The following is a 55623-nucleotide window of genomic DNA, read 5'->3' as shown; positions in this document are numbered from 1 at the left end:
CACGAAGCGGCCCGGCTCACGGTCGGACAGGGGGCCTTGCAGCTCGTCTTCCAGCTGCTCGAAGCTCGTGCAGATGCGGTCGCGCAGTTCCTCGAACCAGCGTTGCGCCGCCTGCTTCTTTTCCTCGATATCGTGGGGGATGATAGCGGGAATTTCGTCGCGTTGCATTGGTTGTTTCCTCTCGGCGCAATCTGCCGGATAAAAGCGTGCAGCCAAGGTTAAATGGCAAGGTGAAATAGGCTTTGCTATATCTGCTGGCTTAGCAAGTTCCGCCCCGCGCGCATAGGGCGAAGACCGGCTTCGGCAGTTTGGCGAAATCGCTCTCCCCAAGAAAAGACTCGTCTTTGCAAAACCGCTACCCTATCTTTTGTGATCAAGGGGCTGGATGCGTGTGTTTCCAGCCAACCGGGAGGCAATCGCATGACAGCAGCACCGCCCCGTCCTCCGCTCGAAGGCCTGCGTAAGCAGCTGGCGAAGAGTCGCGCTCAAAACAGCGCCAAGAAAAGCCGGTTGCCGCGCGACGGTTTCATTCGCGAAACCTTCACTCTGCCACGTCAGGCAGCGCGCGAAAAAGCACGGGAATGGTTCGACACATTTCCCAAATCCGCCTACTGGACCGAGATTGAAAGCTGGTGCGAGCGCCCCGACGATGTGATCGAATTCACTATGCGTCGCCTGCCAACGGCAGATTGAAGATTTGATTCAACATCTGCCGCCAAGTGCTTGAAACAGGATTCAAATCGGCTCGCAATAAAAGGCACCCAATATCAGTCGTATTGGGTGCCTTTCATCTCGAGTCGTTATAGCGTTACGGGCTTATTCGGCAGCGGTTTGCGGTGCTTTTTCCCATGCGTCCCACTTGCCGATGATGCTGTCCGCATAGGCCTTGCCGACGCGGTAAGCATTGGTGGTGGCCAGCGGGAAACCGCCCGACTTTGCGCCGAGGGAATCAATGGCAGTCTGGTCCTTGCCTTGCCGGTCGAAATTGGAAGAGGTGCGCAGGACAGCGATACGGCTGAAATCCAGCTTGCCCGCATCCGCAGCGCGCTTGAGCGCCGTCAGCGTGGCATTGTCTTCCATCTGTGAGTTGCAATAATCGGCCTTGCCGTCGGTCAGAAGCTTGGCCCAATCGCTCATCGCTTCACCCAGCTTTGCGCCATGCCAGTAGGTGTCACCCGACGCCGTATCGCAAATGGTGACTTTCGGCGCGCCGGTGGCGGCTTCCTGCGTGTAGCGCTTGCGATATTCCTTCGCGTCGTCGCCATCGAGAAGGGCAACATCTTTCGTCGTGGCCAAGGCATAATCGGCCAGCTTGCCGTTCAGTTCGAAGACTTCGGTGCCAGCAGCCCATTTCGGCTTTTCGCCGGGCTTGGCCGCACCAAGACCGAAGAAATCCGTGCTCCAGCCTTCCGGTGCTTCGCGGATATCGATGCGGTGGTTGAGATTGGCGTCGATGACATATTTTGCCCAATGGGCAGAGCCGAGCGTGCCGTGCTGCGGATCAACGCCAGCAATACCCGCAATTAGAAAATAGGTGTGGCTGAGGTCCAGCTTGTCGCTGAGCGCCATGGCCGCCGTGGAGCTTGCAGCATTGGCAAAACCCATCGCCGTCGTCATGTGGCAAAGGCCCTCGACTGTGCAGTCGATCTCCGGATATTCAGGGCTCAAGCCGGGCAGCTTGATCTTCTGCGTGAAGTTTTCCCCTTCCATCCATGGCTTGGCTTCCTCACCAAACATGGTGATGACCAAGACCTTGGGCGCAACGCGCTCGACGTTTTTGGCCGCTTCCTGGGCGAAGGCCGGAGCCACAGCAAGCAGTGAGAGTGAGGAGGCCGTGAGAACGGCAGTGCGAGCAGACAGTTTCATGGAATGAAGCGCGCCTTTCGAACCGGAAATGGGGGACGATGCGTGACGGTCCGGTCAATCCGCGACGCATGCTGTGGGTAATTCGAGTACTGATTCCGCCAAGACGCCTATGGTCTTGTTAGTTCACGCATTATCCGACGCAAAACCGCTTCGCACTTTTGCTGGAAATGCTTTTGAATAAGAATCACTTTAGCTTCTCATCTGGCGCAAAGCTTCCCCCGCCGTCATGGCGACCGAAACTGCAAGATTGAGGGAGCGGGTGCCGGGAACCATCGGGATCAGCAGCCGTGCATCGGCGCTGTCGTGGACCGCATCTGGCACGCCGGAGGATTCACGCCCGAACAGGAGAATGTCATTCCCCTGAAACCGGTAGTCGGTATAGGGGATTGCAGCCTTGGTGGAGAGCAGTACGATGCGGCGTCCAGCTTGTTTGCGCCAGTCTTCGAAATGGTTCCAGTCGGCGTGTCGCGTGAGTGCGGCCTGCGCGAGATAATCCATGCCCGCACGCTTCAGGGAGCGGTCGGAAATGTCAAAGCCCGCAGGCTCGATCAGGTCTACGGTAAAGCCGAGACATGCAGCCATGCGCAGAATTGTTCCCGTGTTGCCGGGAATGTCGGGCTGGTAAAGGGCGACGCGCAGATCCATATGAAGCGGGTAACCCGAAATGCCCGTCGCCGCAAGGCTGCATATCGGGCGCGGTCCATGCGTCAACATCCCGATACGGATAGTCTTTACAGATCCCGTCGGATCGCAAAAAGTTTCCTGTTTTGTTCCGGCCATGTCTTGGCAATTGCTTAAGGCCCGCCTAAAAGGAGCGCCATGTTTAAGTGGTTCGAACACCGACTCAATGCCTATCCCGACGAGGCCCCGCAGGAACCTCCGCGCGGTCTGGTCGCGTTTTGCCTTTATTATACCCGCGGCGCCTGGCCGTGGATCATCGGCATGGCAATTTTCACCACCCTGATTGCAATCATCGAAGTGTCGCTGTTTGCCTTCATGGGCAATATCGTGGACTGGCTTTCCCACCAGACGCGCGAGACCTTTCTGAGCAATGAAGGCTGGCGACTGGCATTGATTGCCGGTGTCGTGCTGGTTGGCCTGCCGGGCGTCGTGCTGATGCACTCGCTGGTGATCCACCAGACGCTGCTCGGCAATTATCCGATGCGCGTGCGCTGGCTGATGCATCGTTACCTGATCCGCCAGTCGATGGCGTTTTTCCAGGACGAGTTTGCCGGGCGCATTTCAACCAAGCTGATGCAGACCGCTCTTGCCGTACGCGAAACGGTGATGAAGCTGCTCGACGTTCTGAACTATGTCATCGTCTATTTTGCGGGCACGCTGTTTATCGCGGCCGCCGCCGATCTGCGGCTGATGATCCCGTTCCTCGTCTGGCTCGTGGTCTATATGTTCCTGCTGCGCTTCTTCATTCCGCGCTTGCGGGTGATCTCGGAACAGCAAGCCGATGCGCGCTCGACCATGACGGGCCGCATCGTCGACAGCTATACCAATATCGCGACCGTCAAGCTGTTCTCGCATTCGAGCCGCGAGGAATCTTACGTGCGCGAAAGCCTCGATGGTTTTCTCGGCACGGTGCATCGCCAGATGCGTCTCGTGACCCTGTTCCACTTCACGCTCTATGTGTCCAACTGTCTGCTGCTGTTTGCAGTCGGTGTGATCGGTATCGGGCTCTGGATGCAGGAAGCTGTGACGGTGGGCGCGGTTGCCGTCGGCATCGGTCTGGTGCTGCGCCTCAACGGCATGTCGCAATGGATCATGTGGGAAATGTCGGCGCTGTTTGAAAATATCGGCACGGTTGAAGACGGCATAACCACAATTGCGCGTGCGCATGAAGTGGTGGACGTGCCCAATGCACCGGCCTTGCAGGTGACCAGAGGCGAACTGGATTTCGACAAGGTCGGTTTCCATTACGGCAAAGGCAAGGGCGTTCTGGAGAACCTGACGCTGAAGATCCCGCCAGGCCAGAAGGTCGGTCTTGTCGGTCGTTCCGGCGCGGGCAAGTCCACGCTGGTCAATCTGCTGCTGCGCTTCTACGATCTGGAGAAGGGCCGCATCCTGATTGACGGGCAGGACATTTCGAAAGTGTCGCAGGATTCGCTGCGCGCCAATATCGGCATGGTCACGCAGGACACGTCGCTTCTGCACCGCACCGTGCGCGAAAACATCATGTATGGCAGGCCGGACGCGACCGAGGAAATGGTGCAACAGGCGATCCGTCTCGCACAGGCAGACCAGTTCGTTCCGCTCCTCACCGATCCGAAAGGACGGCGCGGACTGGAAGCGCATGTTGGCGAGCGGGGTGTCAAACTCTCCGGCGGCCAGCGCCAGCGTATCGCGATTGCGCGTGTGATGCTGAAGGACGCACCGATCCTCATTCTCGACGAGGCAACGTCTGCGCTCGATTCGGAAGTGGAAGCGGCCATTCAGGACAGCCTCAATACGCTGATGGAGGGTAAGACGGTTATTGCGATTGCACATCGCCTTTCCACCATTGCCGCGCTTGATCGCCTGATCGTCATGGACAAGGGGCGGATTGTCGAAGACGGCACGCATGAGGAACTTGTGGCGCTCGGCGGCATTTATGCAAGTCTATGGGCGCGTCAATCCGGCGGGTTCCTCGGCTTCGAAGACAATTCCGAGGATGCGCTGGTCAAGTAAGGAAAACGCCATTGATGAAAGCGGTCTACAGCCTGTTCGAACGTTGGGTCGATCCCTTCCGTGAACCGGACAATCTGAGACCGCCTTCAACCACAATGGCTTTCCTCTGGCATTATGCGCGGCAGGCCAAATGGCCGCTTGCCGCCGCGCTTGCAGCAGGCGGACTTCTGCCGCTGGTGGAAGCCGCGCTGTTCTATTTCACCGGGCGTCTGGTCGATATTCTGGATCAGGCTGGCAGAGGCACCATAGAGCGCAGCTGGTCGGCGCTCATCGAGGCGGCCGGGCCTGAGCTTCTGTTTATGGGGTTCACAGTTCTGGTGATCCGGCTGGTCGTCACCGCGGCAACGACCTTGCTGGAAGACCAGACCATGTCGCCCGGCTTCTACAACATGATCCGCTGGCAGGCGAATTCCTATGTGCTGCGCCAGTCCTATGCCTTCTTCCAGAATGATTTCGCGGGACGTATCGCCACAAAGGTCTGGCAGGCGGGACAGGCGGCGGGCGACCTGATCGAAAGTCTCATTCAGTCCGTCTGGTTCATGGCGATTTACAGTGTCACCACGCTGTTTCTGGTCGGTCGGCTCGACTGGCGACTGGCCGCTGCAGTCATCATCTGGATTGTTGCATTCGGCTTCATCGCTTGGCGTTTTCTGCCGCGTATCCGCAAGAATGCAGAAGCTTCTGCCGAAGCGGGTTCCATGATCAACGGGCGGATCGTCGACAGCTATTCCAACATTCAAACCATCAAGCTCAACACTGCGGATGATGACGAGCGCTATCTGCGCGATGGTTTCGAACGCTATCTTGCTGCGATTCTGCCTTTCATGCGGTCGTTGACCGGTGTGCGTGTGTCGCTGACGGCCCTGTCCGGCCTGATGATCGTGAGCGTTGCGGCAATTGCCATCGATTTGTGGACAAAGGATGCCATCACGGTCGGTCAGGTGTCTTTCACGCTCGGTCTCGTGCTGCGTCTCAATATGCTGCTTGGACGCCTCATGATGCAGCTCAACGGCATGTTGCGCCAACTGGGGCTGATCGAGAATTCGATGCGCCTCGTCTCTGCACCGCTCGGCCTCGAAGACCGGCCGGGCGCAAAGCCGCTGGTGGTTAGCGATGCGCGCATCGATGTGCGCGACGTGACGTTCCATTACGGCAAGGGCGCAGGCGTTCTCCAGAACATCAACCTGACGGTACGAGGTGGTGAGCGCGTGGGGCTGGTCGGCCATTCCGGCGCGGGCAAGACCACGCTGGTCAATCTGATCCTGCGCCTCTACGACGTCGAAAAGGGCACCATCGCGGTGGATGGGCAGGATATACGCGACGTCACCCAGACCTCACTGCGTCGCGCCTTTGCGGTGGTCAGTCAGGAAACTGCGCTTTTGCACCGTTCGCTGCGCGATAACATCATGCTGGCCCGTGACGATGCCACCGACGAGGAATTGCAGAAGGCCACCCGGCAGGCGGAGGCTGACGGTTTCATCGCCAATCTTGAAGATTTTCAGGGCCGCAAGTCGTTCGATGCTTTCGTGGGCGAACGCGGCGTGAAACTGTCGGGCGGGCAGCGCCAGCGCATCGCCATTGCACGCGCCGTGCTGAAGGATGCGCCCATTCTGATTCTCGACGAGGCGACCTCGGCGCTCGATTCGGAAGTCGAAGCGTCGATACAGGAAAATCTGAAGCGACTCATGGAAGGCAAGACGGTGATTGCCATTGCGCATCGTCTGTCGACCATTGCCGCACTCGACCGTCTGGTGGTCATGGACCAGGGCCGGATCGTCGAGGAAGGCACACATGAGGAACTGATAGCCAAAGGCGGTATCTATGCCGGCCTCTGGGCGCGCCAGTCCGGCGGGTTTCTCGCAGAGAACGGCGAAAACTGAAAACTTCCGGTCATCCGGGCCGGTCTTTAGCCTTGGCCGCAGCTTTGCTGTGTATCCATCAAATTAATCAAGCAAATCCGCCTGCGACATCGTGCCGTCCTAAGGGCTTGGTGTCTGGACAAGCGTTTTTTACACGCATAAACCGGATAGTGAGATGGAGGGAATTTCGTCCTGCGAGCACTTGCGGGATAACTTTTGCGCAGGTGCAAAAGCGGACGAGGGGAGAGTTCAATTGAACATGCAGATTAAAAGGGAGTTGGCACGTGAGCGCACACGACACGGCTGAGCCGACACGGCGTGATTTTCTCTATATTGCGACGGGAATGGCCGGTGTGGTCGGTGTTGGCGGACTGGCATGGCCGTTTATCGACCAGATGCGTCCAGACGCTTCGACACTCGCAGCCGCTTCCATCGAAGTTGACGTTTCTTCTCTCGCAGAAGGCGCGTCCCTGACCGTCAAATGGCGCGGCAAGCCGGTATTCATCCGCAACCGTTCCGCCAAGGAAGTGGAAGAAGGCAAGAGCGCGGCTCTCGGTGATCTCAAGGATCCGGTCGCCCGCAATGCCAACCTTCCATCCGACGCACAGGCGACCGACGTTGCCCGCTCGGCAGGTGAAGGCAAGGAAAACTGGCTCATCATGATCGGCGTTTGCACCCATCTGGGTTGCGTGCCGCTTGGTGAATCCGGCGCATTCGGCGGCTGGTTCTGCCCATGCCATGGCTCGACCTATGACACTGCGGGTCGTATCCGCAGCGGCCCGGCACCGGAAAACATGCACATTCCGCAATATGCGTTCACTTCCGATACGGTCATCAGGATCGGCTAAAACAGGTCTTGGGGAGAGAAGACATGAGTGGTGGACACTCCACATATACGCCGAAGACCGGCATCGAAAAATGGGTGGACGAACGGCTTCCCTTGCCGCGTCTGGTCTATGATTCCTTCGTGGCCTATCCAACGCCGCGTAACCTGAACTACATGTACACCTTCGGTGGCATTCTGAGCTTCATGCTCATCGCGCAGATTCTGACCGGCATCGTTCTGGCGATGCACTATGCTGCGGATACGGGCATTGCGTTCAATTCCGTCGAAAAGATCATGCGCGACGTCAACTCCGGCTGGCTTCTGCGCTACATGCACTCCAACGGTGCATCCTTCTTCTTCATCGCCGTTTACCTGCATATTGCACGCGGTCTCTACTACGGCTCCTACAAGGCGCCGCGCGAGCTTCTGTGGATCCTCGGCGTGGTGATCTTCCTTCTCATGATGGCAACCGCCTTCATGGGCTACGTGCTGCCATGGGGCCAGATGTCCTTCTGGGGTGCAACGGTTATCACCGGCTTCTTCACGGCCTTCCCGGTCATAGGCGAGCCGATACAGCAGCTTCTTCTTGGCGGCTTTGCGGTCGACAACCCGACGCTGAACCGCTTCTTCTCGCTGCACTATTTGCTGCCGTTCATGATTGCTGGCGTCGTCATCCTGCACGTCTGGGCGCTGCATGTGACCGGCCAGACCAACCCGACCGGCATTGAAGTGAAGTCGAAGACCGACACGGTTTCGTTCACGCCTTATGCGACCATCAAGGACGCTTTCGGCGCGCTCGTCTTCTTCGTGTTCTTCGCCTATTTCGTCTTCTACATGCCGAACTTCCTCGGCCATCCGGATAACTATATCCCGGCCGACTCGCTCAAGACACCTGCTCACATCGTTCCTGAATGGTACTTCCTGCCGTTCTACGCGATGCTGCGCGCCATCACCTTCAACATCGGCCCGATCGACTCGAAGCTCGGCGGCGTTCTGACCATGTTCGGTTCGATCGCTATCCTCTTCGTGGTTCCCTGGCTCGATACGTCGAAGGTTCGTTCGGCTGTCTATCGCCCGTGGTTCAAGCTGTTCTTCTGGCTCTTCGTGATCAACGCCATCTTCCTTGGATGGCTGGGTTCGCGTCCTGCCGAAGGCTCCTACGTCTTCATGGCGCAGCTCGGTACGCTTTACTATTTCGCTTTCTTCATCGTCATCATGCCGGTTCTCGGCCTGATCGAGACGCCGAAGCGTTTGCCCAACTCGATCACCGAGGCTGTGCTGGCGAAGAGCGAAGGCAAGGCCGAGATTGCCCCCGTGGAAATCAAAGGCTGAACCAGCGAGAGATATGAAGGACGTAACGATGAAAAACATCCTCAAGAGCTTCGCTGCCTTTGGTATCGCTCCGCTGGTCGCACTTGGTCTTTCCATGAGCGGTGCCTTCGCTGAGGAGGGCGGCAATGCGGCGGAACCGACGCATTTCCCGATCCACCATCCAAAGCAGGAAAAGTGGAGCTTTGCCGGCCCGTTCGGCACCTATGACAAGGGCCAGCTGCAGCGCGGTCTGAAGGTCTACAAGGAAGTGTGCTCGGCATGCCATTCCATGAACCTGGTGGCCTTCCGCACGCTGGAAGACCTCGGCTATTCGCCGGAACAGGTGAAGGCGCTGGCCGCGGAATATGAAGTGCAGGACGGCCCGAATGGCGAAGGTGAAATGTTCACCCGCAAGGCGTTGCCGACCGACCATTTCCCGGCGCCATTCCCGAATGCTGCCGCTGCTGCGGCTGCAAACAATGGTGCGGCTCCGCCTGACTTTTCGCTGATCGCGAAGGCGCGCGCAGTTGAACGCGGCTTCCCGCAGTTCATCTTCGACATCTTCACGCAATATGCCGAAGGTGGCCCGGACTACATCCATTCGCTGTTGACCGGCTTCGATGAGCAGCCGCCAGCGGGCATGCAGATTGCCGAAGGTACGCATTACAATCCGTACTTCATCTCGGCGAAGGCGCTCGCCATGGCCAAGCCGTTGAACGACGGTCAGGTGACCTATGATGACGGCTCACCGCAGACGGTGGACCAGTATGCGCGTGACGTGTCGGCTTTCCTGATGTGGGCCGCAGAACCGCATCTGGAACAGCGCAAGCGCACCGGCTTCCGGGTGATTGTGTTCCTGATTCTGTTTGCGGGTCTGGCCTATATCGCCAAGCGGTCGATCTGGTCTGACGTTAAGCACTGAGCAATCAGCTGATCATTGAAAAGAGGGCGCCCGAAAAGGCGCCCTTTTTGTTTGTTGGGGGCTGATTTACAATCGGCATCAGCCAAACCCAACGCCAGAACAGGCGTTTTTCTCACTCCAGCGCGAATAAGCTTGGCGTGGCTGCGATATCGTGATTGAAAAGAGCGTAACAGCCAGAGGCGTCTTGATCGCCTTGTCGGGCGCGTTGACGAGGAAGGGATGCAGGTCACGGGACCGCTCTCCAGTCGAGGCGTTCCGGTGTCGCTGAAAAGTTCAAATTGAAAGGACCGACAATGGAATCCGGGCTCAAAGCCACTTTGAAGGATGCCATCAGAACCATTCCGGATTATCCCAAACCCGGCGTGCAGTTCCGCGACGTAACGACCCTGATGGGCGACGCGCAGGCATTCCGCCGCTCGGTCGACGAACTGGTCTATCCTTTTGCCGGCAACAAGGTGGATAAGGTAGCAGGCATCGAAGCGCGCGGCTTCATTCTTGGCGGCGCCATTGCGCACCAGATTTCCGCCGGTTTCGTGCCGATCCGCAAGAAGGGCAAGCTGCCGCGCGATACGGTGCGCATCGCCTATAGCCTTGAATATGGCATCGACGAAATGGAGATGCACCGCGACGCCATCGAGAAGGGCGAACGCATCATCCTCGTTGACGATCTGATCGCCACCGGCGGCACGGCGGAAGCCGCTGCCAAGCTGTTGTTGCAGATGGGGGCGAATATCGTTGCCGCCTGCTTTATCATCGATCTGCCAGATCTCGGCGGACGCAAGAAGCTGGAAGCGCTCGGCGTGCCCGTGCGTACGCTGGTTTCATTCGAAGGCGACTGAGAGATTAGCTGCAAAGGATACTGCATTTGGCATTGACGATAGGATTATTGGTATTCCCATCCATTCAACAGCTTGATCTAACAGGTCCTTATGAAGTTTTCTCGTCGGCAGGCGGGACGGACGTTCACCTGATCTGGAAAGACCGGAACCCGGTTTTATCCTCATCAGGTCTCACGTTTGTACCGACGACGACATTCGACGATTGTCCTCCACTGGATGTTATCTGCATCCCAGGTGGAGGCGTACAGCCACTACTGACTGACGCGGTCGTGCTGGATTTCGTTCGCGAACAGGCGCGCAATGCACGCTATGTCACCTCTGTCTGCACCGGAGCATTGGTTCTCGGTGCCGCTGGACTCCTGACCGGGAAAAGAGCGACCACTCACTGGAATGCGATGGATTTTCTGGAGCATTTTGGTGCGATACCGACCAAAGGACGTGTCGTGCAGGACGGCAATATCATCACGGCAGGTGGCGTCACGTCGGGGATCGACTTTGGACTGTCTATTCTCGAAGAGCTATTCGGGCGGGCGGAAGCGGAAACCGTTCAGCTGACACTCGAATACGCGCCTGCGCCTCCATTCCATTCAGGAACGCCAGATCAGGCGCGACCTGAAATTCTGGCGCTTGGTCGCGAACGCCTCGCCGCATCCAGAGCGGCGAGGGAGGCGATTTTCGCCAAATGGCCAAAGCACTGACTGGCCTTGTTGGCTTACGGCAGCTTGACCATCGCCGCATTTTCGAAGGACAGCACGTCCTCACCATTTTGATTATGCGCTCTCAAGGACATGGTCAGCATCGACCAGCCCGGGCGCGAGGCAAGCGGGCGCATCGCGTGAACGGTGCGCTTGAAAGTGATCGTATCACCCGCATAGACCGGCTTTGACCATTTCAGGTTTTCGAAGCCGGGCGAGGGACCGAAAGTCGGCGGCGTCTCGCCGCGCTTGAGCGCGTCCTTGGTTGCCTGCACGATGGAGGCGACGTTCAGCTTCATGAATACCGCTGTCGTGTGCCAGCCAGAGGCGCACAGGCCGCCGAACAGGCTGTTCTTTGCGGCTTCAGGGTCGAGATGAAACGGTTGCGGATCATATTTCGTGGCAAAGTCGATGATCTCTTCGGCGGTGAAAGTGTAGCTGCCGATGTCCAGTTCCCGACCGAGATTGTCTTCAAGATAGCTCATCACGCACCCGCCTTGGCTTCCTGTGCCGCGTTGTAGTCGCGACAGCCCATCATGCAGGGATGCTGCATTTCGCACACGGTTTCACCGCGCTGATTGACCAGCGCATGATGCAGCGTGACGAGACCGATTCCGGGGCGGCTTTTGGAAAGGCGGCGGTCGATGACCGTGGAAACACCGCTCAGCGTATCGCCGGCCAGAACCGGGCGCTTCCAGCGGGTAAATTCGACGCCGGGGCCGCCTTGTGACGTGGAGTTGGTGAGAAAGGCGTCGCAGACGAGACGCATGATCAGCGATACAGTCTGCCAGCCGGAAGCGGCAAGACCGCCAAGCACGCTGGCCTTGCCTGCTTCTTCATCAAGGTGGAAGGGCTGCGGATCGAACGCGCTCGCGAATTCGATGATCTCTTCCTTGTTGATCGTGCGCGGACCGAATGGGATTTTCAGTCCCGGCACCATATCCTCATAGGCGTATTTCTGCTGGGGCTTGCTCACCCTCTATCTCCTCCAAACCGGTTTCCGGAAATGCTCTAAATATGCAAAGGCCGCCGGGAAACGGCGGCCTGATCGTATCAGGTGTTGAAGCGGAACAGCATCACATCGCCGTCATGGACGATGTATTCCTTGCCTTCGTCTCTGGCCTTGCCCGCTTCCTTGGCGCCGACTTCGCCATTGTATTTGACGTAGTCTTCATGGGCGATGGTCTGGGCGCGAATGAAGCCACGCTCGAAGTCGGTGTGGATCACACCGGCAGCGCCGGGAGCCTTGGTACCGCGACGGATGGTCCAGGCGCGGGTTTCCTTCGGTCCAGCGGTGAAATAGGTGATGAGGTCGAGAAGCTTGTAACCGGCGCGGATCAGGCGGTCGAGGCCCGGTTCCTCAAGGTCCATGCTCTCCAGATATTCCCTGGCTTCCTCGTCAGGCAGCTGGGCAACTTCCGCTTCAATGGCGGCGGAGATGATGACTGTCTGTGCGCCCTGTTCCTCGGCCATCTTTTCGACGGCAGCGCTGTAGGCGTTGCCCTTGGCGGCGTCACCTTCGGCGACGTTGCAGACATAGAGCACAGGCTTGGAGGTCAGAAGGTTCAGACCCTTCAGCGTCAGCAAATCTTCTGCTGCGATATCCTTCAGCATCAGGCGAACCGGCTGGCCGTTCTGGAGCAGTTCAAGCGCTGTCTCCATCACCGGCAGAATGGTGAGAGCTTCCTTGTCTTTGCCGGTGGCGCGTTTGCGGATCTGCACGATACGACGCTCGATGCTTTCGAGGTCGGACAGCATCAGTTCGGTTTCAACCGTCTGCGCGTCCGATACCGGATCGATACGACCTTCGACATGGGTGATGTCGTCATCTTCGAAGCAGCGCAGCACATGCACGATGGCGTCGACTTCTCGGATATTGGCGAGGAACTGGTTGCCGAGACCTTCGCCCTTCGATGCACCGCGGACGAGGCCTGCAATGTCAACGAAGTTGATGCGGGTCGGGATGATTTCCTTCGATCCGGCGATCTTGGCAATCTCGTTCTGGCGCGGATCCGGAACCGCCACTTCGCCCGTGTTTGGCTCGATGGTGCAGAACGGATAGTTTGCGGCCTGTGCGGCGGCCGTTTTAGTCAGCGCGTTGAAAAGCGTCGACTTGCCAACATTTGGCAGACCGACGATGCCGCATTTGAAACCCATGATCGTACCTGTCAGACTAGAGCATTTCCAGCAAAAGTGCGAAGCGGTTTTGCGTTGGAAATGCGGTGATAACAAACAACTAGAGCGGTTCGAACGATTCTATCTTAACCAGAACCGCTCTAGAATAGAATTACCGTCGCTATGCGACATTGAGGTGTGAAGCGTCAAGAGGCGGAGCTGTCGCGGCCTTTGGAACGGCTTATTTTTACGCATTCTCCTACGCAAAACCGCTTCGCACTTTTGCTGGAAATGCTTTAGTCCTTTTTACCCAGCAGCCTTTTCAGCATTTCAGCCATCGGGCCGCTTTCTGGAATGGCCGGTTTCTTCTGGTTCTGCCGCGCCTGACGAATATGGCTCTGCGCCTTTGGCGGAGCCTTCTCCAGTTGCGCGGGATCGGCCTTGAAACCGCTTGGCCGCTGATTGCCGTCGCCCATGGCGAGCGCAATGCGGTTCATGAAACTGTTATCGTCGCCCGGTTTGGCGAGCAGGCCCACATTGTCGGCGATCGCGCCCAGAAGCGTGTCCAGCCATTCATTGTCGGCCTTGGCGAAGTCGCCGAGGACATAATTATGCACGAGTTCCTTCGCGCCGGGATGGCCGATGCCAAGCCGCATGCGGCGATAGTTCTGGCCGCCGGGGAAGGACTGCACATGTGCGTCGATGGATTTGATGCCGTTATGGCCGCCGGAGCCGCCGCCGGTCTTGATGCGCAGCTTGCCCGGAGTAAGGTCAAGTTCGTCATAGATGACGACGAGGTCAGCAGAGGTGAGCTTATAGAAGCGCATGGCCTCGCCGATGGACTGGCCCGAGAGGTTCATGAAAGTCTGCGGCTTGATCAGCAGCACTTTCTCGCCGTCAATCACGCCATCGGCGATCTCGGCCTGAAACTTCTTCTGCCAGTTGGAAAAGCGATGGCGGCGGAATATTTCATCCGCCGCCATGAAACCGATATTATGCCGGTTATGCGCATATTTGGGGCCCGGATTGCCAAGACCTGCGATGAGCAGCATGGTTCAGAGCCCCTTTTGAGCATTTCCAGCAAAAGTGCGAAGCGGTTTTGCGCAGGATAATGCGTGAAAACAAATATCTAGCACGCTTCCCAGGAAGCGATTATTCGCCGTCCTTGGCTTCTTCTTCAGCGCCTTCAGCAGCAGCTTCGTCCGACTTCAGGCCGGCAGGAGCAGCAATGGTGGCGATGGTGAAGTCGCGGTCCTGAATGGCAGCCGACACGCCCTTCGGCAGCTTGATTGCCGAAATGTGGACGGAGTCACCGATTTCAAGACCGGTCAGGTCGAATTCGAGCGCTTCCGGAATTGCATTGGCCGGAACGATCAGTTCAACGTCGTGACGAACGATGTTGAGAACGCCGCCGCGCTTGATGCCCGGTGCAGCTTCTTCGTTCTTGAAGTGAACAGGAACGTTCACGTGAACAACCGACTTTGCGGAAACGCGCAGGAAGTCGACATGCTGCGGGAAGTCGCGGACCGGGTCCATCTGGTAGTCCTTCGGGAGGACCTGAATCTTCTTGCCGTCTACTTCGACCGTGGCAACCGTGGTCTTGAAACCACCACCATGGATCTTGTAGTAAATCTCCTTGTAGGAGACGGCGATTGCAAGGGGCTCCTGCTTGTCGCCATAGATGACTGCAGGAATCTGGCCGTTGCGACGCAGTTCGCGGGAGGACCCCTTACCAACCCGGGTACGCAGATCGGCCTTGAGCACGTAAGTCTCGCTCATGGCATTTCCTTTCAAAGTTATTGGAGTGTCGCCTGTTGTAATATCTGCGCATGATCTTGACCGAAAACCGGTTTCCACTTTTCGGGATCATGCTTCAACAAACGACATGAAACAGCCCGTATCGTCTGTCACAAGGTGAAAGACCGGACCGCTCCATTCCGCGTTGCCTCCAAGGGTGTCTACGCGGATGGCGGTGGCTATAGACCATAGCGTGCGGCAGCGCAAGTTTTTTGGGCTGGTAGCGGTTGCCGCGCCCGGCATCTGTGGGCATTTCTCATAACCGGTGGCATTGCCGACGTCAAAGATGTTAAGCGAATGCCTGATCGACCGCTGGCCTGGCCGTGCGAGTCGTCTGTTCCTGTCATTTTCAATCAAGGAGGCGAGATGCAGGTCGGTATCGACATGGGTGCTGTTGCTGGAAGCGGTTCTGCCTCGGCAGCGGCGCTTGGCGGTGGCAAGCAGGCCATGCTTGATCTTGAGGAGCTTCTCGCCACGCGCCTGCTCGTTCAGGGCAATTCCGGCTCCGGCAAGTCGCATCTTTTGCGCCGCCTGCTGGAGCAGAGCGCGCAATGGGTGCAGCAATGCATCGTCGACCCGGAAGGGGACTTTGTCACGCTGGCCGATCTTTACGGCCACGTCGTCGTTGATGCTGCCCGCACCGAAGCCGAACTGACCCGCATTGCCGGACGTATCCGCCAGCACCGTGTTTCGGTGGTGCTCAATCTGGAAGGTCTCGATGTCGAGCAGCAAATGCGCTCGGCAGCGGCTTTTCTGGGCGGTCTTTTCGATGCCGAACGCGATTACTGGTATCCGATGCTCGTGGTCGTGGACGAAGCACAGCTTTTTGCGCCTGCCGCCGCTGGTGAAGTGTCCGACGAAGCGCGCAAGCTATCGCTCGGTGCGATGACGAACCTCATGTGTCGCGGGCGCAAGCGCGGACTGGCCGGTGTCATTGCCACACAGCGTCTGGCCAAGCTTGCCAAGAACGTGGCTGCTGAAGCCTCGAATTTTCTCATGGGCCGCACCTTCCTCGATATCGACATGGCGCGCGCCGCCGATCTGCTCGGCATGGAGCGGAAGCAGGCGGAAATGTTCCGCGATCTGGAGCGCGGACATTTTGTGGCGCTTGGACCGGCACTCTCGCGACGCCCGCTGCCGATCCGCATCGGCAAGGTGGAAACCTCCGCGCGTTCGTCATCGCCGAAGCTCATGCCGCTGCCCGATGCGCCGGAAGATGCGCTCGATCTGATCTTTACGCCTGCGCCGCAGGAAATCCGCACCGTCGTGCGCCGCACGCCTCCACCACCGCCGCCGCCATCCACGGCGGAAATTCTGGCGCAGGTGGCCAAGCCGAAGCCGGAAGCAGAGCCAGTCGAAGCACCGCTGTTTCCCGGTATTGTTGAAGCGGAACGCGATGAGCTTCTCGATAAGGTCATGCGCGAGATTGTGGATGATCCGGAGGCCTCGTTCCGGTCTGTGGCCGTTCTCTATCAGGATTTTCTGGTGCGCTGCCGCATTCACCGTGTTCCGGGCGAACCGTTGGCGCTGCCCGCCTTCCGCCGCAGACTGGCGGTGGCGCAGGCCAGCATTGAAAGCGATGTGGCCAGTGGCGAAACATGGCAGCAGGCGCTGTCACTGTCGGAAAGCCTCACCGATGATGTACAGGGCGTGTTCCTGATCGTCGCGCAGGCGGCGGTGACCGGCGCGCCTTGCCCGTCCGACGCGGCGCTGGCGCGCGCCTATGGCACGCATTCGTTCAGCCGTGCCCGGCGTTTGCTGACCTACTTCGAGGAGCGTGGGCTGCTCGTTGTTCGCAATGATTTCAAGGGAATGCGCATCGTCAATTTCCCCGATCTCGCCTGCGAAACGGCACCGGGCGATCCCAATGCCCCGGACGATCTGGCGGAAGAGGGCGCTGCCGCCGAGTAGACTGTGAAAACTGTCATGAACCTGTAATGATCCTCGTCGACTTCTTGCGAAGAGGATCATTCAGGGCAGTAGCGTGACAGAGCCAGTAAAGCAGCCAGGTTTCAAAGAACTATTCACGACTTTCGGCAAAGTGGGCCTGCTGTCTTTCGGCGGCCCAGCCGCTCAGATCGCCATGCTGCAACGCATCATCGTGGATGAGAAAAAATGGATGGATCAGGAACGGCTGATCCATGCGCTGAACTTCTGCATGTTGTTGCCGGGGCCGGAGGCCATGCAGCTTGCGACCTATTCGGGCTGGGCTGTCAAAGGCTGGCGCGGCGGTCTGCTGGCGGGGCTTCTGTTCGTGCTGCCCGGTGCTGTCGTGATGCTCGCGCTATCCGCTCTCTATGTCGCTTTCGGGCATGTGGAGATGGTGGCGGGCTTGCTGTTCGGCCTCAAGGCAGCTGTGCTGGCAGTGGTGTTCGAAGCGCTCTACCGTATGGCGAAGCGCACATTGGCTTCGGGCTTTTCTTATGCCGTGGCGCTTGCGGCGTTTATTGCCATAGCCCTTTTGAAATTGCCGTTTCCGCTTGTCGTCCTGCTTGCAGCTTTGGCAGGGGGCTTGCGCCATATCGTTCAGGGCAGCGGGGCGGGCACTGGTTTGGGCGAGGCGACGCCCGGCGCATTGCGCGAATTCACGCAGCAAACGCTGGTCTGGGGCGGGCTTTGGCTCGCGCCGCTCGTTCTTCTCTATCTGGCTTTCGGCAGCACGCATGTCTTCGTGCAGGAAGCCGCGTTCTTCTCCAAGCTGGCGGCTGTGACCTTCGGTGGCGCCTATGCAGCACTATCCTATACGGCGCAACAGGCGGTCGAACATTTTGGCTGGATGAAGCCGGGCGAAATGCTGACCGGGCTGGGGCTGGCTGAAACCACGCCGGGACCGTTGATTCTCGTGCTGGTTTTCGTCGGCTTCGTAGGGGCTGCAAACCTGTCAGGTCTGCCGCCAATTCTGGGCGGCCTTGTCGGCGGCATCATTGCGCTGTGGTTTACCTTCGTGCCGTGTTTTCTATGGATTTTGGCGGGCGCACCCTTCGTGGAGCGGCTGCGTCAGGTGCGCTGGCTCTCGGCCATGCTGAGCGGCATCACGGCTGCGGTCGTGGGCGTGATCGCCAATCTGGCGCTGTGGTTCTCGCTGCATGTGCTGTTTGCGCAGGTGCTGGATAAGGCAGTCGGGCCGTTCAGCGTGCCCTTGCCGGTCTGGAGCACAATAGACAATGCCGCCGTCCTGATCGCAGGCGCGGCGGCATTGTTGCTTGTCGTTCTGAAGCTCAACATGCCGCTTGTGCTGTTTTTGGCGGCATGTCTCGGAATTGTGATCCGCTTGCTGTTTTGATTAGTCGAACAGGCTCGAAACGGATTCTTCCGCTGCCGTACGCGCAATGGCTTCGCCGATCAGATCGGAGATAGAGAGCACGCGGATGTTCGGAGCATCGTTGATCGCGGTGGTCGGCTGGATGGAATCGGTGATCACCAGTTCCTTCAGCTTCGATGCAGCGATACGGGCAACGGCGCCGCCGGACAGAACACCATGCGTAATGTAAGCGGTGACGCTGTTCGCGCCCTTGGCCAGCAGGGCCTCGGCTGCGTTGCAAAGCGTGCCGCCGGAATCGACGATATCATCGAACAGCAGGCAATCTTTGCCAGCCACTTCACCGATGACGTTCATGACTTCCGATTCACCCGGACGTTCGCGACGCTTGTCCACAATGGCGAGCTGCGCGTCGATGCGCTTGGCAAGCGAGCGGGCGCGAACCACGCCGCCGACGTCCGGCGATACGACCATGCAGTTGCCGGTTGCGTAATTGGCCTTCACGTCACGTGCGATAACCGGAACGGCATAGAGATTGTCTGTCGGGATATCAAAGAAGCCCTGAATCTGACCGGCATGAAGATCAAGGGTCAGAACGCGGTTTGCACCGGCTTCGGTGATGAGATTGGAAACCAGCTTTGCCGAGATCGGTGTGCGTGGGCCGGGCTTGCGGTCCTGACGGGCATAGCCGAAATAGGGCAGGACGGCAGTGATGCGGCGCGCCGACGAACGGCGGAAGGCGTCGATCATGATGAGCAGTTCCATCAGGTGATCGTTTGCCGGATAGGAAGTCGATTGCAGAACGAACACGTCTTCGCCGCGCACGTTTTCCTGGATCTCTACGAAAATCTCCTGATCGGCGAAGCGGCGAACGCTAGCCTTGCCGAGCGGGATGTTGAGATATTTAGCAACGGATTCGGCAAGTGCCCGGTTGGAGTTGCCTGCGAAAAGTTTCATTCTTTTTGCCTCTGAGCCGATGCGATAGGTTTGCGGTTTCGTTCTGTCGCAAAAAGTCCGTGGAACGGACGTAATCTTGTTTCGCGCATGGACCGCAACGATGCGGGGCCCAGCAACGTCATCCTTTAAAAACTTTAAAGCCGCGTACTTTTGGCCGGTCAGGTTAAGTACAGCAGCTTACAAGGTTTTCTCGAATGTGGGGCCTATTGCAAAGAGTCACCGTCATTGCAAGGCCCGACTGTTCACAATTGTTGAAAAAGGCCGGTTTTCCGGCCTTTCCGTACGTCAAAAAGCGGGGATTCAGTAAGGGATTTCAGTTCCTTGCTGAAAATGCTCATAGTTTATGCGCGATTTGCCGCAAGCCAGGTCGAATATTCCTGCATTGTGCGGTCGGCGATGGCCTGCATCGTGGCGGGCTGCACCACGCTCCATGAGTCTGCCGCCGCACCTTGCACTTTCTCCTGCCCCTGAATGCGGTGCAGCCGGTTGCCGGAAGCATCAAGCACATCCCAGACATAGAGCACGGTCGTCTGGTTGTCTTCAGAGAGAACCGAGAAGTACCCCTTCATGACATAGGCCGCGCTGGCGTCATTGGCGCCTGCCAGCTCGACGCCCTTGGCCTTGGCATCATCATTCATGCGATGGGTCAGCGGCGTTACGACATTGACGGGTGCGCCGACAATGGGCGCTATGTGCAGCTTGCCCGGTTTCAGCGTGGCCGTGCGGGCCGGCGTGGTCGCCGGTGTTGTCGTTGCGGGCGTCGTCACAGCGCCCGGCGTCGTTGCCTGGCCGTTAGCCGGTTGTCCGGTGGTCTGGCCCGCAGTCTGGCCAGAGCCCTGCACGTTCAGTGCGGATTCGGTGCTGTTGCAGGCAGCGAGCGCTCCGGCAAGCAACAGCATCATCGAAATATGTGCCTTGTTCATGTTCGGCTTCATGCTCCTGAAAACGCATAGTCCTGAAAATACAGGCGGTTCTCACGTCAGGCCGATTTATCGCCGATCGTGGGCCGTTTGACAATGATGTCAGCCGATAAGCATATCAAGAGAATGGCGGGATAATGGCTGAGCAGCGCCATTTGTTGTGAGATATGTCTGCCCGAGCGTCATCGCAGCGCCGCTGTCGGAATCCATGATGATCATATGCGCGAACAGCGTCATATCCGGCTGAATGCTCTCCGGATTGCCCGCATAGAACATTTGCGGGTCCATCCACGACGGTGTGAAGCGCGCCCCGACCGAATAACCGCAGGCATTCAGGCGGTGGCGGGTCAGCCCGTGGGCTTCCATGGTGCGGGCATGGGCGTCGAATACATCACCGAATGTTGAAGCCGGTGTCATCGCGGCCTCGACGGCTTCCAGCGCCTCGCGGGCTGCATCATAGAGCTTGACGTGGTGCTCCGTCGGCTGGCCGATCAGGATCGTGCGCATCATCGGCGCGTGATAATGGCGGAACACACCCGACCATTCGAGCGTGAGCTGGTCGTTGGCGTCGAGCGTGCGGCGACCGGATTTATAACGGCAGAGCAGGGCGTCTTCGCCGGAGCCGATGATATATTCATTGGCCGGATAGTCGCCGTCGCCAGCGAAATTGGCGCTCATCATCGCGGCCAGAATATCGGCTTCACTTGCACCCGCGCGGGTGGTTTTCAGCGCAGCGTCGAGCGCGTCGTCACCCAGCTGCGCCGCGCGCCTGGCATAGGTGATTTCCGCCGGGCTTTTCAACAGGCGCAGGCGGTCCACCATGCCGGATGCATCGAACAATTTGGCAAAGCTCTGCAATTGCTCGTCGAGCCTGCGGGCATTTGCGCCGGTGAGACCATGGGTCTGGTATTCGATACCGATACGGCTGCCGAGCAGGTCGAGTTCGGTCAGGATATTGCGCAGGTCCGCTGCCGGATTGGCATTATCGCGGTCGGTCCAGACGACGATGTTCTCGATATTCGAGGTCTGGCGCGCCTGGCGCAAATCCGCCGAGCGCGTCATCAGCACCATCGAACCGTCGGCCTTCACCACAAGGCACTGGAAGAAGCAGAAGCCGAACGTGTCATAGCCCGTCAGCCAGTACATGCTTTCCTGTGCGAACAGCAGGAGAGCATCCAGCTTTTCCTCCTCCATCTTCAAGATCAGACGGTCGCGGCGTGCGGCAAATTCTTCCGGCTCGAAGTGAAGGGCCATGCGGTTCTCCTCAAATGGAATCTTTGGCAGCAACGATAGCAATGGCTGCAATCTGGCGTCCGTAATCCGGCTCTTTGCGGTGGGTAGTACGCCGGTAGGAAAAGAACTGGTCTTCATCGGCATAAGTGCACTGGCGAAGGGAACTGGCCTGTACGCCAGCCTTGGTCAGACGGTCGGTGATGAAGGTCCATAGATCGAAAAGCTTGTGGTCCGGCTTGTCCGAGGCGCGGAAATAGCGCGCATAGGCAGGGTCCTTGCTCAAAAACTCTGCATAGAATTCCGGTCCGACTTCATAATTGTCGGGGCCGATTGTCGGCCCGAGGACCGCCACGATGTTCTCGCGCTTTGCGCCAAGGTCGATCATGGCGTCGATGGTGTTTTCCAGCACGCCGGTGAATGCACCCCGCCAGCCTGCATGGGCGGAGCCGATGACACCGGCCTCGTGATCCGCAAACAGGACGGGACCACAATCGGCAGACAGTGCGCCGAGCGCAATGCCGGGAACATTGGTCACCATGGCATCGGCCTTGGGGCGCGGCGAATCGAAAGGTGCGGTCACATGCAGCACATCGGGCGAATGAACCTGATGCACGGTCAAAAGATGGTCCGGCGCAACGCCAAGCGATTCTGCCACCCGGCGGCGGTTTTCGGCGACATGTTCGGCCACATCATCCGATCCGGCGCCGACATTCAGTCCGGCGTAAATACCGTCCGAAACGCCGCCTTTGCGCGTGAAAAAGCCGTGCGCAATGCGCTTCCCGGCCTGACCGGCGGGCTTGTCGAGCAGAGGCGAGCGGAGCGGTTGCGGGGTATCAGTCATGATGTATTGGCCTTGTTAGACCGAGCATGATCCGGAAAAATGGGAACCGGTTTTCCGAAAAGATCATGCTCAGACGAGTGGATCGGGATGGTGGGGGAGGCAGGTTGTCTTGTCAATTGCAGCTTTTTGAAGAGCAATTGGCAGTCAGGCTGTCTCGAAAGGAATGAGGCGGGTGTCGCGGTCGCTGAATGCCAGCACCTTGAACAAGGTGCCCATCTGATCGGGTGCTGCCAAGCGCTCCACATCCTGCCGGATCTTTTCCTGAAAGGCGGCGTCGCGCCCGGTGCCCAGACGTCCTGCGCGGTCGAGCAGCCCCATGGCCAGCAGGAACTCGCCTTGCGTCATGGTACCGGTCTTGCAGCCAGAGGCACGTGCAGCCTGCTCCAAACTATCGAAATCGACATGGCTGGTCAGGTCGGCTTCACCTGGATGGGCAAAAACATCGTCATAGTCATGTTTGAGCATGGCTTGCAGCGTGTCGCCAAAACCGGATTGCAGGTGGCCATAATCGATGTTGAGCGCCGCGCCGCGTGTCTTTGCGATACGCTGCCCGATTTCCTGCAACAGTGCGGTTCGCGCCGGTGCTGCCTCGAAGATTGTGCCTTCGGGCGTCTGCGCGTGGTCTTTCGGCAAAAGCACCGGGTCGATCCCGCCCGCACCGCTGACGAAATGGAACTCATCCTGATCATCAACCGCAATCAGCCGTTCCACGAAGCGCCCGTTCGACTTGACGAACTGTCGGAACGGGATGGCGTCGAACAACTCGTTCGAAACAAGGATCAGTGGGCCGGTGGGGACATCTGCAAAGCGTTCGAACCAGGTGACGGATACGCCCAAATCCGCCAGCTTTTGTTTCTGCTTTTCGACAAGGCGTGCGCTGGTCTCGACCATGGCGACACGCAGGCCCGGCAGCATTTGCGGCGCAAGCTTGCTGATCGTGCGCAGCATATCGCTCATCAGCGTGCCGCGTCCGGGGCCGATTTCGCACAGCAGCGTGCTGGCAGGGCGACCAAGCGCGTCCCATTCCGCGACGCACCAGATGCCGATCAACTCGCCGAACATCTGGCTGACTTCAGGCGCAGTGATAAAATCGCCCTCGCGGCCAAAGGGTTCGCGGGTCGTGTAATAGCCGGATTCACGGTCGCCCAGACAGGCAGCCATGTAATCGGCGACGCTGATTGGCCCCGTGGTGGCGATCAGCCGTTTCAGCCGGTCTTTCAGCGTTGCTTCAGGCATCTTTGGCAGCTGCGCGGTTGGCGCGCCACATGGCCCAGAGGCCGATCAGCACCATCGGCACCGAAAGCACCATGCCCATGGTCAGCCAGCCGCCGACCAGATAGCCGAGCTGTGCATCCGGCTCGCGGAAGAACTCGACCGCGATGCGGCTGAGGCCATAGCCGGTCACGAATGCGCCTGCGATGAATCCGGGCTTCTTCAGCTTGCGACCGACCCAGACCAACAGGAACAAGACGAAGAACAGGACGAAACCTTCGAGGAAGGCTTCGTAAAGCTGGCTTGGATGGCGCGGCAGCGGCCCGCCATTGGGGAAATAGACGGCCCATGGCGCATCGCTGACGCGGCCCCAGAGTTCGGAATTGATGAAGTTTGCAACGCGCACCACGCCGAGGCCGACCGGCACACCGGCAGCAACCACATCGAACATGCTCCAGACCCTGATGCCGCGCGAGCGGGCAAACAGGATCATGGCGATGGTGGTGCCGAGAATACCGCCATGGAACGACATACCGCCGTCCCAGACAGCGGGAATGGCAATCGGGTTGGAGATATAATAGGAGAAATTATAGAAGAGCACATAGCCGATGCGACCACCCAGCACGACGCCGAGTGCTGCCCAGATGACGAAATCGTCGAGGGCTTCGGGCGCCATGGGCGGCTGGTTATGAGCCCAGAGGCGATGGCTGCGCAGAAGCTTCTTGCCATACCACCATGCGAACATGATGCCGACGACATAGCCGAGCCCGTACCAGTGTACGGCCAGTGGTCCGATGGAAAAGATCACCGGGTCAATGTTCGGAAAGGCGAGGGCCGAGGCCGGCAGCAACGTCTCTATCATGAAATCACTCCATTTTGTGACGGAACATGCTGGACGAACCGGTTACGGTCAAGCTGTCCTGCTCCATGTCTGTAATTGCTTTCCAACATGATCACTTTCTATAGCTGCGCTTGCATCGGAACTGAGACGGCCCTATTTCCATTTTATGTTTTCAACAGGTCTCTCCTGGAAATAAGGAATGATTGCCATGACCAGCGGACAAAACCGGGTTCTCGATGAACTCGCCAAGCTTGTGACGGATGCGGCTGGCGCTGCGCAAGGCGTGCGCCGTGAAGTGGAAACGGCCCTGCGTTCGCAAAGCGAGCGCGTGCTCAACACGCTCGATGTGGTGCAGCGCGAAGACTTCGAAGCGGTTCGCGAAATGGCCATCAAGGCACGCGCCGAAAACAGTGCGTTGCTGGCAAGAATCGAAGCACTTGAAGCACGTCTTGCCAGATTCGAAGGTGATTCCGATGCCAAACCGGCAAAATCGGCCTCCTCATCGGCAAAATCCAAAAATAATTCCTGATTATTTATTAACAGGCCGCGGGCGGTAAAAACCCTTGTCTTAGAGTCGCTTAAGGCAATGCTCGCGGCCAGCCCCTTTCATGTTTCCACATGCTTTCATGTCTCTTTTCTGAAAAGGGACTGGCGTTCAGATTCAGCATCAATAGACTGAAAACACTACATGATTCGAAGTGTGGTCATGTAGGCGGCGGCGAGGGGCTGTAGTTCTAGTTTTCGCGTCTTCAGGCTGCTTTCCAGTATCAGTTGCGTATGTGCGTGTGCCATTGAGGCGCTTGCATGCTGTTTGGCATGCCGGTTCCTCGACCGATCAATTCGTGCCTGTTTTCCTGCGCTTGGTTCTTGCGCGGCGGCGGGTGCGGGCGAGCAATTCTTGCGCGCCGGGAATTTGAGACATCCGGCTTGAGGGTGTCTCACAGAACAGGAAACGGACATGAGCCTTCTTGAGCTTGAATTCGCACGCGAGGCGCATCCGGTGGATGTGATCGAGCAGGTTGCGCATTCAAACGACTGGACATTCGAGCGGACTGGCGACGATGAAATCGCAATTTCGGTTGCGGGCAACTGGACTGACTATCACATCTCATTTTCCTGGATGGAAGATTTCGAGGCGCTGCATCTGGCTTGCGCCTTCGACATCAAGGTGGCGGAGCCGCGTGTAAACGAGGTGATGCGCCTGCTTTCGCTGATCAACGAAAAGCTTCTCATGGGGCATTTCGATCTCTGGCAGCAGGAAGGCGCCATCATGTACCGCCAGTCGCTTTTGCTGGCCGGCGGTGCGGAACCGACAAGCCGTCAGGTGGAAGTGTTGCTGGGTGCAGCGCTTGAAGCTTGCGAAACCTATTTCCAGGCCTTCCAGTTCGTGGTCTGGTCGGGTGTCAGTGCGCGCGAGTCGCTGGAAAGCGTCGTGTTCGAAACAGTCGGACGCGCCTGATCAGGATCAACAGATAGCCCGGCGGGACAAGCGCCGGGTTATGCATGAGATGATGAAAGCGGACGGATATGAGCGAAGTCGCGACAATCACCTGGGCTGATTTCGAAAAGGTCGATATCCGTACGGGTACGATTGTGGAAGCGGTGCCCTTTCCGGAAGCGCGCAAGCCTGCCTACAAGCTGAAGATCGATTTCGGCGAGAAGATTGGCGTGAAGAAATCTTCCGCACAGATCACCAAACATTATCAGGCGGAAGAACTGATCGGCCGTCAGGTGTTGGCCGTGGTGAATTTTCCACCGCGCCAGATCGGACCGTTCATGTCGGAAGTGCTGACGCTTGGCCTGCCGGACGAAGCCGGTGAAGTCGTCCTCGCGGCCATCGACAAGAAAGTGCCGAACGGCGGCAAGCTCTACTGAACAGACGCTTCTTCAGGCGTCGGTGCTTGATGAGATGCCTTGCAGGCGTTCAAAAACTTTAGATTATTCCTGAAGCGCGAGATCATGCAGACCTCTCGCGTCTTCGATGGATAGCCACTTGAGTTCGGTATGCTCGTTATTGGCGATCTCCGGCTCTCTGTCCCAGCTACTCACGATGTGTATGTGAAAGCTGACCGACTTTGTCGGATCATCTATCTGCATCAGGAATTCAAACCTCTGAGGCGTGGTGTTGAGTTCCTCCGCTATCTCGCGGATGAGGGCCTCTTCGAGTGTCTCGTCAGCTTCGACATGACCTCCCGGAAAACTCCATAAGTCAGGGTAAGCCTTCTTATGCGGGCTTCTGCGGGCAAGAAGTATCCCCTTCGGTCCGACGAAAACGGCATTCACGATGTCTACCATGGGGCTTCAGTCCCTTGTCACGCCGGAATGTGAATGATAGCGCGCAGGCCGCCGGTCGGGGCGTCTGCGAGTCTAATGTCACCGCCATGGCTGCGGGCAATATCGAGCGCGATGGCAAGGCCAAGGCCGCCTGTGCCGCCTGAATCCTGCGTTCTGGCTTCATCCAGCCGCACGAAGGGCTTGAACACATCTTCGCGACGGTCCTCGGGAATGCCGGGTCCGTCATCGTCCACCACGACCTTCAGCCAGCCATCCTCATGTGAAAGCGAAAGCTCGACATTTTGCGCATGGCGGAAGGCGTTGGACACCAGATTGCTGACGAGGCGCGAGAAGGCATTGGGGCGAACATGGATTTCGCTGTCGCCGTCGATGGAATATTTGAACCCGCGTTCGCGCAGGCGCGCTTCGTTTTCAAGCTTCTCGCACAGGCGCTTCACATCATAGCTTGCGGTTTCTTCCGCACCTTCGCCGCGCGCAAATGCCAGATAGCCTTCCAGCATGGTCTGCATATCGGCGATATCCTGATTGAGCGGCTCGACGTCAAGCGAATGGCCGGCCAACGCTAATTGCAGCTTGAAGCGGGTGAGAATGGTGCGCAGATCGTGGCTGACGCCCGACAACATCGCGGTGCGCTGCTCGATCTGGCGCTCGATGCGTGAACGCATCTGGATGAAGGCAATACCGGCCTTGCGCACTTCTTCTGCGCCGTGCGGCTTGAAACCTTCCGGCATGGAACGGCCCTTGCCGAAACTTTCGGCAGCGTCTGCCAGCTGCTGGATCGGCTTGATCTGGTTGCGCAGGAAGGCGATGGCGATGATGAGAAGCACAAGCGCGGTGCCCACCATCCAGGTCAGGAAGATGCCGGTATTGGACGCATAAGCCTGACTGCGGCGGGCGAAGACGCGCAGCACCTTGTCATCAAGCTTGATGCGGATTTCGATCAGGTCGGAATCGCCCACCGTATCGACCCAGAAGGGCCGATTGATCTGGCGCGTGATCTCTTCGCTCAGGAAGTAATCCAGAATGGCGAAGAACGGCTTCGGTCCCGGTGCGGGCAGGGGATCAGGCGGCAGGATCGAGATATTGAGCGCCAGCCGCTGCTGTGCGAGGCGGATCAGATTGTCGTAACCCGGCTCCTGCGGATAGGTTTCGAGAATATCGATAATCGCCGAAATATCGCGCACGACAGCCGTCGAAAGCCGCTCGGTCACCATCTGCCAGTGCCGTTCCATGAACACATAGGCGATCACGGATTGCAGCAGGACCATCGGGGCGATGATGATGATAAGCGACCGCGCATAGAGGCCTTTCGGCATCCGGCGCGCCAGCCAGCGCGAGAGATTTTTCCAGAGCGTCATCGTCTCAGAACGTCCCAAACAGCGGCCGGTTGCGTCAAATCACAACTATTCGATGCTGAGCTTGTAGCCGATGCCACGCACAGTCTGGAGCCAGACCGGGTTGGCTGGATCCTGCTCGATCTTGCGGCGGAGACGGTTGATCTGAACATCGATAGTGCGCTCGCCGACATCGCCGTCCTGTCCGGTCAATTCATGACGTGGAATGGTTTCTCCCGCGCGTTCCGCGAAGATTGCCATAATGTCCTGCTCGCGATCCGTGAGCTTGATGGTTTCGGTGCCCTTCTTCAATTCACGGCGTGGAATGAAGAATGTGTAAGGCCCGAACACGATCTGTTCGATCTTGGGCTGGGCAGGCGGTGCGCCGCGGCGCAGAATATTGTTGATGCGCAGCGTCAACTCGCGCGGATCGAATGGCTTTGGCAGATAATCATCTGCGCCAGCCGACAGGCCGTCGATGCGGTTGTCGGTTTCCGACAGCGCGGTCAGCATCAGGATCGGTACATTCTTTTGTTCGCGCAGCGAGCGGGTGAGCGAAACGCCGGTCTCGCCGGGCATCATCACGTCGAGTATCAGAAGGTCGAAGTCGATACCTTCTAGCTTGCGACGCGCTTCGGCAGCGCTTCCGGCAATGGTAACGCGGAAGCCGCTATTGGTTAGATACTGCGAAAGCAGGCTGCGGATTCGCGTGTCGTCATCGACAACGAGCAGATGCGGGGCGTCATCCGAGAGTGTTTTTTGTTCTTCTGCGGTCATGGCGTCTTTCGATCCCATTCAGTTTCTGTTCGCTGACGACACAGGGCCGTCGGACGCGCATATTATCGACTGGAATGTGGCACGTCTATTCGCTGTGTTTGCGTATATGTTTTTACACAAGCACTTAGTACTACCCGTCGTAACACTTGGTAGTCTGACGGTTCTTCCTATCAAGACGGTTCGGTGCTGGAAAAAGCGTCGATCTGCGCGCGGCGTTCCGGATTGACCATATTATACAGGAAGCGCTCGATGATCGCGCGGTCCTGCGGAGCGCATCCCTCAAGGGCGCGGGCAATGCGATGGGACTGCGGCAAGGCGAGGGCAAGCGTCAGCTGGCGTCCGCTTTTCGTAGGGTAAAGCTTGCGGTGGCGGCGGTCGTGCAGGCCTGTCGCCTGAACCACATGGCCGGTATCGATCAACTGCTTGAGAACGCGCGACAGGCTCTGCTTGGTGATGCGCAGAACTTCCAGAAGTTCGGCAACTGTCATGCCCGGCTTGCGATTGATGAAGTAAAGCACGCGGTGATGCGCGCGGCCAAAGCTGATCTTTTCGAGAATGAGATCAGGGTCAGCGGTGAAGTCGCGATAAGAAAAGAACAAGAGTTCGATGACGTTGAGATCGGCCGCCTCCTCGGCTGTCAACGGATTGCTTATATAATTCATGTCGTTCGTCGAATTCACATCGATGCTCCGTACTGCTGCGATAAATATGTCAGCATTATTGACATAATTCAACCGCCCAGATAATTTTCGATAAGCGTGAGCTGGCTTTTTGGAACAATGTTTACGCTGGCGCATGCTGGAGGAGAGATAATTACGCGACCGGGTTTTCGATCACTGCTGCGGAGGCGGTGAAAGAAACGCTGCGACCGCGAAGTCCCGCGGATTGGGAGGATTATTTTTTGTCCATGCGTGCTCCAATAGAGTTTTGCGCAAAATCTTTGCCCAAGCTCTAAGCATTTCGCACCAAAAGGCCAGTATTCGCGCGGAAAAAGGCGCCCGTTTTGCCGGTAATATCGATTTAACCGGTGAAATGGGAATGCGGAAACGTTTGCCCGAGCAGAATCTGCCCTGAGACAGCGCCGCAATCAAAATAGTTAGGAGCAAGAAAATGGCTGCGATTCCATTCGATCAAAGGGACGGATACATCTGGTTGGACGGTGCATTCGTCGACTGGAAAGATGCGAAAATTCATGTCCTCACCCATGGCTTGCATTATGCAAGCACGGTTTTTGAGGGCGAGCGCGCCTATGGCGGCGAAATCTTCAAGCTGAACGAACATACCGAGCGCCTGCATGAATCTGCACGGCTTCTCGGTTTTGCGCTGCCTTACAGTGTTGAAGAAATCAATGATGCCTGCCGGGCGCTGATCAAGAAGATGGGCTATATTGATGCCTATGTGCGCCCGTTTGCATGGCGCGGATCGGAATCGCTCGGCGTTTCGGCGCAGAACAACCGTATTCACGTGGCAATTGCCTGCTGGGAATGGCCGAGCTATTTCTCGCCGGAAGAAAAGATGAAAGGCATTCGCCTCGACATCGCCGAATATTGCCGTCCGGACCCGCGCACGGCGCCGTCGAAGTCCAAGGCGTCTGGCCTTTACATGATCTGCACGATCTCCAAGCATGCGGCGGAAGCCAAGGGCTATGCTGATGCGCTGATGCTCGACTGGCGCGGCCGGGTGGCGGAAGCAACCGGTGCCAATGTGTTCTTCGTCAAGGACGGCGCGCTGCATACGCCGAAGCCCGATTGCTTCCTCGACGGCATTACCCGCCGCACCATTATCGATCTGGCCAAGCGTCGCGGTATTGAAGTCATCGAGCGCGCGATCATGCCGGAAGAAATGGCAGATTTCTCCGAATGCTTCCTGTGCGGTACGGCTGCCGAAGTTACGCCTGTTTCGGAGATAGGTCAGTACCGGTTCAAGCCGGCCGAAATCACCAGCACTTTGATGGATGCTTATACAGCGGAAGTGCAGCCAAAGCGCCAGGCGGCCGAGTGACTGGGTTTTAAACAGAAAAAGAGCGGCTTTCGGGCCGCTTTTTAGTTTCTTTACTGCTTATTGTTTGACATTACGAAGTTTCGGCTCAAGATTTTCATGCCGGAGTCGCGTTATTCCGGTATTGGAGCGGCTTCCGATCTGATCCTTTCAAATCGACGCTCTAATATTTGATCAGGCGCGCAAACTATTCCGAAATCGTTCATTCTTTTCGGGATGCGCTCTAACAGAGATGGGGTGACGATTATGGAATCTCTATTGCCTATCATTCTCCAGCTGGTCGCCGGTGCTGTCGGTGGCAATATTGCTGGCGCTGTCAAGAACATCAGCCTTGGGACAACGGGTAACACCGTGGCTGGCGGTATTGGCGGTGTCATCCTCGGCCAGCTTCTTCCGATGCTCTCCGGCGGTGGTGTGGATTCGATGCTAAATGGCGCAATCGGCCAGCTCGCTGGCGGCGGCGTGGGCGGTATCGTTCTGACTGCAATCGTAGGGCTGATCAAAAACTCGATGGCCAGCAAGGCCTGAGGAATGCATTTCGTGGCCGGATGGAAACATCGGGTCGAGCAAGGATGTTACTAAAATAGCAACTTGGAGCGCGCTCCAGTTTTTGGAAGCGCTCCGGGTAGACGGCACAGTTTTCATGGCCAATCGGCAAGACGAACTGTTCGAGAGCGATAAAACGGACGGCCATGCGCCGTCCGTTTTTTATGGCTCGATCCTATCGCCAGGAAACGCGGCTTGAGAGCCTGTTCCAAAAGTCGGCATGTGAGTGCGAAAATGGTGATTTTCGAGTACCGGAGCGGAGCGTACTCAAGGTACGTGAGCACCGGAAGCCTCGCATAATCCCGAAAAGTTGCAGACTTTTCGGTTCAGATTATGCGAAAGCAAATCTCAAATTGCCATTTGCAGCCGCACAGGGCGACTTTTGGAACAGGCTCTCAGGGATTCTTAAACCCTTTCCGTATCGGGCCAAGGCCACTATGTGTGAAACAACACAGGCGGCGGTGACGTGATCTTCGCCGATCCACATATGCAATGGAGTATCCAGTATGGGCCAGCTACAGGCGATTATCGTCCCCGTTACCCCGTTCCAGCAAAACTGCACCATTCTATTCGACGGCGAGACCAAGAAGGGTGTTGTCATCGATCCGGGCGGCGATCTGCCCAAGATCGAGGAAGCGATCCAATCGCAGGGCATCGATATCGAAGCCATCTGGATCACCCACGGCCATATTGATCATGCGGGTGCTGCGGCTGATTTGAAGGACAAGCTCGGCGTCGAGATTATCGGACCGCATGTTGACGACCAGTTCCTGCTCGATAATCTTGTGATGACAGGCCTCAAATATGGAATTGTCGACGGAGTGCGCAATGTGACGCCCGATCGCTGGCTGGAAGAAGGTGATAAGGTCACCGTTGCCGGGCACTCGTTCGACGTGTTCCACTGCCCCGGCCATTCGCCCGGTCATGTTGTCTTCTATAGCCCGGAAGCACGTTTCGCGATTGTCGGCGATGTGCTGTTCAACGGTTCTGTCGGTCGCACCGATTTGCCGGGCGGCGATCATGATGCGCTGATCCGTTCGATCCGCGAGAAGCTTTTGCCGCTCGGCGACGATGTCGGCTTTATCTGCGGGCACGGTCCGGGCGGGCGGTTCGGCGAGGAGCGCCGCAACAACCCATTCCTGATCGGAATGGCGTGACGGATATAAAAAAGCCGCCCATTGGGCGGCTTTTTCATTTTCGATTGTGCACTCAGTTCGCGGTGCAGAAATGGTCGCGACCGTCATAACCGCGATAGGTGCCGGTATTCGCATTGAACGACCGGTAGCGGTCCGAACAATAATTGTACCAGCTGCGGCTCCACGGCTCAAAGCCTCCCTGACGGTAATAGGTTACCTGACGCGGTGGCGGAGGAGCCGGGTAATATGCAGGCGGCGGGGGTGGCGCATCGTAGATCGGCGCTGGCTGCACATAGGTCGGCTGCGGCTGGCTCAGCGCGCTTCCGATGAGTGCGCCCGCTGCAAGGCCGATCACACCGGCTGCAACAGCGTCGCCATTGCCACGGTGATGGTGACGGCCCCAGTCACCGCCGCGATCCCAGCCGGGACGGCCCCATGAATCTGCCGAAGCTGAAGCAAGAGGAGCAGCAATCGCTGCCAAGGATGCAACGGCCAGAATGGTTGTCTTCGCAAATCGGTTCATTGTTCGCTCCTTCAGAAGCTCGACTGCAATTCCTCTGGTGCGAACCGCTCGAAAGACGGGGCACCAATCATGAATAATGGATTAACTCTCTCGACATGAATGGAGGCTGAACAATGGTGAAATAGGACGCCAAGTCGTCAATCCCCGGTAAAATACGCGCAGTGTCTGTAACATTTCGGGGGGTGGCGTCAGAGGCGCGATTGCCGTTGCGGTGTGTGCTGGATTGCCATTCCAGCCATGCTTTCAATTGCTTGTGTTTGCACCGGCCGTTCTGATTTTCCCGCGGGGGGATGAATACTGGCAGGACTGCCGATCCGGTGCGCCCATCATGCTTGCGGAAACTCGGGCAATAAAAAACCCCGGTGTGAACCGGGGTCATAATTGGTATTCAGAACAATCAGCCGGTAACGGTGATGTTCACGGCCTTCGGGCCCTTCCCGCGACGATCTGGTTCGGTTTCGTAGGAAACCTTCTGATTGTCTGCGAGGCCCGTCAGGCCCGAAGCCTGTACAGCAGAGATGTGCACGAAGATATCCGCGCCACCATCATCAGGCTTGATGAAACCAAAGCCCTTTTCATTGTTGAAGAATTTGACCAGTCCGGTCTGTGCCATTGGATCCGTTCCTTTTCCTTGGCGCCACCGTTTCTTTGAAAAACGGTGGAATTATATCTTCTGTCGAGCGCACCACACACCCGACAGAGGGTCATGCAGGCAGTTCTCGACTTAGGGAAGGAACCGATCATTGTCTGGGTATCCCCAGACCCGGAACTTATAGCGGCCCCGGCACGCCGTTCTTCCAGTCTTCCATTTGTTCGCTAAATGCCCGAACGAGTGGAGACTGATCTAAGACGCGAATTTTGGCAAGCAAATTCTTTGCGCCCACGATCTTTTGTTATCTTTGAACCGGATTGGTCGGCAAATTTTCCGATTATTTCTAGAATTTCTATGCTGTATACCGAAATAGAACAGGCTATCCTTGATATATAAGAGATCTTATAGACAAGTGGCCTGATTAAATGCCCGGATTTAATTGGGTGGCTTAATAGAGTGCGCGATCAATTGCGGGCACAAAGATCTTTACCCGGCTTCCCTCGCGGTTAGCGATTGCGTGAGACAATGCATGCGCCGCCCGCTGCACGCAACTTGCTACAAATACCATCTGCTTCAGCCCTGCTGTCGGCTCCAATCCGCACCGCATAGATGCCGCGCCGCCCCATCGGCGTGCGAATACGGCTGATGACCGGGTCATGGCCGTTCAAAACAGACGCGAATTGTCTGCTCAGGCGGCTCCACTGATTCACTGCCGCACTGCGACGGAAGTTACCCGCCACCTGTATGCCCCACGGCTTCGGTTTGACACGCGACATGGGAATTGTCGCCGAGCGGATGACCGGCAGGCGGCGGCAGGCTTCCGCAAAGGAGCGCCCCGAATCAAGCGGTCGGTTCTGCACCTCCTTGCCGGAAGCAAAATCATCCGCCGGAGCGCCAGTGATATCTAGCACATAGTCTTCTGTTTCGAGCGGCAGGAAACCGCCGGAACGCATCCAGCTTGAGACGCGTCCCGCACCGGCATTATAGGCAGCAGCCGCCAGACCCCAATTGCCGAAAGCCTGTTTGAGATCGAACAGGAAGCTTGCGGAGGCGGGGATCGCCTGCTCGATGTCGAACGGGTCGGCCAGACCGCGCTCCTTGGCCGTATAGGGCATGAACTGGGCAATGCCCTGCGCGCCGACCGGGCTGACGGCCTGATGGTCGAATCGGCTTTCCTTCCAGATCAGGCGGGCGAAGAAATCCTTCGGTATGCCGTGCCTGGTGGCGCTGGTTTCGATCAGCTGACAGATACGGTTGACGCCCGGCACCTTCTTTTCAGGAGGCAGGGGCGGCGCAGAGATACGCGGATTGGGTTCGCTATAGCTTGCCGGTGCCGGTTCTGCGTCGGCGGGCGTGATTGAAAGCGGGACGATCAGGAGCGCTGCCGTCAGAAAAGTTCCGAAACGCCGCATGTCGTCTTTCTGTTCGCTTTTGCCCCATGGCCAGGCCCGGATTGTTCGGGCTGCACATCTCATCGCAGAGTAGCGCAACTTGGCGGCTTGTCGAGAGTCGGGCCGTGCAATCTTCCTATTTAAATCTTGCCGTTCGGAGCGACTGCTCCATTCTAGATGAGGACAAAAGACGGATACCGGTTTCTGGAGAGGAGGAAACATGTTGAGGGGATTGTCGTGGACCAGCTTGATTGCTGGTGTGATGGTGTTGAGCGGCTGTGTTGCGGAGGGTGGCCCCGATCACAGACCACCACCGATTCGGCCCGGTAATCCGGGCCATGTGCAGGCTTGCCCGATGATTTATTCGCCCGTCTGCGGCGAGCTTCGGGGTGTCCGCCAGACCTTCGGCAACGCATGTTCCGCACGGGCTGAGGGGTTCCGCGTGGTATCGAACGGTCAGTGTAGCGGCCGTCCGGGTAGTGGCTGGAATGGCCCCGGCGTTGGTCCGGCCCGTCCGCCACAGCATGGGACGCGGCCCGGCATGGGTGCATGTACACGGGAATATGCGCCTGTCTGCGCAAGGCGCGGCAGTGAACGGCGCACCTTCTCCAATCGCTGCGAGGCGGAACGCGCAGGCTTCCGCGTTTCGGGCAGTGGCCGTTGTTGAGTTAAACGGGGAGGCGGATCAGCGTTTCAGCGGCTCCGCCTCTCGATACCGCAGGGCGTCAACGAGAAGCGCGAAAGCCGGGGAAGATTGTCTCCGGCTTGGATAATAGAGATGAAAGCCCGGAAAGGGCGGGCACCAGTCTTCCAGCACGCGCACAAGCGAGCCATCGGCAAGACCGTCCCGCATGTAGTCTTCCGGCAAGCTGGCAAGGCCGAACCCGGCCTTGGCGGCTTCGACGATCATATTTGGCGAAGTGAGAATGAGCTGGCCTTCGACGCGCACCTTAAGCTCGCGCCCGTTCTTCTCGAATTCCCAGGCGTAAAGCCCGCCATAGGTGAGCAGTCGCAGATTGATGCAACGATGCGCGGTCAGTTCCTGCGGGGTGCGGGGGACCGGGTGGCTTTTGAAATAGGACGGCGCGCCGACAACGGCCATGCGCATATCAGGACCGACGGGCACGGCGATCATGTCCTGAGCGATCTGTTCGCCAAGGCGAATACCGGCGTCATAACGGTCGGCCACGATGTCGCGCAGTCCGGAATCGACGGCCACTTCGACGTGAATGTCGGGATAGTCCGGCAGAAGACGCTCCAGCACTGGCCACAGAATCGACTGTGCCGCATGTTCGGAGGTGGTGATGCGAATGGTTCCGGCAGGCTTGTCGCGCAATTCGCTCAAGGCATCGAGTTCGGTTTCGATCTCCTCGAAGCGAGGACCGATGGTGCGGAGCAGTCTTTCACCAGCCTCGGTCGGGGAGACGCTACGGGTGGTGCGGGTCAGAAGGCGAAGCCCAAGCCGCTCCTCCAGTCCGCGCATTGTGTGGCTCAGCGCTGATTGGGAAACGCCAAGCTTTGCCGCCGCGCGGGTGAAACTGCCCTCGCGGGCAATGGCCAGAAAAGCCAGAAGATCGTGAATATTGTCGCGCCGCATTGATGAATCCATCTCATGAGTTCATGCCGATTATAGTGGCTAATCATCGGGGACAGAAGTTTTTAAGTTTGCCGCGATTTCAGGCGGGCAAAGAAAGGAAACATATCATGCAGATCAAGCGCATCGGGTCTCAACCTTCGACCAAGGGTTCCGCCGATTATTTCACCGGTACGGTTCGTCTCGACATGCCGTTCAGCACCACGGCACCGGCGCGTGTCGGCGGTGCTACCGTGTCGTTCGAGCCGGGCGCGCGCACGGCCTGGCACACGCATCCGCTGGGCCAGACGGTGATTGTTACGACTGGCCTTGGCTGGGCGCAACGCGAGGGCGGCCCTGTCGAGGAAATCCGTCCCGGAGATATCGTCTGGTTCGAACCGGGCGAACGGCATTGGCACGGCGCGACGGCCACCACGGCCATGACCCATATCGCCATAGCGGAAGCGCTCGATGGCAAGGTCGTGGACTGGCTGGAACATGTCAGCGACGAAGATTATCACGCTTAAGGATATTGACCATGAAAAAGAGAATACTGGGCCGTAGCGGCCTTGAGGTTTCGGCTATCGGTCTTGGCTGCATGGGCCTTAGTTTCGCCTACGGTCCGGCTATGGAAAAGGCGCAGGCGGTCGGGCTGCTGAGAGCCGCATTCGACAAGGGTGTCACCTTCTTCGATACGGCGGAAGCCTATGGCCCCTATGTGAATGAGGAAGTTCTGGGTGAGGCGCTGGCGCCGATTCGCGACCGGGTGGTGATTGCTACGAAGTTCGGTTTCGAATTTGATGACAAGGGTGGCCAGAATGGCGTGAACAGCCGCCCCGAGCATATTCGTGCGGTTGCCGAAGCATCGCTGAAGCGCCTCAAGACGGATGTGATCGACCTTTTCTATCAGCATCGGGTCGACCCGGCGACGCCCATCGAAGATGTGGCCGGAACGGTTCGCGATCTGATCCAGGAAGGTAAGGTCAAACACTTCGGTCTTTCCGAAGCCGGCCCGCAAACCATCCGGCGCGCCCATGCTGTTCAGCCGGTAACGGCGTTGCAAAGCGAATATTCGCTGTGGTGGCGTGAGCCGGAAGGTGAAATCCTGCCCGTTCTGGAAGAACTGGGTATCGCCTTCGTTCCGTTCAGCCCGCTGGGCAGGGGTTTCCTAACAGGGACCATCGACAGCAAGACGAGCTTTGCGGCCAATGATTTCCGCAATGTTGTGCCTCGTTTTTCGACGGAAGCGCGAGATGCCAATCAGGCGCTGGTCGATATGCTTGGCCAGATAGCGGAAGCCAAGGGCGTCACGCGCGCCCAGATCGCGATTGCGTGGTTGCTGGCGCAGAAACCGTGGATCGTTCCCATTCCCGGTACGACGAAGCTGCATCGTCTGGAAGAAAACATCGGCGCCACCAATGTGGAACTGAATGCCGATGATCTGAACCGCATCGAAGCAGCGCTTTCCGAAATCACTGTGCAGGGCGACCGCTATCCGGCGCATTTGCAGCAACGCGTTGATCGGTAACCCCGTTCAAGAGGAGCGAAGACCATGCAGGGAATTCAGGACAAGGTTGTCGTTATCACTGGTGCAAGTAGCGGTCTGGGGGAAGCCTCGGCACGGCGGCTGGCCGAAGGCGCGGTTCTGCATACGGATGTTACAGACCGTATTCAGGTGCAGCGTCTGGTCGATCAGGCCGTGAAACTGCATGGTCGTGTCGATGTGCTCATCAACAATGCCGGGCTGATGCCGCATTCGATGCTCGAACTCGGCAAGGTGGATGACTGGGATCGCATGATCGACGTCAATATCAAGGGCGTGCTCTATGGTATTGCTGCCGCCCTGCCGCATATGCGCAAGCAGATGAGCGGCCACATCATCAATGTCTCGTCGGTGGCGGGGCATAAGGTGGGGCCGGGCGGCGCTGTCTATTCGGCAACCAAACATGCGGTGCGGGTCATTTCAGAAGGACTGCGTCAGGAAGTGAAGTCGTACAATATTCGCACGACGATCATATCGCCGGGTGCGGTGGCGACGGAGCTTCCCAACAGCGTTACCGATCCGCAGCAGGCCGAACGCGTGAAGGCGCTTTACAAGAATGTGGCTATTCCTGCGGATTCCTTCGCCTCGACAGTGATTTTCGCGATGAGCCAGCCGGACAATGTGGACATCAACGAAATCCTGTTCCGTCCAACTGCGCAGGAATACTGATCAGAAACAAAAACGGGTCCTGCATTTTTGGTGCAGGACCCGTTTTCTTATCTTCCCGGACGGCCGGTTTTGCCGGGCCGCCGTTTCTTGCGGGATACTTCCGCCGGGTCTTCGTAAGAACCGATACCGGCGCGCTCGCGGCGAACTGGGGCCTCTCCACCGGCTGGAATTTCCGTCCGCTTCACTGTCATTTCATCCAGTGTATTCTTGCGGAATTTCGTCTCCGGCGCGGTAGGCAGAGGGCCTTCGTGGCGTGGCTTCGCCATATCGGTGCCCGGTCCCATATTGTCGAGCGACGGCTTCTGGAACAGCGACTTGCCGCCTGTGTCATCAACTGTGCGATGCGCCTTGCGCCCCGCATTATGGCGGCCCTTGGTGCGTCCCGTAACAGGGCTTTCCAGTTCCACCTCGCGCGCCAGCGGGTCGTCGGCAATGGCCAGTTCGGTTTCGCGCAGGCGCTTGATCTCGTCGCGCAGGCGCGCAGCCTTTTCGAAGTCGAGATCGGCGGCGGCATCGCGCATCTGCTTCTCCAGATATTCCAGATGGGCCTGAAGATTGTTGCCCATCATTCCGCCTTCTTCGGCAAAGCCCGAAATGTCGGCGCGGACATGGTCGCGTTCGTAGACCGAGTTCAGAATGTCCGAAATATTCTTCTTCACCGAAGCCGGTGTGATGCCATGCTCTTCATTATAGGCGACCTGCTTTTCGCGACGGCGGCTGGTTTCATCCATGGCGCGCTGCATCGAGCCGGTGATGTTGTCGGCGTAGAGAATAACCTTGCCATCAACGTTACGCGCGGCACGGCCGATGGTCTGGACCAGTGAGGTTTCAGACCGCAGGAAGCCTTCCTTGTCGGCGTCGAGAATGGCGACGAAACCGCATTCGGGAATGTCGAGACCTTCACGCAGCAGATTGATGCCAATGAGCACGTCGAACGCGCCAAGGCGCAGATCGCGGATAATCTCGATACGCTCCAGCGTGTCGATATCCGAGTGCATATAGCGCACGCGCACGCCCTGTTCGTGCAGGTATTCGGTCAGGTCTTCCGCCATGCGCTTGGTCAAAACCGTGACCAGCGTGCGGTAACCCTTCTTTGCCGTGTCGCGTATTTCGCCAAGCACGTCATCGACCTGGGTCTTGGCGGGGCGGATTTCCACTGGCGGATCGATAAGGCCGGTCGGGCGAATGACCTGTTCGGCAAAGACGCCGCCCGCTTCTTCCATTTCCCAGCCGCCCGGCGTTGCCGAAACGGCAATGGTCTGCGGACGCATGGCGTCCCATTCCTCGAAGCGGAGCGGACGGTTGTCCATGCAGGACGGCAGACGGAAGCCATATTCGGCCAGCGTCGCCTTGCGCCTGAAGTCGCCGCGATACATGCCGCCGATCTGCGGGACGGTGACGTGGCTTTCGTCGATGAAAACCAGTGCGTTGTCCGGGATATACTCGAACAGGGTCGGCGGTGGTTCACCGGGATTGCGGCCGGTCAGATAGCGCGAATAGTTTTCAATGCCCGCGCAGGAGCCGGTTGCCTCCAGCATTTCGAGGTCGAAAGTCGTGCGCTGTTCCAGCCGCTGCGCTTCCAGCAGACGTCCGGCATTGTTCAATTCGATCAGGCGATGCTTCAGCTCTTCCTTGATCGACTTCATCGCCTGATTAAGCGTGGGTCGCGGCGTGACATAGTGCGAATTTGCGTAGATCTTGACCGACTTCAGATCGCCGGTCTTCTGGCCGGTGAGCGGGTCGAACTCAGTGATGGTCTCGATTTCGTCGCCGAACAGCGAAATGCGCCATGCCCGGTCTTCCAAGTGGGCCGGGAAGATTTCAATCGTATCGCCACGGACGCGGAACGAGCCGCGTACGAAATTGATGTCCTGACGCTTATATTGCTGCGCCACGAGATCGGCGAGCAATTGCCGCTGGTCGAGCCGGTCGCCGATCTTCATTTCGAAGGTCATGGCCGTATAGGTTTCGACCGAACCGATACCGTAGATGCAGGAGACCGAAGCGACGATGATTACGTCGTCGCGCTCGAGCAGCGAACGCGTCGCCGAGTGGCGCATACGGTCGATCTGTTCGTTGATCGAGGATTCCTTCTCGATATAGGTGTCTGAGCGCGGCACATAGGCTTCCGGCTGGTAGTAGTCGTAATAGGAGACGAAATACTCGACCGCATTGTTCGGGAAGAAGTTCTTGAACTCACCGTAAAGCTGCGCCGCCAATGTCTTGTTGGGCGCGAGGATCAGGGCCGGACGCTGGGTCTCCTGGATGACCTTGGCCATGGTGAAGGTCTTGCCGGAGCCGGTGACGCCGAGCAGCACCTGTGTCCGGTCGTCATTGGTCAGCCCTTCGACCAGATCGCGGATCGCCGTCGGCTGGTCACCGGACGGTTCGAACGGCGTCTCCATCTCGATAGGAATGCCACCTTCGGATTTGTCCGGGCGGGCAGGGCGGTGCGGCGTCCAGAGCTGTCCGTTCTTGAACAGCGGATTGCCGGATTCGATCAGGTCGGACAGCGCCTTGACGGTTGCTGTCGCACCCGACGCGTTTAGTCCTGCAGCATCTTCCAGACTGATATCAAGGCCTGCGACCGGATTGAGGCCTGCGGCTGCGCGCTCCTTGGCGGAAGCCGCGCCGCCCATCGACGTGCCGCGACCGCTGCGCGTTGCTTCCTTGCTGCGCTCGGGGATCTTCTTCGGTGTCTTGGCAGGTTTCGAGGATTTGGCGGCAGGCTTTGTCGCCTCGTCGCCAATTTCCTTCGCCCAGTCGGCGATGGAGCCACTGAGCGGCGTGCCTGAGTATTCGGCCTGAGGCATTTCGCCGAAACCGCTTGAATGCGGCTTTTCGCCAAAGCCGTCAGCTGCGTCGTGCGAATCCTGAGTGTATCTGTTTTTGGAGGAAGCCATGTCGCTAATATGGAATTTCGCCATGCAAATGAAAAGAGCACGGCGGTAAAATCCAACTTGTTGTGGGTTCCTGCCGGCCGGCTCCTGACAGAAGGTTGTCAGGAAGTCGAGGCAATCGCGAACTGTTGATGGGAGGGCGCAAGCCTCTTGTCGGAACCGCGAGACGAGCAGGGTGCGATGCCGCATGTTTTTCATGATGAGTTTGTCTCATAATCCGGCAGAATCATTTTTGTTTAAAGGATTGATTGATGAGCGTTGCAGATAAGCCCAAAGGCGAACTGACCTTGCGCGTTCCGGCCATGCCGAAGGACGCCAATTCGGCGTTCGATATTTTTGGTGGCTGGGTCATGTCGCAGATGGACTCGGCCTCCGGTATTCGTGCGGAAGAGCGCGCGCGTAGCCGCGTCGTCACCGCAGCCGTGCGCGAGATGTCCTTTGCTAAACCGGTGAAGATCGGCGACGTATTGTGTGTCTATACGGAAATTACCAAAGTCGGTCGTACCTCGATCACCTTGCGCGTCGAAGCCTGGGCGCAGCGCGCTTCCCAGCAGCGCATGGAACTGGTGACGCATGGCGAATTCGTCATGGTCGCGCTGGACAAGGACGGCAAGCCGTCTCCGGTCCCGGAAGAATAGGCCGGAAGCCCTCTTCTCTTAATATCAACCCGGCGTTTTCGCCGGGTTTTTATTTGCAAGCACGATAGCCGCTTCGACGCTGCATCAGATCGAAGTGAAAATGGTCTGCATGTTCCGGGTTGTAGCCCGGTCCGAGCACCGTGGTGAAATAATCGCAGGCATCTGAACGAACGCTGTTAAGCAGGCCTTTTTCGCGGAAAGCGAAGAAGCCGGGTCTGCGCACCGAAATGTCCTTGCCGTTGTTCAGCTTGATCCGGGTTACGTCGATGGCGTTGCCGCGCGAATGCTCCGACATTTTCGCGCCGCGGCGATGGTTCATCGTGCGGCAGGAATAGCCGCCCGCATTGTAGATCGTGTTGATGCCGGACAGATAGCGCAGGCGCGCGGCGGGTTGCAGATCGCCCTTGATCCAGCGCGCAAAGGTTTCCGTCACCTGACAGTTCAGCGTTGCCGCCGGTTTGAAGGCGATGGAGCCGCTGTTGAAACCCGACACTTCAATCGGATTGCTGATATTGCACGACGCGCTGCGATAGATCGGCGGCTTTTCCTTGAAGACCACGCCGAGTTTTTTAAGGCGCGTACGGCACGCCGCTTCCGAATTCGACATGGTGTAGATGTTTTCAGCCGCCGTGACCGGGTTTTGGACCGGCGCTGTGAAGCCGTAATCGCCCGCATATTGCGGTTCGTTTTGCGGTGCGGGCTGGGCGGTATGGGTTTCTTCTTCCTCCGCCAGTCCGACGACGCGGTCCTGCTGGGGCGTTGGTGTCATGGCGGCGTCGGGCATGGGCGAGCTAGCCACAGGCGCGGGTTCCATCGGCACATCGGCGACCGGAGCGGAGGGCATCGGGGCGCTGACCACATCCGTGCTGGGCACCATGATATCCGAATTTCCGACATCGGCTTGCGGACGCGGCGGGCGCTCGCCTGAACAGCCAGCCGCCAGTATCAACAGGAGCAGGGAAGCCGCAGGACCAAAACGGCGCAGTCGCGAGCGCGCAAGATCGTGATCTGTGATGGCGGACAACGCAAAACTCATGTCCTTGCCTTCTGCTCGTGGGGCCTTTCCGGTGGGAATCCGGCGTTTCCTGTATCCTATGAGAGAAGCGTAAAGGAAGAGTCAGTGCTCACGTTAAGCGCTGTGGCGCAATCTGGGCAATGTGAGGGTGAGCCTGTGATGCTCTCTATGTTTTGATCGCCGACTTAGTTTTTTCGCACCGCGTCACGCAAAACCATTTCGCACTTTTGCCGGAAATGCTCTATCGCTTACCCTCGTGGTTCAGGGCCAAACCGCAAATAAGACCATCCTCCCGGTCCCAAAAGTTTCACCCATGTCAGCACTGATTTCGCCAAGCATCCTACCGATCCTGCTTCTGGTCGGCTCGAACATTTTCATGACCTTTGCATGGTACGGCCATCTGAAATTCACCAATACGCCGCTGGTTATAGTGATTTTCATCAGCTGGGGTATCGCGCTGATCGAATATTGTCTCGCAGTTCCGGCCAATCGTATCGGGCACGAAGTCTATTCGGCGGCTCAGCTCAAGACGATACAGGAAGTGATCACGTTGGTGATCTTCAGCCTGTTCTCGGTCTTCTATCTGAAGGAAGCCTTCACCTGGCACCACCTGCTGGGCTTTGCCTTCATCGCAGGCGGCGCAGCGCTGATCTTCAAGGCGTAAAGCTTAATTGGCCGGTTCCGTCGCTGGAACCGGTTCGTCCTTGCGGTTCCAGAACATCGGGACAAGCTCGACGGCCAGCATGGCCGCAAACAGCATGCCGCAGCCGATGAAACCGATGAAGCTCAGCCGCTCGCCGAGGAAGATCGCTCCGAACATGGCCGCGAACAGCGCTTCCGAAGACAGGAAGATCGCAGCCTGTGCGGAGGTCGTATAACGCTGGCCGATGGCTTGCAGCGTAAAGGCGATGCCCGACGAGAACACGCCGGTGAACAGGATTTCTTTCCATGTCAGGGCGATGGCGTTCCAGTTGAAGTCCTCAACAATCGATGCAATGGCCAGTCCGATAACGGCGGCGGTAGCAAACTGAACGCAGCTCAGCATAATTGGGCGTCCGGCGCGGTTGGCGCGGCTGATCAGCAGCACCTGCATGGCCCAGAATGTTGCGCCGCAGATCACCAGCCAGTCGCCGGTTTTGAGCGCGGTCAGCTCCCCGCCCGACAGCAGGAAAATCCCGGCCAGACAGAAGGCGGCGCTTGGCCAGACGATCGGATGTGGCCATGTGCGGAACAAGAGCACGCCCAGAACTGGCACCATCACGACATAAAGCCCGGTCAGAAAACCGGCATTGGTGACCGACGTGGTGATGAGGCCGATCTGTTGCAGCAGCAGGCCGGTGAAGAGCACAGCGCCCACGACAATGAAATAGCTATAGTCGGAAGCCTTCAAACGGGCAGGCGCACGACGGCCTTCGGCTAGCGCCCATGGCAGCACAGTGAGTGCTGCAATGGCGGAGCGAATGCCGATAAACAGGAACGGTCCAATGCTGGCCATCGCGGTCGACTGGGCGACAAAACCCATGCCCCAGATCACGCCAGCCAGAAGCAGGACAAAATTGGCTTGCGTGCGCGTCATCATGGCCTCGGATTGCAAAAGAAGAAGGTCCGGGCCTATTTGGCCGCCGGAATTGCCTAACCTATAGGCAAAAGGCGGGTGGCGCGGCAAGGGGCGTCTGCTTTCTGCGACATCACTGCAGATGTGTCTCTAAAATAAGCTCTTTGTCTGGAGATTTGACAGGGGTGGTTTTTTTCCGCGTGAAAAGATCGCCAGAAATGCTATAGTTCTGCGAATTAGTCGTTTGAACGGTTCCGAAACGGGTGTTTCGGTGACCGTTTTCTTTTTGTGTATCGGGGGGTGTTGCAGCTCCCGGAGGGCACCTCGCAGCGTTGTTTCGCTGGCGGGGTGCGGCGGGCAACCAAACTGCCGGCGCGTTGAGTTCTTGGAAAGAGACGGGCGCCGGGCGAAGGAAAGGACTGGGTATGGAAAAGTTCCCTATGACCCCTCGCGGTTTCGAAAAGCTCAAGGAAGAGCTCCGCTGGCGTCAGCAAAACGAGCGTCCTCGGATCATCGAGGCTATCGCTGAAGCGCGTGCCCATGGCGATCTGTCGGAAAACGCCGAATATCACGCCGCCAAGGAAGCCCAGAGCCTAAATGAAGGCCGCATCAACGAGCTGGAAGATGTCGTTGCGCGCGCCGAAGTGATCGACGTTACCAAGCTGAGCGGCGACCGAATCAAGTTCGGTGCGACGGTCACGCTGATCGACGAAGACACCGAAGAAGAGAAGGTCTATCAGATCGTCGGCGATCAGGAAGCCGATGTGAAGGAAGGCCGCATTTCGATCTCGTCGCCAATTGCGCGCGCCATGATCGGCAAAACCGAAGGTGATACGATCGAGGTCAATGCACCGGGCGGCTCGCGTTCCTATGAGATCGTTACGCTGAAATTCGTCTGATCGCTGTGCTCCATTCAAACCAGGTTCCCGTTCAAAGTGTCGAGGTTGTAGCTCCCAACTTCAAGCAGCGCCTTTCCGGCGTGACCTCGACAATTGTCCAGCTCATTCCTTTGCAGCGTGCGAAGGGGTTGAACATTGCCACAATGGGACCGGGTTTGCCGGACAGCCTGCCGCATCTGGGGTGGGGTGCTCTTTTGTCCTTCTGGTCAGCGCCCAAAAAGCGGCGCTTCCGGATCTGGCACGCGCGGCGCAATATCGAAATGCTCGCCGGTATTTTCATGCGTCATGTTCTGCGTATGAAACTCCGGCTGGTGTTCACTTCAGCAGCACAGCGCAATCACAAGCCTTTCACCAAATGGCTCATCCGCCGCATGAATGCGGTCATCGCCACCAGCGGGCGCTCGGGCAGTTTTCTGGAAGTGCCGCATGACGTGATCATGCATGGCATCGATCTGGAGCGCTTTCACCCGCCAGTCGGCGAGGAAGATACGTTTGCTGCGTCCGGCCTGCCGGGCAAATACGCAATCGGTTGTTTCGGACGCGTGCGGCATTCCAAGGGCACCGATCTCTTTGTCGATGCGATGATTGCGCTTCTGCCGGATTATCCGGAATGGACGGCGATCATCACCGGGCGAACCACGGCGGAACACCAATCCTTCGAGGATGGCCTCAAGGCAAGGATTGCCGCCGCCGGTTTGCAGGACCGCATTCTCATTCTCGGCGAAGTTCCCGATATTCGGGTCTGGTATCGCCGCCTGACGCTTTATGTTGCGCCGTCGCGCAATGAAGGCTTTGGCCTCACGCCGCTCGAAGCCATGGCATCGAAGACCGCCGTGGTGGCAAGTGATGCTGGCGCTTATTCCGAAATGATCGTGGACGGAACCGGCAGTTTCGTGGCCGCCGGAGATGGCGAAGCCTTGCGCAAAGCCATAGAGCCTTATCTCGCAGACCCGGCAATGGCCGAGCGTGACGGCGAAACGGCGCTCGCCCATGTGCGCGCCAATTTCCCGCTCGAAAAGGAAGCCGCTGCGATCAGCGGTGTCTATGAGCGCGTATTCGCCGGGAGCTAACTGTTCCCGGCTTTAAGCGCTTACGTCTCAACGTATTGATTTAGAGAATCATCAGCGGTTCGTCCTTGACCGGACGAATGGTCAGCGCGGTGCGGACAGAGTCCACATTTGGTGCTGCGGTCAGTTCCTCGATAACGAAGGTCTGGAACGTATTCAGATCGCGCGCAACGCAATGAAGCAGGAAGTCGGATTCGCCCGAAACCATCCATGCACGGCGTACCAGCGGCCATTGTTTGGTTTTCTCAGCAAAAGCCTTCAGATCGGCATCAGCCTGACGGTGCAGACCAACCGAGCAGAACGCGACCAGATCCTGTCCAAGTGCATTGCCGTTGAGAATGGCGCGATAGCCCCGAATGACGCCGCTTTCCTCGAGTTTGCGGACCCGGCGAAGGCAGGGAGGAGCCGAAATGCCAACCCGTTCGGCCAGCTCGACATTGGTGATGCGCCCGTTGTTCTGGAGCTCCCGCAGGATTTTCCAATCGATTTCGTCCAGATCGGCCTTGATCGGCATGCATGACTCCGCGCGCAAGGAAATTTCATTCAGAGGTAATTATAGAATATCCAGCGCCGTCACAGCGCAATCTAATCATGCTAATATCAAATGAATCCGTGGCGTGTAAACCGTCTAAAGCTCTGTCAACGCACCCAAAAAGCGCGTGTGAACAGGATATATACGGTCACAAGCTCCAGTCGTCCCGCCAGCATGAGGAAGGACAGCACCCAGAGAGCCGGGTCATGGATGGTGGAAAAATTGCCAACCGGACCGATTGTTTCGCCAAGGCCGGGGCCGACATTGGAGAGCGCAGTCAGCGCGCCGGTGAAGGCCGACACAAAGTCGAGGCCGAGTGACGCCAGAAGCACCGCGCCGATGACCAGCGATGAACAATAGAGGAAGAGATACAGCAGCACGTTCTGGGCGATTTCTCCCGAAATCTCCGATGAGCCATAGCGCATCTTGGTGACGGCATGCGGCACGATAAGGCGGGAAAGGCTCGCTTGTGTCAGGCTCCACAGGATGATCAGGCGGTTCATCTTGATACCGCCCGAGGTGGAACCTGCGCAGCTTCCGAGGAACGAGGCGAGGAAGAAAATGCCAAGGGCGGGCGGGCCCCAGAGCGAATAGTCTTCCGTCGCATAGCCGGTGGTCGTGATGACAGACACGAAGTGGAACGAGGCCGAAATCAGCGCATCGCCAAAAGGTACGTCCAGGCCAAGCCGCAAGACGACAGCAAGGATGAAGCTGAAACCGATGACGATGGTGAAGAACAGTTTGACCTGCGGATCGGCCAGCGATTCCAGCCGCTTGGGCATGAAAGCCTTGATATAGAGCACGAAGGGCAGGGCCGAGAGAATCATGAACACGGTCGCCACGACCAGCAGCAGGCGGTTGCCGTGGTAAAAACCGAGCGAGTTGTCATGCGTGGAGAAGCCAGCCGTGGCCACAGTCGTCAGGCCGTGATTGATGGCGTCGAAAACGCTCATTCCAACCATGAAATAGCTGATGATGCAGGCAGCCGTCAGGCTTAGATAGGCCAGAATGATACCAAGCGCGATCTGGTTCATGCGGGGCAGGATCTTTTCCGACTTGTCGGAATTTTCCATATGAAAGAGCGCGAGACCGCCAGCGCGCAGCGACGGCAGCATCAGAAGCGCCAAGCCGATGAAGCCGATGCCCCCGATCCAGCAGAGAAGGGACCGCCAGAGCAGAATGCCGCGCTGCATATTGTCGAGGCCGGTCAACGCCGTTGCGCCGGTGGAGGTCACGCCGGACATGGCTTCGAAAAAGGCGGTGGCGTAGCTGATCGGCAGATGAGAGAAATAAAGCGGTATCGAGCCGAGGAAGCTCGCGGTCAGCCAGATGCAGACCGTGAGCAGAAAACCGAGGCGCGGCGTGAAGCGCGTTGACGGGCTTTGTGTCGCGAAAAGGATCAGCGCGGAAAGCGCGCCGGTGGCTGCGGCCGAACGCACGAAGATCAGCCAGTCGTCACTGCCGTCGCGCAGGTCGATTGCGGCAGGCAGGAGCATGGCGGCCGCCATGATGAGGCCGAAGCGCGCGCAGATATTGGCGACTGTCTTATAGATGGCGGTCGTCTCCGGCCGTTTGTGGGTCGATTTGTGGACAGTTGGGCGTTGTTTTTCCTGTCTGTTTAACGTGAGATCGACCCGGTCGCAATGCGGGGAGGCGCTTCCTATTACCTAAGTGTCACAAGCTGTGGCTAAAGCGCAGCAAATGCCCGTCAAACCTTGCAAAGCAGGTGTGGCAGACCTACCTTGGCCATAATATCAGGGCACAGATATGCCGGGTGCGAAAGCGATTCCGGTCCGTCATGCGCCCCTCGCTTTAAATCGATTTTAGGACCGGAGAGGAACCTCATGTCTCAGCGTCATGCGCCCGTCATTGTCATTGGCTCAGGTCCTGCTGGTTATACCGCCGCGATTTACGCAGCGCGCGCGATGTTGAAGCCCATCGTCATTGCCGGTCTGCAGCAGGGTGGTCAGTTGATGATCACCACCGACGTGGAAAATTATCCGGGCTATGCCGAACCTGTGCAAGGCCCATGGATGATGGAACAGATGGCCAAGCAGGCAGAACATGTCGGCGCGGAAATCGTTCATGATATCATCACCGAGGTTGACACCAAGGTGCGCCCGTTCCGCCTGACCGCAGATTCCGGCGCGGTCTATACCTGTGACGCGCTGATCATCGCGACTGGCGCGCAGGCCAAGTGGCTCGGCCTCGACAGCGAACAGACCTTCATGGGCGGCGGCGTTTCGGCTTGCGCTACCTGCGACGGCTTCTTCTATCGCGGCAAGGATGTGGTTGTGGTCGGCGGCGGCAACACGGCTGTCGAAGAAGCGCTTTACCTGTCGCACATCGCCAAGAGCGTGACTGTGGTCCATCGCCGCGAGGGTTTCCGCGCGGAAAAGATCATGCAGGATCGTCTCCTGTCGCGGGCCAATGTCAGCGTGGTCTGGAACAGCGTGATCGATGAAATTCTGGGTACGCAGGCCAAGCCTCCGATGGGCGCGACCGTTACCGGCGTGCGCCTGAAGAATGTCGTGACTGGTGAGACCACGGAAGTCGACACGCATGGCGTCTTTGTCGCCATCGGTCATGCGCCTGCCGTGTCGCTGTTCGAAGGCAAGCTGAAGCAGAAGCCGAACGGCTATCTGTGGACCGCGCCCGATTCCACCGCCACCGATGTTCCGGGCATTTATGCCGCTGGCGACGTCACCGACGATATTTACCGGCAGGCCGTGACCGCCGCCGGTATGGGCTGCATGGCAGCGCTCGAGGCCGAGCGCTGGCTGGCCGCACAGGAACCGCTGCACGAAGCGGCGGAGTAACGAGGGGGAAATCGTGGTCGCACCGCTCGACTGGGATAAACTGCGCATTTTTCATGCTGCGGCGGAAGCAGGGTCGTTCACCCATGCCGCGCAGACATTGCATTTGTCGCAATCGGCTATTTCGCGTCAGGTCAGTGCGCTGGAACAGGATGTCGGCGTGCCGCTGTTCCACCGCCACGCGCGCGGGCTGATTTTGACGGAACAGGGCGAAACACTTTATCGCACGGCGCATGACGTGTTGATGAAGCTGGAGAATGTTCGCTCCAAACTGGCCGAGAGCAAGGAAAAGCCGACGGGACGCCTGCGCGTTACCACGACGGTGGGCCTTGGCTCCGGCTGGCTGATCGAACGCATCCAGGAATTCGTCGAGCTTTATCCGGATATCCACCTTCAGCTGATCCTCGACAATGAGGAGCTGGATCTGACCATGCGTCACGCGGACTGCGCCTTGCGTCTGCGCCAGCCGCAGCAGCCGGACCTGATTCAGCGCCGTCTGTTCACAGTGCATATGCATCTTTATGCATCGGCGGGCTATGTTTCGAAATATGGCAAGCTGAATTCGATCGACGAACTCGACCAGCATCGTATCGTAACGTTCGGCGAGCCGGCACCAAGCTATCTGACCGGTTTGAACTGGCTGGAAGTTGCAGGCCGCACCGACGGCAGCACGCGCATTCCGGCCTTGCAGGTGAATAATCTTCTGTCGGTGCGCCGCGCCGTACAGCGGGGTGTCGGCATCGCCGTGCTCCCGGATTATATGGCCGACAAGGAATCCGGTCTGGTACAGCTTGTGCCGGAACTGGAGGAAATTCCGTCCTTCGATACATTCTTCTGCTATCCCGAAGCATTGAAGAATTCCGCCAAGCTGCATGCGTTCAGAGACTTCCTGTTCTCTAAGGCGCGCAACTGGACCTATTGATCGCCATTTTTCATTGATGACAGAAAGGCCGCGCTGGTTTGCCAGCGCGGCCTTTTGGTTTTGAGGTGTCTTGGCTGCGCGCTGTTACTTGCGTGGCAGGAGACGCTGCACGTCCTTGGCGGTATCGGCGAGGACGTCTTCCGGGGTGGCGGACTGTTCGACCAGACGGGAGAGACCGTCGACGATGGTCTGCGTCACCTTCACGCCGTTGGAGCCGGGGAAGGCATACCAAGGCACCATGATCGACATCTGGCTGAGACCAGCCTTGAAGAGCGGGTTTTCTTCGTAGAACTTGCCGAGATATTCATCCGACTTGGCGGCCAGATCGTTGTTCGGCACGTAACCGGTGCCCGGAACCACAACCGAAGCGCCGTAAGGACCAGCGGCAAACTTCGCGAATTTCCAGGCAGCATCGACCTTGGACTGATCTTCGGTGAGGATTACAACCGCATTGCCGCCGGTTGGCAGACGACCCTTTTCCGGGTTGATGAGCGGGATTTTTGCAGTGCGCATATCAAACTTGTCGCCGACATTCTTGATCGTGTTGCGCAATGCGCCCGTGGTCTGGAAGGCAAAGCCCACCTTGCCAGCAGCAAAGGCCTGTTCGCCAGCAGCCTTGGTCAGAACCGGCAAACCGCCTTCTTTGACCATGCGGTCAACGAGTTTCAGCGCGGCAAGGCCTTCCGGTCCGTCGAAGGCGACCTTCTTCTCGTCTTCGGTCAGCATAGTGCCGCCTGCGCCGAACAGAAGTGCAGAGAACATCCAGTCGTCGCCCTGCCAGCGGAAGTCGATGCCTTCATTGCCGTTGCCGAGCGCCTTGATCTTGCCGCCGAGCGCGATCACTTCGTCCCAGGTCGTGGGCGGCGTGTCGGGGTTGCCACCGGCTGCGCGCACGAGATCGGCATTATAGTACATGATCGGGTTGGAGGTTGCGAAAGCAAGGCCAACCTGACGGTCGCCGACGCGGGCAAGCTTGAGGATATGATCGGTGAAGCCCTGCGCTTCCATATCCTTTTCCTTGTCGACCAGCGGCTTCATGTCGACGCCGATATTGCGTTCGGCAAGAACGCGCAGACGGTTGAGGCCGGTGAAGGTGATATCCGGCATTTCCGACGTGCCAGCCTGACGCATGATCGTCTGGATGCCTTCCTCATAGGTGGCGGAAGGGCTGACGAAGTTGATCTTGATGTCCGGATTTTCTTCCATGAACTTCTTGGAGATGTCGGCCATGACATCCTTGAAGAAGCCGGGCATTGGATAATGCACGTTGAGCGTGGTGTCGGCAAAGGCTGGCGAGCCGAGGCCGATGGTCAGGGTAGCGAGGGCACCAAGTGCACTTGCAAGGCGTTTCATGATCAACTCCTGTGAGTGGGATAGGCGTAAGAGGTCAGCCTTTGAGGCCGGTAAGGGTGATGCCCTCGATGAAGCGGCGCTGGGCGGCAAGGAATGCCAGCAGCAGGGGCAAGGTGATGATGAGTGTGGCGGCCATCAGCGCGCCGTAGTCGTCACCGGCTTCGGCTGCGCGGAAGTAGAGCAGGCCGAGCGGCGGCGTGGCGCGTTCCATCCCGTTGACGACGATCAGCGGCCAGAACAGATCGTTCCAGTGTGCGACGACGGAAAAGATGGAAAAGGCGGTGATGGCGGGCCAGGCATTCGGCACGATCACACGCATGACGATGCCTGCTTCCGACATGCCGTCGAGGCGGGCGGCGCTGATGAGATCATCGGGCATGGCGCGGAAGAATTGCAGGAACAGGAATATGCCGAACACCGAGATGAAGAACGGTGCGCTCAGTGCAAAATAGCTGTTCAGCACGCCAAGCTGGTTGAAGCCGACATAGAAGGGCAGTGCAGTTGCGTGGATCGGAACCAGCAGCCCCAGCATGACGAGAACCATCATGGCGCGCTGGCCGCGAAAGTTGAGTTTCGCCATGGCATATGCGCAGGGAATGGCGATCACCACCTGCACCACCAGCACCAGTCCGCAGACGACGACGCCGTTGAACAGCAGTAGCCCCATGGGCACGCGGGTGAGGGCTTTGGTGACATTGTCCAAGAGCGCCCAGTTATGCGGGATCAACGACAGCGACGACGAGAAAATGTCCTGCTGCGACTTGGCTGCGGTGGACAGCATGAAGATATAGGGCGCCAGAAAAAGCAGCGCACCAAAGGAGAGAAGACCGAGGCGAAACGAACGGGCAAGTGACATGGAAGGTCCCCTCAATAATGCGTGCGGCGGTCCAGCACACGGAACTGGAGCAGCATCAGAACGATCAGCACGGCGAGGAAAATCACGGTCATGGCCGAGGCGTAACCGACGCGGAGGAAGACAAAACCTTCTTGATAGATGCTCCAGAGCAGAACTTCGGTGGCCTTGTTCGGACCGCCTTCGGTGAGCGTCTTTACGGTTTCGAAAACCTTGACGGCATTGATGATGCTGATGGTCGTGACAAACAGCGTGGTCGGTCCGAGCAAGGGCCAGGTGACAAGGCGAAAGCGCTCCCAGCTGCTTTTCACGCCGTCCACTTCGGCGGCGGAATAAAGCTCGCGCGGAATGGCGGTGAGGCCCGCCAGAAACAGCACCATGTTGAAGCCGACGCTTTGCCAGACGCCAATCAGCGCAAGGCTGATCAAAGCCGTGTCGCTGGAGCCAAGCCAGTTGGGGCCTGTAATGCCGATCATGCCGAGCAGCGCATTGACGGGGCCAAGCGTGGGATGAAGCAGGTATTGCCAGACGGTCGCCATGGCAACGAGCAGCGAGGCAACCGGCAGAAAATACACGGTGCGGAAGAAAGACTTTCCGCGCACTTCGCCTTCAATGAGGATCGCGACGCCAAGGCCGAGAAACACCGAAGCCGGTGCGACAATGGCCGTATAGATCGCGGTGTTCTTCAAGGAGATGAGAAAGGTGCGGTCGCTGAACAGCTCGACATAATTGTCGAGGCCGATGAATTCGAAACCGGCATAGCCAAGCTCGAAATTGGTAAAGCTCCAAAAGACAACAGCCGCGGTCGGCAAAAGGATCAGGAGCACTGTCAGGAGAATGGCTGGCGAGGCGAGTTTCCAGGCCAGTCGTTCCTCGCGCCGCCGCGCGTTTTCGGCGGCAGTGCGGGCGCTGACTGCGCCGGGCCGGGCAAGGGCGATGTCAGACATGGGCCACTGCCTTTTCCACCGGTGCGATAGTCACCACATTCCCGGCGGGCTGGCGCAGACGCGCGCCGTCATCGCCGAAGAGATAGGCGTTATCTGCATCGAAATGCAGGCCAACCGGCAATCCGGGCGCTATATGGTCGGCTTTGACGGGTTCCAGCTTGACGATCAGTTCCTGCGCCGAGCCCGGCGCTTTTACATAGACCAGTACCTCGGAGCCGAGAAATTCGATGCGCGACACTGTCCCGGTGATGCCGGTCTTGTCATGCGGCAGAAGGCGGAAATGTTCCGGACGGATGCCGACGCGGATCGTCGTGCCCGCATAGGCGGCAACGTTCTGAAGAATGGGACGGCCAGCGAAATGGACGCTGCCCTGATCGCTGACCAAAGCGTCCAGAATGTTGATGCGCGGGGTGCCGATGAACTGGGCCACTTCGATATGGCGCGGATCGTTATAGATCGCGGTCGGCGTATCGATTTGCAGCAGCTTGCCGCCCATCATGACGGCCACGCGGTCGGCCATACTGAGCGCTTCAGCCTGATCATGCGTTACATAGATCGTCGGAACACCGGCGCGGCGATGCAGATCGACAATCTCGGCGCGGGTATGAACGCGCAGATTGGCATCGAGATTGGACAGCGGTTCATCCATAAGGAAAACGCCGGGCTGGCGCACGAGCGCACGGGCAAGCGCGACACGCTGGCGCTGACCGCCCGACATCTGGCCGGGCTTGCGGTCGAGAAGATGATCGATTTTCAGGCTGGCGGCGGTGGTTTTCACCTGCTTCTGGATCGCGGCGCGTTTGGCGCGCTGGCCGGGAACAAGCGGCCCAACGAAGGGCAGGCGTTCGGCTGTGGTCATATCGCGCATGGCCAGCGGCACGGCGATGTTCTGCGCGGCGGTCAGGTGCGGGTACAAGGCATAAGACTGGAAGACCATCGCGATATTGCGGTCGGCTGGATGCGCGCCCGTGATGTCGCGGCCTGCAAGAGAAACATCGCCTTCGTCGGCATGATCAAGGCCAGCAAGAATGCGCAAAAGCGTGCTCTTTCCGCAGCCCGACGGGCCGACGAGGGCGATGAATTCGCCCTCCGCCACGTCGATGCTGATGCCGTCCAGAATGCGGTTGCCGCCATAGGACTTCCCGATATCGCGAATGGCCAGCGTGCTCATTGGCTTGCCTCTTCGCTGACCTTTTCGCCGTCGCCGCTATGATGCGGATAGACTTCGTGCACCACGTCGTCGATCACGTAAGGCGTCAGTTCTTCAATGCGGACGATGGTGCTTGTCGCCGTTTCGCCAAGCTCGTGCACGACAGCGCCGAGAATACGCTCGCCGGGCAGATCGCGCTCCATCGCGCCAACGATGAAGGCCGCCGCCGGTCCCCAGATATAGCTGGTACCGAAAGCTTCGCCCGCCCAAGCGCGGTGCAGGTGGCCACTGGCATGTAGCTGCACGTTATATTGTGCGAAGAGGTCATAGAGACGCTGGCGTGCAACCGGGCGGATGCCCCAATAGCCGCTGTCGCCTTCTTCTGGATCATCGACAAAGAGCGGCTTATGCGCGAAGACGGCGACGGGCT

The 55623-nt window shown here is 58.2% G+C and carries 58 protein-coding genes (2 of these 58 running past the window's edge); 26 read left to right on the top strand and 32 right to left on the bottom strand.

Going from position 1 to position 55623, the window contains the following annotated elements:
* Nucleotides 1–168, bottom strand: the beginning of a protein-coding gene (hemF, locus tag QBD01_RS19650; RefSeq protein WP_280994176.1) for an oxygen-dependent coproporphyrinogen oxidase. It extends 747 nt beyond the left edge of the window; the window shows 168 of its 915 coding nt (coding positions 1–168); its start codon is at nt 166–168; its stop codon lies off the left edge, out of view.
* 252 nt (nt 169–420) lie between these two features.
* Between hemF and QBD01_RS19645 the strand changes: the two genes are divergently transcribed.
* On the top strand, nt 421–693 hold the full coding sequence (locus QBD01_RS19645; protein WP_182520964.1) for a hypothetical protein: 273 nt from the start codon (nt 421–423) through the stop codon (nt 691–693).
* Between the two features lie 123 nt (nt 694–816).
* Here QBD01_RS19645 and QBD01_RS19640 read toward each other — a convergent pair whose 3' ends face one another.
* Together QBD01_RS19640 and QBD01_RS19635 are read right to left on the bottom strand one after the other, a co-directional pair.
* Nucleotides 817–1866, bottom strand: a complete 1050-nt coding sequence (locus QBD01_RS19640; RefSeq protein ID WP_280994175.1) for a purine nucleoside permease — start codon at nt 1864–1866, stop codon at nt 817–819.
* A 189-nt stretch (nt 1867–2055) separates the two neighbouring features.
* Nucleotides 2056–2511 (bottom strand): tRNA (cytidine(34)-2'-O)-methyltransferase, encoded by a 456-nt coding sequence (locus tag QBD01_RS19635; RefSeq protein ID WP_280994262.1) that lies wholly within the window; start codon nt 2509–2511, stop codon nt 2056–2058.
* 174 nt (nt 2512–2685) lie between these two features.
* Here QBD01_RS19635 and QBD01_RS19630 point away from each other — a divergent pair, with 174 nt between their 5' ends.
* The 7 genes from QBD01_RS19630 (at nt 2686) to QBD01_RS19600 (ending at nt 10997) form a co-directional block, all read left to right on the top strand.
* Nucleotides 2686–4542 carry an ABC transporter ATP-binding protein gene (locus QBD01_RS19630; protein ID WP_280994174.1) on the top strand — a complete coding sequence of 619 codons (1857 nt, stop codon included), beginning with the start codon at nt 2686–2688 and terminating at the stop codon, nt 4540–4542.
* Nucleotides 4543–4556: 14 nt separating this feature from the next.
* A complete protein-coding gene (locus tag QBD01_RS19625) occupies nt 4557–6422 on the top strand; it encodes an ABC transporter ATP-binding protein (protein WP_280994173.1) in 1866 nt (621 codons plus the stop codon).
* 263 nt (nt 6423–6685) lie between these two features.
* Entirely contained in the window at nt 6686–7249 is a 564-nt protein-coding gene (gene petA / locus QBD01_RS19620) for a ubiquinol-cytochrome c reductase iron-sulfur subunit (RefSeq protein WP_078338755.1), read from the top strand.
* A gap of 23 nt (nt 7250–7272) precedes the next feature.
* Nucleotides 7273–8559 (top strand): cytochrome b N-terminal domain-containing protein, encoded by a 1287-nt coding sequence (locus QBD01_RS19615; RefSeq protein WP_138785260.1) that lies wholly within the window; start codon nt 7273–7275, stop codon nt 8557–8559.
* 28 nt (nt 8560–8587) lie between these two features.
* Nucleotides 8588–9460 carry a cytochrome c1 gene (locus tag QBD01_RS19610; protein ID WP_176168315.1) on the top strand — a complete coding sequence of 291 codons (873 nt, stop codon included), beginning with the start codon at nt 8588–8590 and terminating at the stop codon, nt 9458–9460.
* A gap of 293 nt (nt 9461–9753) precedes the next feature.
* Entirely contained in the window at nt 9754–10299 is a 546-nt protein-coding gene (locus QBD01_RS19605) for an adenine phosphoribosyltransferase (protein ID WP_078338752.1), read from the top strand.
* A 26-nt stretch (nt 10300–10325) separates the two neighbouring features.
* Nucleotides 10326–10997, top strand: a complete 672-nt coding sequence (locus QBD01_RS19600) for a DJ-1/PfpI family protein (RefSeq protein WP_280994172.1) — start codon at nt 10326–10328, stop codon at nt 10995–10997.
* A 14-nt stretch (nt 10998–11011) separates the two neighbouring features.
* Here the strand turns inward: QBD01_RS19600 and QBD01_RS19595 are convergent, their stop codons facing one another.
* From QBD01_RS19595 to QBD01_RS19575, 5 genes are all read right to left on the bottom strand, one after another.
* Nucleotides 11012–11479, bottom strand: a complete 468-nt coding sequence (locus QBD01_RS19595; RefSeq protein ID WP_280994171.1) for a MaoC family dehydratase — start codon at nt 11477–11479, stop codon at nt 11012–11014.
* Nucleotides 11479–11970 (bottom strand): MaoC family dehydratase, encoded by a 492-nt coding sequence (locus QBD01_RS19590; RefSeq protein ID WP_280994170.1) that lies wholly within the window; start codon nt 11968–11970, stop codon nt 11479–11481. The genes QBD01_RS19595 and QBD01_RS19590 overlap by 1 nt, the downstream gene beginning before the upstream one ends.
* A gap of 77 nt (nt 11971–12047) precedes the next feature.
* The gene (ychF, locus tag QBD01_RS19585; protein ID WP_182520969.1) at nt 12048–13151 is read right to left on the bottom strand and encodes a redox-regulated ATPase YchF; all 1104 of its coding nucleotides are present in this window, start codon (nt 13149–13151) and stop codon (nt 12048–12050) included.
* A 254-nt stretch (nt 13152–13405) separates the two neighbouring features.
* Nucleotides 13406–14161 carry an aminoacyl-tRNA hydrolase gene (gene pth, locus QBD01_RS19580; protein WP_280994169.1) on the bottom strand — a complete coding sequence of 252 codons (756 nt, stop codon included), beginning with the start codon at nt 14159–14161 and terminating at the stop codon, nt 13406–13408.
* Between the two features lie 100 nt (nt 14162–14261).
* On the bottom strand, nt 14262–14888 hold the full coding sequence (locus QBD01_RS19575) for a 50S ribosomal protein L25/general stress protein Ctc (RefSeq protein WP_182520971.1): 627 nt from the start codon (nt 14886–14888) through the stop codon (nt 14262–14264).
* A 384-nt stretch (nt 14889–15272) separates the two neighbouring features.
* Between QBD01_RS19575 and QBD01_RS19570 the strand changes: the two genes are divergently transcribed.
* Together QBD01_RS19570 and chrA are read left to right on the top strand one after the other, a co-directional pair.
* A complete protein-coding gene (locus QBD01_RS19570; protein ID WP_078338745.1) occupies nt 15273–16817 on the top strand; it encodes an ATP-binding protein in 1545 nt (514 codons plus the stop codon).
* A 73-nt stretch (nt 16818–16890) separates the two neighbouring features.
* The gene (gene chrA / locus QBD01_RS19565) at nt 16891–18189 is read left to right on the top strand and encodes a chromate efflux transporter (RefSeq protein WP_280994168.1); all 1299 of its coding nucleotides are present in this window, start codon (nt 16891–16893) and stop codon (nt 18187–18189) included.
* Here the strand turns inward: chrA and QBD01_RS19560 are convergent, their stop codons facing one another.
* The 6 genes from QBD01_RS19560 to lgt all read right to left on the bottom strand — a co-directional run bounded on the left by QBD01_RS19560 (nt 18190) and on the right by lgt (nt 24190).
* Complete coding sequence (locus QBD01_RS19560) at nt 18190–19122, bottom strand: ribose-phosphate pyrophosphokinase (protein ID WP_109369495.1); 933 nt, start codon at nt 19120–19122, stop codon at nt 18190–18192.
* 341 nt (nt 19123–19463) lie between these two features.
* Nucleotides 19464–20057: a hypothetical protein gene (locus tag QBD01_RS19555; protein WP_182520973.1), complete on the bottom strand. Its 594-nt coding sequence runs from the start codon at nt 20055–20057 to the stop codon at nt 19464–19466.
* Between the two features lie 87 nt (nt 20058–20144).
* Nucleotides 20145–21296: a Xaa-Pro peptidase family protein gene (locus tag QBD01_RS19550; protein ID WP_280994167.1), complete on the bottom strand. Its 1152-nt coding sequence runs from the start codon at nt 21294–21296 to the stop codon at nt 20145–20147.
* 10 nt (nt 21297–21306) lie between these two features.
* Nucleotides 21307–22116 (bottom strand): peptidoglycan editing factor PgeF, encoded by an 810-nt coding sequence (gene pgeF, locus QBD01_RS19545; RefSeq protein WP_280994166.1) that lies wholly within the window; start codon nt 22114–22116, stop codon nt 21307–21309.
* A 144-nt stretch (nt 22117–22260) separates the two neighbouring features.
* A complete protein-coding gene (locus QBD01_RS19540; RefSeq protein ID WP_280994165.1) occupies nt 22261–23352 on the bottom strand; it encodes a class I SAM-dependent methyltransferase in 1092 nt (363 codons plus the stop codon).
* Nucleotides 23345–24190 (bottom strand): prolipoprotein diacylglyceryl transferase, encoded by an 846-nt coding sequence (lgt, locus tag QBD01_RS19535; protein WP_078338738.1) that lies wholly within the window; start codon nt 24188–24190, stop codon nt 23345–23347. Before lgt ends, QBD01_RS19540 begins: the two co-directional genes overlap by 8 nt.
* A 187-nt stretch (nt 24191–24377) precedes the next feature.
* Here lgt and QBD01_RS19530 point away from each other — a divergent pair, with 187 nt between their 5' ends.
* From QBD01_RS19530 to QBD01_RS19520, 3 genes are all read left to right on the top strand, one after another.
* Complete coding sequence (locus QBD01_RS19530) at nt 24378–24698, top strand: accessory factor UbiK family protein (protein WP_078338737.1); 321 nt, start codon at nt 24378–24380, stop codon at nt 24696–24698.
* Between the two features lie 429 nt (nt 24699–25127).
* Nucleotides 25128–25628 carry a YbjN domain-containing protein gene (locus QBD01_RS19525; RefSeq protein ID WP_182520978.1) on the top strand — a complete coding sequence of 167 codons (501 nt, stop codon included), beginning with the start codon at nt 25128–25130 and terminating at the stop codon, nt 25626–25628.
* Between the two features lie 68 nt (nt 25629–25696).
* On the top strand, nt 25697–26044 hold the full coding sequence (locus QBD01_RS19520) for a tRNA-binding protein (RefSeq protein WP_280994164.1): 348 nt from the start codon (nt 25697–25699) through the stop codon (nt 26042–26044).
* A 63-nt stretch (nt 26045–26107) separates the two neighbouring features.
* Here the strand turns inward: QBD01_RS19520 and QBD01_RS19515 are convergent, their stop codons facing one another.
* From QBD01_RS19515 to QBD01_RS19500, 4 genes are all read right to left on the bottom strand, one after another.
* A complete protein-coding gene (locus QBD01_RS19515; protein ID WP_280994163.1) occupies nt 26108–26464 on the bottom strand; it encodes an NUDIX domain-containing protein in 357 nt (118 codons plus the stop codon).
* Between the two features lie 17 nt (nt 26465–26481).
* Nucleotides 26482–27822: an ATP-binding protein gene (locus QBD01_RS19510; RefSeq protein ID WP_280994162.1), complete on the bottom strand. Its 1341-nt coding sequence runs from the start codon at nt 27820–27822 to the stop codon at nt 26482–26484.
* Between the two features lie 45 nt (nt 27823–27867).
* Nucleotides 27868–28575 carry a response regulator gene (locus tag QBD01_RS19505; protein WP_078338733.1) on the bottom strand — a complete coding sequence of 236 codons (708 nt, stop codon included), beginning with the start codon at nt 28573–28575 and terminating at the stop codon, nt 27868–27870.
* A 170-nt stretch (nt 28576–28745) separates the two neighbouring features.
* Nucleotides 28746–29255: a MarR family winged helix-turn-helix transcriptional regulator gene (locus QBD01_RS19500; RefSeq protein WP_392391446.1), complete on the bottom strand. Its 510-nt coding sequence runs from the start codon at nt 29253–29255 to the stop codon at nt 28746–28748.
* 430 nt (nt 29256–29685) lie between these two features.
* On the opposite strand from QBD01_RS19500, the gene QBD01_RS19495 reads away from it, so the two are divergent.
* The 3 genes from QBD01_RS19495 to QBD01_RS19485 all read left to right on the top strand — a co-directional run bounded on the left by QBD01_RS19495 (nt 29686) and on the right by QBD01_RS19485 (nt 32276).
* Nucleotides 29686–30576 carry a branched-chain amino acid aminotransferase gene (locus tag QBD01_RS19495; RefSeq protein ID WP_280994161.1) on the top strand — a complete coding sequence of 297 codons (891 nt, stop codon included), beginning with the start codon at nt 29686–29688 and terminating at the stop codon, nt 30574–30576.
* A gap of 243 nt (nt 30577–30819) precedes the next feature.
* Nucleotides 30820–31101 (top strand): hypothetical protein, encoded by a 282-nt coding sequence (locus tag QBD01_RS19490; RefSeq protein WP_078338731.1) that lies wholly within the window; start codon nt 30820–30822, stop codon nt 31099–31101.
* Between the two features lie 524 nt (nt 31102–31625).
* Nucleotides 31626–32276: an MBL fold metallo-hydrolase gene (locus QBD01_RS19485; protein ID WP_280994160.1), complete on the top strand. Its 651-nt coding sequence runs from the start codon at nt 31626–31628 to the stop codon at nt 32274–32276.
* A 52-nt stretch (nt 32277–32328) separates the two neighbouring features.
* On the opposite strand, the gene QBD01_RS19480 is transcribed toward QBD01_RS19485, so the two are convergent.
* The 3 genes from QBD01_RS19480 to QBD01_RS19470 form a co-directional block, all read right to left on the bottom strand.
* Complete coding sequence (locus QBD01_RS19480) at nt 32329–32778, bottom strand: BA14K family protein (protein WP_280994159.1); 450 nt, start codon at nt 32776–32778, stop codon at nt 32329–32331.
* Nucleotides 32779–33175: 397 nt separating this feature from the next.
* On the bottom strand, nt 33176–33391 hold the full coding sequence (locus tag QBD01_RS19475; protein ID WP_109369482.1) for a cold-shock protein: 216 nt from the start codon (nt 33389–33391) through the stop codon (nt 33176–33178).
* A gap of 485 nt (nt 33392–33876) precedes the next feature.
* Complete coding sequence (locus tag QBD01_RS19470) at nt 33877–34782, bottom strand: transglycosylase SLT domain-containing protein (RefSeq protein WP_280994158.1); 906 nt, start codon at nt 34780–34782, stop codon at nt 33877–33879.
* Nucleotides 34783–34981: 199 nt separating this feature from the next.
* Between QBD01_RS19470 and QBD01_RS19465 the strand changes: the two genes are divergently transcribed.
* Nucleotides 34982–35428: a Kazal-type serine protease inhibitor gene (locus QBD01_RS19465; RefSeq protein WP_280994157.1), complete on the top strand. Its 447-nt coding sequence runs from the start codon at nt 34982–34984 to the stop codon at nt 35426–35428.
* Between the two features lie 18 nt (nt 35429–35446).
* On the opposite strand, the gene QBD01_RS19460 is transcribed toward QBD01_RS19465, so the two are convergent.
* Entirely contained in the window at nt 35447–36358 is a 912-nt protein-coding gene (locus QBD01_RS19460; RefSeq protein WP_280994156.1) for a LysR family transcriptional regulator, read from the bottom strand.
* Nucleotides 36359–36465: 107 nt separating this feature from the next.
* On the opposite strand from QBD01_RS19460, the gene QBD01_RS19455 reads away from it, so the two are divergent.
* From QBD01_RS19455 to QBD01_RS19445, 3 genes are read left to right on the top strand one after another with little or no spacing between them, the layout of a single operon-like run.
* Nucleotides 36466–36861, top strand: a complete 396-nt coding sequence (locus QBD01_RS19455; RefSeq protein ID WP_280994155.1) for a cupin domain-containing protein — start codon at nt 36466–36468, stop codon at nt 36859–36861.
* 11 nt (nt 36862–36872) lie between these two features.
* The gene (locus QBD01_RS19450; protein ID WP_280994154.1) at nt 36873–37862 is read left to right on the top strand and encodes an aldo/keto reductase; all 990 of its coding nucleotides are present in this window, start codon (nt 36873–36875) and stop codon (nt 37860–37862) included.
* A gap of 24 nt (nt 37863–37886) precedes the next feature.
* On the top strand, nt 37887–38546 hold the full coding sequence (locus QBD01_RS19445) for an SDR family oxidoreductase (RefSeq protein ID WP_280994153.1): 660 nt from the start codon (nt 37887–37889) through the stop codon (nt 38544–38546).
* A gap of 47 nt (nt 38547–38593) precedes the next feature.
* Here QBD01_RS19445 and uvrB read toward each other — a convergent pair whose 3' ends face one another.
* On the bottom strand, nt 38594–41449 hold the full coding sequence (uvrB, locus tag QBD01_RS19440) for an excinuclease ABC subunit UvrB (RefSeq protein ID WP_280994152.1): 2856 nt from the start codon (nt 41447–41449) through the stop codon (nt 38594–38596).
* A 248-nt stretch (nt 41450–41697) separates the two neighbouring features.
* Here uvrB and QBD01_RS19435 point away from each other — a divergent pair, with 248 nt between their 5' ends.
* Nucleotides 41698–42084: an acyl-CoA thioesterase gene (locus QBD01_RS19435; RefSeq protein WP_280994151.1), complete on the top strand. Its 387-nt coding sequence runs from the start codon at nt 41698–41700 to the stop codon at nt 42082–42084.
* A 49-nt stretch (nt 42085–42133) separates the two neighbouring features.
* On the opposite strand, the gene QBD01_RS19430 is transcribed toward QBD01_RS19435, so the two are convergent.
* A complete protein-coding gene (locus QBD01_RS19430; RefSeq protein ID WP_280994150.1) occupies nt 42134–43120 on the bottom strand; it encodes an extensin family protein in 987 nt (328 codons plus the stop codon).
* A gap of 292 nt (nt 43121–43412) precedes the next feature.
* Here QBD01_RS19430 and QBD01_RS19425 point away from each other — a divergent pair, with 292 nt between their 5' ends.
* Entirely contained in the window at nt 43413–43763 is a 351-nt protein-coding gene (locus tag QBD01_RS19425) for a DMT family protein (RefSeq protein ID WP_078338719.1), read from the top strand.
* A gap of 3 nt (nt 43764–43766) precedes the next feature.
* Here QBD01_RS19425 and QBD01_RS19420 read toward each other — a convergent pair whose 3' ends face one another.
* The gene (locus QBD01_RS19420) at nt 43767–44675 is read right to left on the bottom strand and encodes a DMT family transporter (protein WP_280994261.1); all 909 of its coding nucleotides are present in this window, start codon (nt 44673–44675) and stop codon (nt 43767–43769) included.
* A 404-nt stretch (nt 44676–45079) separates the two neighbouring features.
* Between QBD01_RS19420 and greA the strand changes: the two genes are divergently transcribed.
* Together greA and QBD01_RS19410 are read left to right on the top strand one after the other, a co-directional pair.
* Nucleotides 45080–45553, top strand: a complete 474-nt coding sequence (gene greA / locus QBD01_RS19415; protein ID WP_078338718.1) for a transcription elongation factor GreA — start codon at nt 45080–45082, stop codon at nt 45551–45553.
* 5 nt (nt 45554–45558) lie between these two features.
* A complete protein-coding gene (locus QBD01_RS19410) occupies nt 45559–46623 on the top strand; it encodes a glycosyltransferase family 4 protein (protein ID WP_280994149.1) in 1065 nt (354 codons plus the stop codon).
* Nucleotides 46624–46663: 40 nt separating this feature from the next.
* Here QBD01_RS19410 and QBD01_RS19405 read toward each other — a convergent pair whose 3' ends face one another.
* Together QBD01_RS19405 and QBD01_RS19400 are read right to left on the bottom strand one after the other, a co-directional pair.
* Nucleotides 46664–47134 (bottom strand): Lrp/AsnC family transcriptional regulator, encoded by a 471-nt coding sequence (locus QBD01_RS19405; RefSeq protein ID WP_095447076.1) that lies wholly within the window; start codon nt 47132–47134, stop codon nt 46664–46666.
* Nucleotides 47135–47259: 125 nt separating this feature from the next.
* Nucleotides 47260–48660 carry a TrkH family potassium uptake protein gene (locus QBD01_RS19400; RefSeq protein WP_182520994.1) on the bottom strand — a complete coding sequence of 467 codons (1401 nt, stop codon included), beginning with the start codon at nt 48658–48660 and terminating at the stop codon, nt 47260–47262.
* Nucleotides 48661–48996: 336 nt separating this feature from the next.
* Here QBD01_RS19400 and trxB point away from each other — a divergent pair, with 336 nt between their 5' ends.
* Nucleotides 48997–49971, top strand: a complete 975-nt coding sequence (gene trxB, locus QBD01_RS19395; protein WP_280994148.1) for a thioredoxin-disulfide reductase — start codon at nt 48997–48999, stop codon at nt 49969–49971.
* A 13-nt stretch (nt 49972–49984) separates the two neighbouring features.
* Nucleotides 49985–50890: a LysR family transcriptional regulator gene (locus QBD01_RS19390; RefSeq protein ID WP_078338714.1), complete on the top strand. Its 906-nt coding sequence runs from the start codon at nt 49985–49987 to the stop codon at nt 50888–50890.
* Between the two features lie 84 nt (nt 50891–50974).
* Here QBD01_RS19390 and QBD01_RS19385 read toward each other — a convergent pair whose 3' ends face one another.
* The 5 genes in view from QBD01_RS19385 to QBD01_RS19365 are tightly spaced (at most 34 nt apart) and all read right to left on the bottom strand, a layout consistent with a single transcriptional unit that may run on beyond the window.
* Nucleotides 50975–52243, bottom strand: coding sequence for an ABC transporter substrate-binding protein (locus tag QBD01_RS19385; protein WP_280994147.1), 1269 nt, complete (start codon nt 52241–52243; stop codon nt 50975–50977).
* A gap of 34 nt (nt 52244–52277) precedes the next feature.
* Nucleotides 52278–53099 (bottom strand): carbohydrate ABC transporter permease, encoded by an 822-nt coding sequence (locus QBD01_RS19380; protein WP_280994146.1) that lies wholly within the window; start codon nt 53097–53099, stop codon nt 52278–52280.
* An 11-nt stretch (nt 53100–53110) separates the two neighbouring features.
* Complete coding sequence (locus QBD01_RS19375) at nt 53111–54043, bottom strand: carbohydrate ABC transporter permease (protein ID WP_182520999.1); 933 nt, start codon at nt 54041–54043, stop codon at nt 53111–53113.
* Nucleotides 54036–55214 carry an ABC transporter ATP-binding protein gene (locus QBD01_RS19370; protein WP_280994145.1) on the bottom strand — a complete coding sequence of 393 codons (1179 nt, stop codon included), beginning with the start codon at nt 55212–55214 and terminating at the stop codon, nt 54036–54038. The genes QBD01_RS19375 and QBD01_RS19370 overlap by 8 nt, the downstream gene beginning before the upstream one ends.
* A protein-coding gene (locus QBD01_RS19365) for a metallophosphoesterase (protein ID WP_280994144.1) crosses the window boundary here: on the bottom strand, nt 55211–55623 show its 3' portion. The gene runs 433 nt beyond the window's last position; 413 of the gene's 846 nt are visible here — the last part of the coding sequence; its start codon lies beyond the right edge, outside the window — the gene reads right to left on this strand; the stop codon is at nt 55211–55213. Before QBD01_RS19365 ends, QBD01_RS19370 begins: the two co-directional genes overlap by 4 nt.

Source organism: Ochrobactrum sp. 19YEA23 (assembly GCF_029909865.1).
GTDB classification, from domain to species: Bacteria; Pseudomonadota; Alphaproteobacteria; order Rhizobiales; family Rhizobiaceae; genus Brucella; species Brucella gambitense.
The sequence above is the reverse complement of the archived record's forward strand: the minus strand, read 5'-3'. Positions and strand labels throughout refer to the sequence as shown.

Bases quoted from the DNA above. Each gene is read 5' to 3' on its own strand.
- QBD01_RS19515 (WP_280994163.1), bottom strand. From the start codon at position 26,464: ATGGTAGACATCGTGAATGCCGTTTTCGTCGGACCGAAGGGGATACTT.
- QBD01_RS19420 (WP_280994261.1), bottom strand. From the start codon at position 44,675: ATGACGCGCACGCAAGCCAATTTTGTCCTGCTTCTGGCTGGCGTGATC.
- QBD01_RS19400 (WP_182520994.1), bottom strand. From the start codon at position 48,660: ATGGCGGCCGCCATGCTCCTGCCTGCCGCAATCGACCTGCGCGACGGC.
- QBD01_RS19570 (WP_078338745.1), top strand. From the start codon at position 15,273: ATGCAGGTCGGTATCGACATGGGTGCTGTTGCTGGAAGCGGTTCTGCC.
- QBD01_RS19630 (WP_280994174.1), top strand. From the start codon at position 2,686: ATGTTTAAGTGGTTCGAACACCGACTCAATGCCTATCCCGACGAGGCC.
- QBD01_RS19450 (WP_280994154.1), top strand. From the start codon at position 36,873: ATGAAAAAGAGAATACTGGGCCGTAGCGGCCTTGAGGTTTCGGCTATC.
- QBD01_RS19640 (WP_280994175.1), bottom strand. From the start codon at position 1,866: ATGAAACTGTCTGCTCGCACTGCCGTTCTCACGGCCTCCTCACTCTCA.
- ychF (WP_182520969.1), bottom strand. From the start codon at position 13,151: ATGGGTTTCAAATGCGGCATCGTCGGTCTGCCAAATGTTGGCAAGTCG.
- QBD01_RS19425 (WP_078338719.1), top strand. From the start codon at position 43,413: ATGTCAGCACTGATTTCGCCAAGCATCCTACCGATCCTGCTTCTGGTC.
- QBD01_RS19385 (WP_280994147.1), bottom strand. From the start codon at position 52,243: ATGAAACGCCTTGCAAGTGCACTTGGTGCCCTCGCTACCCTGACCATC.
- QBD01_RS19530 (WP_078338737.1), top strand. From the start codon at position 24,378: ATGACCAGCGGACAAAACCGGGTTCTCGATGAACTCGCCAAGCTTGTG.
- pth (WP_280994169.1), bottom strand. From the start codon at position 14,161: ATGCTGCTCATCGCAGGTCTTGGCAATCCGGGCCCCAAATATGCGCAT.
- QBD01_RS19520 (WP_280994164.1), top strand. From the start codon at position 25,697: ATGAGCGAAGTCGCGACAATCACCTGGGCTGATTTCGAAAAGGTCGAT.
- QBD01_RS19455 (WP_280994155.1), top strand. From the start codon at position 36,466: ATGCAGATCAAGCGCATCGGGTCTCAACCTTCGACCAAGGGTTCCGCC.
- QBD01_RS19375 (WP_182520999.1), bottom strand. From the start codon at position 54,043: ATGTCTGACATCGCCCTTGCCCGGCCCGGCGCAGTCAGCGCCCGCACT.
- QBD01_RS19490 (WP_078338731.1), top strand. From the start codon at position 30,820: ATGGAATCTCTATTGCCTATCATTCTCCAGCTGGTCGCCGGTGCTGTC.
- QBD01_RS19645 (WP_182520964.1), top strand. From the start codon at position 421: ATGACAGCAGCACCGCCCCGTCCTCCGCTCGAAGGCCTGCGTAAGCAG.
- QBD01_RS19495 (WP_280994161.1), top strand. From the start codon at position 29,686: ATGGCTGCGATTCCATTCGATCAAAGGGACGGATACATCTGGTTGGAC.
- QBD01_RS19510 (WP_280994162.1), bottom strand. From the start codon at position 27,822: ATGACGCTCTGGAAAAATCTCTCGCGCTGGCTGGCGCGCCGGATGCCG.
- QBD01_RS19480 (WP_280994159.1), bottom strand. From the start codon at position 32,778: ATGAACCGATTTGCGAAGACAACCATTCTGGCCGTTGCATCCTTGGCA.
- QBD01_RS19540 (WP_280994165.1), bottom strand. From the start codon at position 23,352: ATGCCTGAAGCAACGCTGAAAGACCGGCTGAAACGGCTGATCGCCACC.
- QBD01_RS19635 (WP_280994262.1), bottom strand. From the start codon at position 2,511: ATGGATCTGCGCGTCGCCCTTTACCAGCCCGACATTCCCGGCAACACG.
- QBD01_RS19405 (WP_095447076.1), bottom strand. From the start codon at position 47,134: ATGCCGATCAAGGCCGATCTGGACGAAATCGATTGGAAAATCCTGCGG.
- QBD01_RS19605 (WP_078338752.1), top strand. From the start codon at position 9,754: ATGGAATCCGGGCTCAAAGCCACTTTGAAGGATGCCATCAGAACCATT.
- uvrB (WP_280994152.1), bottom strand. From the start codon at position 41,449: ATGGCTTCCTCCAAAAACAGATACACTCAGGATTCGCACGACGCAGCT.
- QBD01_RS19475 (WP_109369482.1), bottom strand. From the start codon at position 33,391: ATGGCACAGACCGGACTGGTCAAATTCTTCAACAATGAAAAGGGCTTT.
- QBD01_RS19595 (WP_280994171.1), bottom strand. From the start codon at position 11,479: ATGAGCTATCTTGAAGACAATCTCGGTCGGGAACTGGACATCGGCAGC.
- QBD01_RS19380 (WP_280994146.1), bottom strand. From the start codon at position 53,099: ATGTCACTTGCCCGTTCGTTTCGCCTCGGTCTTCTCTCCTTTGGTGCG.
- QBD01_RS19460 (WP_280994156.1), bottom strand. From the start codon at position 36,358: ATGCGGCGCGACAATATTCACGATCTTCTGGCTTTTCTGGCCATTGCC.
- QBD01_RS19610 (WP_176168315.1), top strand. From the start codon at position 8,588: ATGAAAAACATCCTCAAGAGCTTCGCTGCCTTTGGTATCGCTCCGCTG.
- QBD01_RS19575 (WP_182520971.1), bottom strand. From the start codon at position 14,888: ATGAGCGAGACTTACGTGCTCAAGGCCGATCTGCGTACCCGGGTTGGT.
- QBD01_RS19465 (WP_280994157.1), top strand. From the start codon at position 34,982: ATGTTGAGGGGATTGTCGTGGACCAGCTTGATTGCTGGTGTGATGGTG.
- QBD01_RS19555 (WP_182520973.1), bottom strand. From the start codon at position 20,057: ATGAAGCCGAACATGAACAAGGCACATATTTCGATGATGCTGTTGCTT.
- QBD01_RS19485 (WP_280994160.1), top strand. From the start codon at position 31,626: ATGGGCCAGCTACAGGCGATTATCGTCCCCGTTACCCCGTTCCAGCAA.
- QBD01_RS19525 (WP_182520978.1), top strand. From the start codon at position 25,128: ATGAGCCTTCTTGAGCTTGAATTCGCACGCGAGGCGCATCCGGTGGAT.
- QBD01_RS19435 (WP_280994151.1), top strand. From the start codon at position 41,698: ATGAGCGTTGCAGATAAGCCCAAAGGCGAACTGACCTTGCGCGTTCCG.
- QBD01_RS19370 (WP_280994145.1), bottom strand. From the start codon at position 55,214: ATGAGCACGCTGGCCATTCGCGATATCGGGAAGTCCTATGGCGGCAAC.
- QBD01_RS19445 (WP_280994153.1), top strand. From the start codon at position 37,887: ATGCAGGGAATTCAGGACAAGGTTGTCGTTATCACTGGTGCAAGTAGC.
- QBD01_RS19625 (WP_280994173.1), top strand. From the start codon at position 4,557: ATGAAAGCGGTCTACAGCCTGTTCGAACGTTGGGTCGATCCCTTCCGT.
- QBD01_RS19560 (WP_109369495.1), bottom strand. From the start codon at position 19,122: ATGAAACTTTTCGCAGGCAACTCCAACCGGGCACTTGCCGAATCCGTT.
- pgeF (WP_280994166.1), bottom strand. From the start codon at position 22,116: ATGACTGATACCCCGCAACCGCTCCGCTCGCCTCTGCTCGACAAGCCC.
- QBD01_RS19470 (WP_280994158.1), bottom strand. From the start codon at position 34,782: ATGCGGCGTTTCGGAACTTTTCTGACGGCAGCGCTCCTGATCGTCCCG.
- greA (WP_078338718.1), top strand. From the start codon at position 45,080: ATGGAAAAGTTCCCTATGACCCCTCGCGGTTTCGAAAAGCTCAAGGAA.
- lgt (WP_078338738.1), bottom strand. From the start codon at position 24,190: ATGATAGAGACGTTGCTGCCGGCCTCGGCCCTCGCCTTTCCGAACATT.
- QBD01_RS19550 (WP_280994167.1), bottom strand. From the start codon at position 21,296: ATGGCCCTTCACTTCGAGCCGGAAGAATTTGCCGCACGCCGCGACCGT.
- QBD01_RS19505 (WP_078338733.1), bottom strand. From the start codon at position 28,575: ATGACCGCAGAAGAACAAAAAACACTCTCGGATGACGCCCCGCATCTG.
- trxB (WP_280994148.1), top strand. From the start codon at position 48,997: ATGTCTCAGCGTCATGCGCCCGTCATTGTCATTGGCTCAGGTCCTGCT.
- QBD01_RS19615 (WP_138785260.1), top strand. From the start codon at position 7,273: ATGAGTGGTGGACACTCCACATATACGCCGAAGACCGGCATCGAAAAA.
- QBD01_RS19430 (WP_280994150.1), bottom strand. From the start codon at position 43,120: ATGAGTTTTGCGTTGTCCGCCATCACAGATCACGATCTTGCGCGCTCG.